Genomic DNA, 56,406 nt, shown 5'->3' on the forward strand with positions numbered 1-56,406 from the left:
CATCGACTCTTAATGTATGGTCGAAAACAACGACCTCTTTGGCACCCAAATGCTGAATAAGCAACTCTGTCAATTCGCGGCCATAAATCTGTTGCCAATCGTTTCGATCGTCGAATGAGGTTACATTGCTGGGTGATGTGACAAACGAAACGCCGTCCGTAGCGAACGAAACTGCATCCGCAGACCCCCGCAGGTCCCGAAGTGGAATTTCCGTCGCAACAAGTTCTGGCGAGATCAGATTTCCTGCGACACCACCAGCATCAATTTGAAACGCCTGCCTCGACGCACTGTGGACGTGGTAATTGACGGTTGCAGTACCCTGCATAGCCTTCTCCTTCTTTACACCGATTTCGGTCCGCGATTTGGGAAGCAAAATGCGTTCGCATCGCGCCCGCTTTTGGCATGCCTCAAAGATACGCATTGAAGAATGAATAAAAATGGACCATTCAAAGATAGATAATTCGGATTTTGGATATAATGTGATGGATACCGAAAGCCTTCGCCTGTTTGTACTTGCGGCTGAAAAACTCAACATTAGCGCAGCAGGGCGCGAACTCGGTTTTGCACCGGCTGTAGCAAGCGCCCGGCTTGCCAAGCTCGAACACACATTGGGTGCTGACTTGCTGCACCGCTCGACCCGTAAAGTTGCTTTATCGTTGGAAGGCGCTGAATTTCTGCCCTACGCCCGTGAAATTCTGGCGCAAGAGAGTGCAGGACGCGCCGCCTTGGGTCAGGGACAAACTCAGCCCACAGGAACGCTGCGCTTTACCGCGCCCAGCACTTTTGCCCAGCTTTACATCGCGCCTATCCTGCCAGAATTCGTCGTGAAGTACCCGGGGGTTAATCTCGACCTTCGTCTGTCCGACAGCCAATTCAACCTGATTGAGGGCAGCTACGATTTGGCCATTCGGAACTCAGCGCTTGAAGATACCAGCCTCAAAGGCCGCAAGCTCGCTGACGACAATCGCGTACTTTGTGCCTCTCCTCAATATTTGGCCCAGCGTGGGGCACCGGCAGTGCCATCCGATCTGGTGGATCATGATTTGATCGCATTCAGAGATCAGGAGCCGCGTCCTCTTACCAGTTCTGACGGCTCATCCGGCGAATTTGATCCCCGCGCGGCCCGCTGTCGGCTAACTTTTGACGATGGTCTCAGCCAAAAACTCGCCACGATAGCTGGAGCAGGTATTTCAATGAATTCGCTCTGGAGCGTCCACCTTGAACTGTCGGAAGGCAGTCTTGTTCAGGTCCTACCGGACCATCGGGTGACTGACGCATCTGTGTTGTGGCTTGTCTATCCGAAAGCAAACGTCTTGTCCGCTAAAGTTCGGGTTCTCATGGACTTCCTGTTGGACCGGATCGGAAAGCAGCCAAGTTGGGAGATGTCCTGAGTTCTGGATTAGAATCTTGTCTGATCTGAAAATTGAACGCGGGTTGCCGATCGGCGAAATTGCCGCCATTGCCCTGATTGAAACTCCGGGAGGATTGTTTGATACCCGCGACATATCCTGCTCTGATCCTTGGTGGCCGCATGATAGATGCTCCGCTGCTTAGAAGAGCGCAGAACACCCTTCGTCTCGCCGGTAGGAACTTCTGACGTCGGTTTGGATCGCGTTTTGGCAGTGCAAAAAACGTTTATGGGCCGTCTGGGTAGTTAGTTTTTTAGCGGGGCAGGGGCTTTGCTGCGGCTTGCCCGAGATCTTCAAAGAGCCCTATTTGATAATCAAACGGCTTTTTGTGATTCTCTTCGGTTAATTTGGCCTCCGATCGGCGTGTGAGACCAGTGAGCATTTGATGGTTTTTCGAAGAAGCTCCTGAGTCATTAAACCTCTGTCAACAACGACCTCTTCGATGGAGCAGCGACGTGCTTGCGCTTTTTTGGCGATACTGGCGCTGGCCTCATAACCCAGAAAACCCAGGCAGAGTTTGAATTGAACAACGTGGACGGGATAATTGTGGGTTTCAGGTGCCCGGATTATGCCTTCGGGATTGGTGTCCCGAGTTACCACGTACACTTCATATCAAGCGACCTGAGCAAAGGTGGGCGCTCCTTGTTTTCATTCTGACCAGCGGTCGAATTGAAATTGATCATACGTCTTCTCTGCATCTCGAACTTCCGGAAACCAGATCGTTTTCAGATGCCGACCTGTCTGTGGGCGCATCGGTTGATGGTATTCTGAAGGCAGAGAAAAACGATACCTGAGCACGAGTGTCAAACCGCCGATATTGACACCGGATTACAGAAGAGCATGGTTTCCGTCCGTTGACCTGAACTTCTGACTTTCTTCTGGTTCCGAAGAGCTCGCCTAGGTGCAAAAAGAATGGCGCAAGCAGCCACTTGAGTAATCGCAATGAACGGTACCAAAGGCACGGAAGTACTTTTGGTCGTCGCAGATAGGCACGTCGATGTAAGTCGGATTGATGCTATCGCGTTCCAAGTCCGTTGCAATTGTCATCATATAGTGCTGACTTTGCTGCACAAGATGCGTGTACCCTGTGCGTGCAAATCCGAAAGGACAGCTAATGGTCGAATCCGGTCCTGCAAATTTACAGTACGTCACCAACCCACTCTTGAACAAAGGCACTGCATTTTCTTTGCCCGAACGAGAAAAGCTTGGGTTGTTGGGCCTACTTCCACCGCACATAGAAACGCTCGAAGCCCAGATAGACAGGGCCTATGCCGCCTTTGAGCGCGAAGAAACACCGCTGGGCAAGCACATATATCTGCGCAATCTACAGGATGACAATGAGGTACTGTTCTATGCCCTTCTGGTGCGTCATTTGCCCGAGATGATGCCAATTATCTACACGCCAGTCGTGGGTGACGCCTGTAAGAAGTTCAGCGAGATCTACGATCACCCACGAGGGTTGATCATTTCTTTTCCAGAGCGTGACCGGATTGATGACATACTTGAGAACGCCATCCTGCCCTCGGTCGAAGCCATAGTCGTCACAGATGGAGAGCGGATTTTGGGATTGGGCGATCAGGGCGTTGGCGGCATGGGTATCCCGATTGGGAAACTTTCGCTTTATACCGCAGCGGGTGGAATAAGCCCAACTGTGACGCTTCCCGTGGTACTGGACGTGGGCACCAACAATCAAGAACGGCTGGAAGATCCCCTCTATATCGGTTGGCGGCATGAGCGTATCAGCGGGGATGACTATTTCGAATTTGTCGATCTTTTTGTACAGGCGGTAAAGCGCAAGTGGCCGGATGTATTGCTGCAATTCGAGGATTTTGCGCAACAACACGCGGCACCTCTGCTTGCGCGGTATCGCGATCAGCTCTGTACGTTTAACGATGACATTCAGGGTACGGCGGCGGTAACCGCAGGTACATTGCTGGCTGCCGCTAATGTCACCGGCATTCCGTTAAAGGACGCAACCATCGCCTTCCTCGGGGCAGGGTCTGCAGGGGTGGGTATCGCAGAACAACTGGTGCAACTTATGGTCCGCCAAGGATTGTCCGAGACCGAGGCGCGCGCGCATCTATATGGTGGACCGGAACGGGTTGTTGACCGATGCGATGACAGACCTTCTGCCGTTCCAAACGCAGATCGTCCAACCCCTCACCAAAGTGGGGGGCTGGTCCGATGATAAAATATCATTGCTGGATGTAATTAATCGGGCCAAACCCAACATATTGGTTGGAGTCAGCGGTCAGGCGGGCTTGTTCTCAGAAGAGATCATTAGGGCAATGGCGGCTAACACAGAACATCCAGTTGTGCTGCCGCTTTCGAACCCTACATCGCGAATTGAGGCTGTACCCGCAGATATTATCCGTTGGTCAGATGGCCACGCCATGGTTGCCACCGGAAGCCCGTTTGATCCTGTTGTCTACAACGGCAAGACGCACCATGTCGCCCAATGCAACAACTCCTACATATTCCCCGGTATGGGGCTGGGCGTGCTGGCGGCAGGCGCGCGCCGCGTCACTGACGGAATGTTCATGGCCGCCGCCGAGGCGCTGGCCACATTGTCACCGGCGAAGTCCGATCGCACCGCCAGTTTGCTGCCCGATGTGGGGAACATTCGCGAGGTCAGCAAAGCTATCGCATTTGCCGTTGGTCAACAGGCACAGCTGGATGGGGTTGCACCCAAATCTACAAAGGATGACCTGAAAGCCGCAATTAATGCGAAGTTCTGGATCCCGCAATACCAGGAGATTGTCTGAAGCAGGCTCGTGTCAGAGTGACCTGAAGGTTTCTCTGTGCGCGTTCAGAACCCACTGAGTTTGCTGTAGGGAATGGGGCGCGGCATCAAAAACGTGGTTCTGATTGCGACGGTTACATCGCCTCGCGCTTGAGCGGTTTTTGCATAGCAGCACAAAGGGCACCCACCAGCAGAACCACAGAGGCAACGACCAGGCTGTCTCCTATTTCTCCGGTTATGTCACCTATGACACCAGCCCCGATTGGCCCCAATGCCTGTGAGATGGCGAAAACGACCGTGAAAAAGCTGACGGTCGCACCCCAATCCGGTTGATCCAAGTTCTGGCGGACGAAGCTGGTAACGGCAGTGGGGGGCATAAAGACCGACAGTCCAAACACCAGAGCCGACAAAATCAATCCAACTCCATTTGGAACGAGGATCGGCAGGGCTGAGCCAAAGGCGACGCCGCTTAGGATAAGCGCCAATGGTGTTCCCGAAGCAAAGCGGGCCAACACCCCGCGCCAAACAAAAGGGGACACCATAATACTGAAGCCAAGGATCATCCATGTTGCGGTGGTCAGAAGGACACTTGAATGTTGCTCCTTCATCCAGACAGAGATGAAGGTGACGTAGACAATGTAACCCAATCCGAACAGGCCATACCCGCCAAGTTCGCCGAGCATCCTGCGCACCGGTGGAATGGAAGGAAGCGCTGCGTTGTGCTCGGTTTCGCTCAGCATCGAGGAAGCCCAAATCGAAAACGGGCAAATGACCAGAGCGGTTACGCCGAGACCGATCCATGCCCAATCCCAGGATTGCGGTCCAAACACGTCCAGCATGGGCGGAAGCGAAGCGCCACATAATGCAATTCCAAATCCACCGCCGCCGCCAAAGTACAAGGCGATGGCCAGTGCATTCTTCCGGGCGCTGCTCTGAAACAACGATGCCGCCAGAACGCCACCTGACACAAAAGAAAATGCACCAAACATTCCTACCAGCGTACGGCAAGCAGTTTGGAATACGAGGCTCTCATCAAACCCGGTTGCCAAAAGACACAGTGCGGTTGCCACCGTACCACCCGCAAACAGCCGCGACGGCGAAACATGCCGGATCAGGAGAAGTGTTAGGATTGACCCAACTATGTACCCAATCGAATTGGCCGTATTTAGCCAGCCAGATTGGGTGAGACTCCAACCGAGACTATTTTTCATGGATGGCAGAATGAGGCCGTACGCAAAGCGGCCAAAGGCATTGGATATGCATACCCCGAGCGCAAGGCCCAGCAAAATGAGCCAAGGATTGGTAGATTTTGCGGAGGTCATGGATATCCTTCCAGGTTGAACAGACACCGTGCCCCAAGCCACCTGGCTGTGCAATCCCAACGGATCCGATGCGGCTCGCGGCGTTTCAGCTGTGGTAACAACAGTTTGGAAACTCACAACAAGTTACTACACCGCTTACGTCTGCTTCACGTGGGCTCGTTAGGTCAGCAACTTTGTGAACTCAATGAATGGCTGCAATTATGCCCAACGGTGTAGCCACCAGTGTTAATGCTGGAGGGCAGATTTTGCGTCTGTGACACAGTGTTTGGGGGCCGTACTGGAGATACACAGATAGACCGGAATGGATGCGCTCTCTCCCTCTTTCCCATAGCCGCCGCGACCACTCCCGTGGCAAGCTGAGCGCAACTACGATCTGGTCGTCATAGTGTCACTGCACGTGCGCTGCGCCGCTCTCGTCCGCCGCCAGACGTTTCAACGCCATTCGATCCAGCTTGCCGCCTATTGTCAAAGGCAAGGTCGTCAGTATTCGCACCACATCCGGCGCTTTGTATCCAATGCGTTCACGCGCAAAATCGATAATCTCAACGGCGCGCACCGGCTTGGAACCTTCAGCCAGGCTCACAAACCCCCAAACATCCTCGCCATGCATCTCGTCCCGGACCCCAACCACAACAGCTGCTGCAACGGCCGGGTGTGCCGTCAGTGCATCTTCCACTTCCGCCGGACTGATGTTGGAACCGTCATGCACAATGATCTGCTTCCGTCTCCCCCTGAACCAAAAGTAGCCATCCTCATCCCGTCGCATCAAATCTCCGGTATCAAACCAGCCCTTCCGAAACGCCGCCGCCGTCGCCTCAGGGTTCTTCCAATACCCTGTCATCATAGTCGGGCTTTTGATCCAGTGTCGGCCATCCATTCCCACAGGCACCTCTGTCCCTGCCTCGTCGCGGAGTGCCGATACATAGCCGGGATTGTTCAGCCCGACAGCTCCAACCTTATCAGGGCCACCTTGGATATTGGAATGTGACGTCCCCATTTCCGTCATCCCGTAGAACGCCCCAATCGGCACGCCGGCTAAGGCACCGAAAGCGTCTACCAGAGTTTGCGAAGGTTTATCCCCACCCGCCATCATCGTTTTTAAAGAACCAAAGTCTTCGCGCACCGCCCCGTGCCCTGTGACCAAAGCTGTCAAAGGTGCAGGCAGGATTTGGGCCACCGTTGGTCGCGTCTGCCGCAAGAGGCCCAAAAGCTCGTCAGGTGTAAACCGCCGTGCGATATTTGTTCTGGCACCGACCCAAAGCCCAGCAAAAGTCAGCCGCAATCCGGCAGTATGCGAAATCCAAGAAGCCGGCAGAACAACGTCTGCGGGACCTATCCCCAATCCCTGCGCATTGCTCGCGACCATGTACCCCATGCTGGCATGACTATGCGTCACGCCCTTCGGTTTACCCGTGGTCCCTGAGGTAAAAAAGATAAATGCCGGTGCTTCAGCATCGACATCTGGTAGCGTCCCGTCAGCCGCTCCGTCCAGGAGGTCCTCGAGATTTAGCGCCCCGTCCACTTCGCCTGCATACGCCATCATTCGGACAGGCAACTCCACTATGGCCGGGACAGCCGCCACATCTTTGGCTCGCTCGGCATGTACCAACAATGCTGCTGGAGCCGCCAACCGCAGGGCATAGTCTATATCCGAGGCCGTGTAGCGATAGTTAAGCGGCATAGCCACCAATCCGGCCCGCATACAGGCAAGATAGTGAATCACCAGAACGGCCCGATTTGGCATGATAGACGCTACCCGGTCCCCCGGTTCGAGGCCCAAGCTCAGATACCGTAAGGCCAGCCGCGTACAGGCAGCATCCAGCTCCTGCCATGTCACGGCACCATCCAATGCAAAAAGCGCCACTGCCTCAGGGTCCGTAGACAAACCCTGGCGAAACAGGTCAGTCAGATCCGCCGGCGCGGCCAATTGCGGTCCGGATACCGTCATTTTTGCCTCCAAGGCCAACCCATTTCTGAACCTACACTGTGCAATTCAAACTCTAAACCCTTTCGCCGGGCCAGTTATATCGGACGTAGTGAATGAGGGATTCCAAACTGCATTTGTCAAATCAAGGCCCATGCGTATGCGACCCCCGCCGCTTGTATGAACTGGCAGATGCCAGCTGAAACCATACGGGTCATCGCAACATGGAATTTCATAAAACTTTCGGTAAGCAGAACACGTCAACGGGAGTTTGCCCCAACGTCCGAGGTTACTTCTCAAGCCCTGACAATTCTTAGTGCCGATGTACTCATGAGGCGGAAGCTTGCAAATTCGATCGTTTTCGACCTCCACCAAATGTGGTCCTTAGATCAACCGCAGCTAAGGCGCACTTTATCAGCGATGAATGAGTTCAATTTTTTCCAAATTTTGCGCTCGCAGCGAATATCTCCTTCGACCGGCCGCACCGCAGCAGCAGCATGGGGTAGTCAACGGCTCGTTAGGGCCGCTCGGATCATTCATTCCAACTGCTTTCACGATCGGATCCATCAAGGATCATCTCGAAGATCTCTTCTTGGTTCTCGGCACCGCGGTGGGCATCAATTGGGTTCGCGATGATTGGTGCTCGGGAGGAAACGTTCCGGTATTTGACAGGAGCACGTGCACAACAGTGGTGCGGTCAAATTCACCGTCGGGCAACAATCGGTAGCCGAGGATGTCGTTGGGATCGGTATAGGCCACGGCTGGGACTTTGAACGGCTCTTTGCTTGCCCCAAGAGATCGCAAGGACGGCGCTCTGACGGCGTCAAAAAGAAAACTGTCAAGGGAGCCCTTGGCATTTCTGAATGTCCGCATTGAGGCTCGCGGAGAGAGCCCATCGGCTCTGAAATTCACTGACTACTTGAGCTCAAGTCGTTGGCTTTGCACTCGCAGCGAATGACCGGAAGGTGGCCGTTGCTGACGTTCAGTCTCTCAATCCACCGGCCGGTTGCCGGGACAGCCTCAGAACCACATGTCTTTTACAGTCCGACTGTCGGTGGGACGCTCTTTGAAGCTACGACAACCTTCAAAGCGACGAATTGGTAAATCGCGGATCAGTGAAATACCCGACATCCGGACGTTTACCGCCGCCCTTTTGCGCTCGTCTGCGCCTTCGGAAGCCGAAGTGTAGTGCGTCACGCACCCGCAGGTGGAACAGAAATAGAAATCGATATCTCCGCTATCGCGACGGCGAAAAGAACTTGCATGCCCAAGCGTTTGAATGTCATGTCCGATGAAACCGTAGGCTCAAAGGGGCCCATAGCGTCGACAGATCGTGCAATTGCACGCGGTGACGGACTTCGGCAAGCTATCTATTGTCCAACCCAATTCGCCGCAGTGACAAACTCCCTTGAGCATAAGATGAGTTCCTTTTTCGGCACTTCATTTATTTGCTTCGACACTACTGCACTGGTCATGATGTTGCACGGGACGATATGCTCACCATCTGCGACATGGGCGGCAGCGGACACCCGTTTCTTCTGCAGCATCGGTCAAATTGAGCTCTTCCCACCGCTCTCTGCTTCGACCTTGGGCAGACCTTTAGAGCCCTGACCGGAAATAGCCGAATGATCTGGTAGCAGCGAGTGCACAAGGCTGCTTTACAGCACTTTGCCGACATTGACCCCTAGGTGCTCGTCAATAGACTGAATGAAATGACCGAATGTCGGTTGCGAGCCCACTTAGACAGATTCTGCGCATCACACCAATGTCCGTTCATCAGAGTGCGGCCAAAAACGATCGTTTTTGACATGGAGGTCATGACCTAGGGGTTTTGACAATTCAGCACGCGATGTTGTTGGGCTGTGTCATCTTGCGTCGCATGTTGTTAATGCTTGCATGCGATCAAGATGGAAAACCATGCTTCTGGCTGCGCTTGCCCTTCGAGCGACGGCAAATGGTGTCGGCTTCACCGGCGGAATACCGTTTTTGACAAGGGCACTACGATCTAGGGTTATTGGAGCTGTCGCTAATCCACCAGCCAATCCTGATCATTCTGCACTATCGGACGCAGTAGGCCTTAGAACGCGTACTGTCCGGCAAGAGGGATTGTCTGAACAGCTATTCTCTTCACTAGACCAGAGACTTAAGCTATCGTCGCCAACCCTAATCCGTGCCTGATGAAAAGTCCGGGCTAGGAATGGGGCGGTTACTATTTCTATGACTTAGCGAAATCGTGTATTCTAGCTTTAGCTGCCGTCAGGATGCGGGCCGATGCGCTTTATTTCTAATCTCCGGCGCGACACGCTCAAGGCGTTCGCCGAGGCCGGCGCCGAGGCGCATGGCTATCTCCTTTCGAGCCACCGGATCACGCCGGCGGCGCTTCAGGACGCGGCGGAGGTCCGCGCCCTGGGTCTGCCGCTTTTTGCCGACAATGGTACGATCGAACTGATCGGCGAGGTGACCGCCGGCTTCGAGGACGAGGCGGCGCTTGTTCGCGATGAGGTCAAGGAGGTCCGGCGGAAGGTCGGGCGCATCCCGCGCGGGCGCGACATCCCCGATGCCCTCCGCGACAGGGCCTCTGCGCTCGCCGACTCGGTGACCGATGCGGCCGAGGCGCAATCCGAGGTGCGTGACCACGACGCGCTGCTTGCGGCGCAGCTTTCCATGGACCCAACCGACCTCATCGCCAATGAGGATTTCGGGACGGCCTGCCTGATGGCTCTCGGCATCGAGCGCGAAATCACTAGGTGGAGTGTCAGCCGGTATCGAACGTTTGCCCGGCGAAGCATCCGGTTCTGGCGGCGCGTCGCGGAAGATCCGGCCGTGACTGGGCGCGTCGTCTATGCGGTGCTCGGCGCGGTCGATTACAACACTGCGCGCGCGGCTGGGCAGGAGGCGATGGGGGCCGGCGTCAGGAATGTGGCGCTCAGCGTGGCGAGTTTTGCCAGTGACCCGACGGCCACGGATTTCTACGTCATGGGGACGGCGAGCCTGAAGCTCGATCGCCCGGCGCCACGGCGCTATGTACGTCTTGCCCAGGTCGTGCGCGGTCTCTCGGATGGGGCAAGGGAAGCCGGAGGCGCGTTCGACCGGCTCCACTGCCTCGGTCTCGGCGCGCCGCCGCTGCTGCCGGTCGCGGCTCTCGGCCTTGCGCCCGAAACGGCACTAACCACCGACGCGACGAGCCCGATCCATGCAGCGGTGAAAGATCGCGTCCTCTACGACCCGGAGGCGCGGGGCGATCGGGCGACGACGATCGAGATCGTGGAGCGTATTATGGCCGGCGGCGACTGGCCGTTCGTCAGCCCGTTCGCGAGCAAGTTCAGGGAGAAGTTCGGGCACCGGCCGGAGGATGCTCGGCGCTGGTGGTTCGATAATGGCGAACCGCCGGTCGACAACAGGCTGCTTTCCACACCGAGCGACCTGACCGAAGCGCTGCCGCTCTTCGCTGAGGCCGACCCGGACATCCAGCCCATCGCGCGCGACACGCGCATTGCCCACAATCACTGGGTCATTGGCATGCTCGCCGCGCAGCGCAGCCAGCCGGATCGACACAAGGCGGCGAGCGAGATCATCGAGGGATGGCTCGCCGGTCCTTCCACCGTTACCGCTCGCGGCCTCGCAGTCGCTAAGGAAATCTTGTCACGCCCGGCACCTTAAGCGTTGTTGAAATCAGGCGAGCTTGAACGCCTTGGCTTCATGCTCGCAGTTTTCCAGCGCTTCCCGGTTTTCGTAGAGCTTCTCGCGAAGCGCATCAATAGTTCTCTCAAGCGGCCCCATCTTCCAGAACCGATGCTGCTGGAGTTTTTCGCGTGCCTCGGCGCATTTGGGCGGGGTCTCGAATTCGATGACCGGGCAGGTCTCGTGAACCTCGTGCATCAGATCGAGCTCTTCCATATGGAAGTCCCACAAAAGGCTGGAATGGAACCCGATCCATTTCTCGTAGATCTCCACACGCAGGTGCTCGAGTTGGCATGTATCTGACATGGCTATCCCTCATACTGTGAGCGCTGCCGGGGCCGCTCAGACTTCCTTGTTCTCGTGCTCGCATTCTTTCAGCCGATCCCTGAACCGGTCGCGCATACTATTTGCCTTAAGCCAAAGGCTTGTCTTCCTGTACATGTCGACCATCCTGAACCAGCGGTAAGCCTGAATCGCGTCGAAGCACTCGCGGTTCAGCTCGCGCCTCGACCCGCGCCGGAGCGGGTCTTCAAGCAGGTATCCGCCATCGGAACTCGACGGAAACAGATGGTTGAGCTTCGGGATGCCGACATGCTCGCAAGCGCCGGGGATGTCCTCCAGAAGATCCTGCAAGTGTTCATCGCCCTTCTTCATCTGATCGTGGTAGTGCTCGACGAGCTTATCGGCGAGTTCGACGAGATGCTTCTCTAGTTCACAGGACATGGTCGGCCTCAATCCCGAACGAAGGGTGGATAGACGAGATCGGCCGCGCCCAAGGCGATCGGCTCCTGCTCGTCCTGTGGGCGGTGCGGGCCGATCGACCAGATCATGTTGGCGTTGCTGCGCCAGACCTCGTACCAGGGCTCAGCCGCGCGCAAAAAGGCGATCCGCCAATTCTCCTCGGCAAGCTCGGCGAGGGCGAGCCGGTCGATTTCGACGGCCGGTTCATCCTCATTGAGGTCAGAGCTTGACCGGATCGTGCCATTCAGCCGGACATAGGCGCCCTGCGTCAGCCCGGCATGGGGCAGGTGCGCGAAGAGGATAACAGCCGGGAATGTCGCGCCGTTGGACGGATCTATCAGCCCAACACGGCTCACACGGGACTTGCCCGGCGGGTCGAGCACTTCCAGCGTATTGACGAAGCCCTCGACCTCGACAAATTCGCCATCCGGCCTGTCGGACAGGACGTTGAGCGCAGTGTTCTTACCGTCGGGAAGATCTCCGTCAAAGGCGGTGCTCGATGCCTTTTCCACAAGCTCCGCGACCGTTTCGGCGCGGAAACCGGACGCGATCTCCTGCACAATGCGTGCGGCGGCGACATGGCTGCCGAGCGCTTCCCGAGTCAGGCCACCGGCGCGCGCAGCCTGACGGCCGAGCGTTTCCGATTCAGAGTTGCGGCCGAGGCTCTGAAGTTCCGCCATGGAGTAGCGAAGAATGGCCTGCGACCTCAGGAAAGCGGGAAGCGAGCGCTCGGATTCGACGACAATGTTCAGCGCCGCCCGGGCCGCCTCGTCGAGCGAATTGCGGGCGCATGCGACGTAAAGCTCCGTCTGGAGCCCGCGCAGTTGTTTGGCGAAGCGGTCGTTCAGTCGGTTGACCGCCGGAAGATAATCGGTCGCAATGAACGCGCTGATCACCGTGTCGCTCCGTTCTGTCAGGTTGAAACCGGCATGCGCCACGGCAACAAGGCCTCTCGACAAACCGGCGAGGATCATCGCGTCCCCCTTGACCAGCGTCTGCATGGCTTTTTGCCGAAGCCCGCCTATTTCGTCGATGAGTGGGCCTCCCGTCTCCTGATCCAATTGGGCACTCGTTTCCTCGAAGATACTGGTGTGAATCTGCTCCAGTTCCGTTCGGATTTCACCGAACTCGCCGCTGAGATCGGCGAAGTGCGGATCTGCCTCTATCTCGGCCATAAGGGCATCGATCCCGGCCAAGGGATCGATCTCTTCGCCGGCGGCCTGAAGCTCGGCGATCAACTCGGCCGTGTTCCCGTCGTTGAAAGTTTCCCCGATGACCGCGTCGGTGAAATCGTCGCTGAGCTGCTGCAGGGACAGCGAGCGCCGTAGAGTGTCTGTATGGTCCTGGTGCAGTAACAGCGCCGCATGGGCTAGACCCAGGCACCGCCAGCCGGAATCGAGCGCGACGTTCCAGTCGGCGTCGATACCCTTTAACCTGAGTTCTACGAGCGCCTCGAATACCGGCAGATAGAGGCTCGGCGAAAGATACGAGGGAATGGGATCGAGGCGGGTCAGTTGCAGGATTTCTTCCGCCGAGGGAGGAGGATGTTCGTCCACTGGCTGCATTTTCTGACTCCGTGTTCGAGATTCCTGGAACGGTTGATCTTCAGGCTTGCCTTGCTTGAACAGGCGGACACCTGAGTTCCAGCGTGAGGTGCAACACCGTCTCTGGATTCGATATCGGATTTTCGCAAAATAAAAATACAGTGTTGCGATGTCAGGATATACCCATCTCGCCCGATTGCCACTCTGAGAACCGAAGGCCGCAGTGTTCGGGCAAAAAACTGCCCGTCGCGTAACCATTGACGAGCTAGTGTGTTGTCCGATCAGGTGACGAGCAAGGGGTAATAGGTCAGGTATCGTTCACACGAAAACACCCTCCTTCTCAGCAATTTCCCGGGCCTCAAGAGGTTGTGCTCGAGGTTTCTGACGAGGGTAGTAACGACCGTTTTTGGCCGCGTTCATTTTCCGAAGGCGGGCTTTGGAGAAACTGCAGCGAACTGGTGTTTTGTCCGCATCGCTGGAATTGCAAAGTCTAGTTACGAATGTCTGATTTGGGTTGTCTACGGTAATCGCCCAATGCCCCTGGGACCAGATTTGATGCTACAGGGCCTCGACCTACACGCCGCACCGCCGCAAGTCGGCTCTTGAGATGGAGAGGTTCCAGGGCAGCTTGGAATATCAACCGATGGTTCGTGGCATGATGATATCACGATCCGACAAACGCTTGCTAGCTTCGGCCATGAGGTCATCAAATGTCCTAAGTACAATTCCCCTCAGCCAGGCAAGGGCCGGGTCAGCATCCAACTCGGCATTCCAGATAACCCGGAAGACAAGATCAGGCATAGGTTCCGGCGGTTCAAAGACTTGCAGGTCATCGCCCCCTGCGCCCTCCAACATGATTAGAGAAACGAAGTTGCCCATCATATTCGTGTTGTTCAGAGACGATGCGATGCCTGACCAACTGCCGGCGTGAAGCCCAATACGCCGTTTCAGGCCAAGATTGGCAAAGTGCTCGCCGACAGTGCTGTGGATCGCGGCTGGAATGCGCACCACAACATGGGGCCAACGCATCCAGCTTTCCAGGCTCCAATCATTTGTCGCCGGATGACCTCGCCGCGCCAGAACGTACCGCTTCATCGGTTTCAATGTTTGTGCTTTCAGGCCCTCTGGCAGAGGAAAGTTCGCATTCCCGAATGCGATATCCACCTCACCTCGTAAGATCTGGCCCATGGTCTCTTTGGAGTAAGGCTGCCAAGACAGAGCCGAATCTGGGGCCTCTCCCTGCATTCGTGAGACGACACTGGACGCGATACAATCCAGCGCGGGTCCTGCCATCCCGAAAGTCCGAGAACATGTCGCGGGTTGGAAGGGCGCAGGCGCCTTCACGGCGCGTTCGATTTGCGACAAGATCGGTCGGATCTCATGATACAGCGCTTCAGCCCGTGGGCTTGGTTTCATGATGCCACCGGCGCGAACCAGCAATGGGTCATCCAACTGTTTACGCAAGCGTCCAAGCGCGTGACTCACCGCGGACGGCGTTCGACCAAGCTGTTCAGCAGCGCGGTTCACGCTGCCTTCTTCCATGAGGACCCGAAAGACCAGAAGCAGGTTCAGGTCGAGATTTCTAATCTGAATTTCGTTCATGTTGCCTGAATACTATTCGCTGGAGTGACACTGATCGCTCTCATATTCAGGAGAAAACGAATTGAAACGCAATCGGAACCTGAAGGAGTTTCACGATGACGCTATCCCTTCCGAAGCTCAAGACGTTTCTGATTGATCATGTACCGCGCCTGCTACTTGGGGGTATTTTTTTGATAGGGGCGTTGGATGGCTTTGTGTTCATTTTCACGGGCGCGCACCTGATACATCCGCCGACCTCATCAGCCGGGCTTGCATTTGAAGCAGCGCTCAAAGAGACCGGGTTTTTCTGGCCAATGATGAAAACTATCGAACTGATAGGTGCGCTTCTTCTCTTGTCCAACCGAGCACCGGCATTGGGGTTGGCTCTGCTGGCGCCGATAATGGCCGTTATCGTTCTGTTTCATGCCGCTCTCAATCCTGGAGGGCTCCCACTCGGGTTTGTCCTGGTCGTTTGCGGAAGCCTGATCCTATGGGCCCAACGCACAAGGTATGCGGTTCTTTTTGAAGCAGGCACACCTGAGGCACACCGCCGCCCCGTTCCCGCTCCAACCTAAGTCTTTCATTTGGGAGAAGACCGGTGCCGAGAGTTATTGCGCCGTTGACCACCTACGCTCGTGATAAATCCCTATACAAATTGAGAAGCGTTGCCCTTCGCTTCCTCGCCACAAGAGTTATCGTTTCGTACGCTGCGCCTGCACCCAACTCAGCTCAGCTCAAGCGATAATCTTTCCAGCGCTTAGCTTCCCCGAAGAAAGCATTTCGTGGGGATGTCATTTCTACAGAACTTGTGACGGTGCAGCAGTGCCAAATAACGGGCGCAGCAATGGCAACTCTGAGCCCATGTTGATCCCTAGTCTATGCACACCAACTGACTTCTGTTCCGAAGATTTCGTTTACCGATCAACACGCGCCAAAGCGAGACCTATACCCGACCCAATAAAAAGAACACCGGTTAGTCTGTGACGCCACCGTCCGAGTCTGGCTATTGCGGGGCGCGCCGTTTGCGCAGACGCGGCCCACACAAGATCACCGAGCATGATAATAGCAAGGTAGATCACAGCCTTAATAAACAAGGCAGAAAACCCCGATCCGGCTACCACAAACTGCGGCAGGAACGCCGCGTTGAATATCAAGGTCTTCGGATTGATTGTGGCGAGCAGGAGGCCCTGCCAGAAGAGTTCTCTCAGCGGCTCACGGCTGGCGCCTTGTTTTTCCATGTCCACGACGCCCTGACGCCATGCGGTCACGCCGAGATAGATCAGATAGGTCACTCCGATCCATTTAAGCCAAAGAAAAGCGTAGGCTGCAAATTCGAGGAGCGCAGCCAGACCTAGGACGACGACGACAAGTTGAACAGCCACGCCAATGGTGGTGCCAAACACTGTCATCGCGCCAAAGCGAAATCCGTAAGCCAGTGTGTTTGCAACAATCAATGCTACGTTCGGCCCAGGAATGGCGACGAGGAGAGCGGTAGCTCCAACTAGCGCGAATATCAGACTCGGTTCCATCGAAAATTCCTTTTGGTGAACAGCTTAAGCAGCCATTGGCCAAAAGCCAGCTTCATCCCGAAAAGCTGGAACCAAAAAAGCACGGATTTTAAGGTCTGGATTGAGTCGCGAGCAACAAAAGAAGCAAAAAACGGCGAAGGTCTGTAGAGGGCCCAATCCCACAGAAAGTCAGGCCGCAGTGAATGGCGGCTTACCATTGGCAGCATGGGTTTCAGAAACACGCGATCATGGCTGTTGACTTGGGTCAAATCGACCGCAGGCCAGTAATGAATAAATTGCGGGGATCATAGGAGCTCACCGCCATGACATGTAACAAGGTCGGCCGATTCGTTTGGCATGATCTCTTCACAAGAGACCGATCACGCTCGATGGACTTCTATCGAGACCTTGCCTCCTGGAGCTTTTTGACCGAGCACGCGATGGATTTCGCCTGGGGCGGCGGTGAGAAGGATTTTGTGCTCGCCCTGGCACAAGAAGAGGTTGGCGCAGGCATTGCCGAGACACCGCAACACTACGACGACGGATGGATCGCCTATGTGGAGGTCGAGGATGTGGATCGGTCCGCGTCAGCAGTCGAGAGACTCGGTGGAACCGTTGTGAGACCTCCATTCGAGGTGCCGGGCGTCGGTCGCAATTGTCTTTTGCGGGATCCTTTAGGAGCATTGGTTGGTATCTGTCTGTCCCGACACTCCTATCCGGTGCAGGAGCGGCAATTTGGAATAGACGGTTATCTATCGAGAACAGCAGATTTCCCTGGTGAATTTTATTCGGAATTGTTTGGATGGGTTTCCGGGTACGACAGCCAACTGCAACGGAAAGCCATTGTTTCGCTACCGTCCGGCTATGAAATTGCCGAGCGGTTCCGTGGGTTGCCTCAGGAACAAGAATATGCCTGCTGGATTCCGAGCATTAAAGTTGAAGATACCACCGCCGCCTGTCATGACGTGGAACGATTGGGTGGAAAACTAGCCAGGATTGACACGAATGATCCGGATCGCTCACGCCGCTCGGTCTTTTACGATCCGAATGGCGCGTTATTTTCTCTGGTACAGTCAGAGGGTTGAGTTACGACCCAGGCGAAAATCGGCGAGGACGAGTTCAGAACGCTGGCAAGGCTGGATTCGGCATATTGCTGGCCCCAGGCCAGGACTGTCCACGCGCCGATGCTGTTGAAGACGGCCTGAAGCAGAAGCATACTCCACGTGCGCTCATCCCGTGGCAGTCTTTCGGCTTGCACGCCCATGACCAGCAGCAGGAAAATCGCGGCGCCAAGGACGCGCAGGGAGATGAGCGTAACCGGTGGTATCTCGGCCAAGGTGACCTTGATGAAGAGGTAGGACGATCCCCAGAGCAGCGCGAAAAGGGCCAGCAGCGGCAATTCCATCCGCAAATTTGGCGCAATCAAGTGACAGCACCTTCCGACTGTCTGCTGATGCCTGGTCTCGGTCGAACATGCCGTAATCCCGGATAACGCTGGCGATCCGTAGCCGGTAGTCGTCGAAGACGCCGCTTCGCCCCTTCATCTGCGCCGCGCGATGCGCGCTCAGATTGCGCCACCTAGCGATGGCAGCCTCGTCTTCGAAAATGGACAAGGACAAGATTTTGCGAGGACCGGTCAGTCTCTGGAACCGCTCGACGGAGATAATGCCTTCGATCTGATCCAGCATCGAACGCATCTCGGCAGCGATGCCCAGATAGTCGTTCTTACGCCCATCCGCTGGTTCGACCTCAAAGATCACCGCAATCATGCCGGATCTCCATGCGGAGCAGATAGGCTGCGGGCACGCCCTCGTTCATGTAAGTCCAATTTCGCTGCAGGCGCTGCTGCTGGCCCTGATTCATGTTGCCATGCCCCCAGCCAGGCATGCGTTCAGGCCACATATGGCCCGTGCCCCTACCAGTCTCCCCGTTGCTGCTGCGACATGGCCACAGTGGTCGTAATGATAAACAATGCGCCCAAACCCAAAGAGCGTAGATTATGGTGTTTCATTGCCTGCTCCTTAGAATTTAAGCTCGTTGGACTTCACCTCAGGCTGCCTCATAGCTCGCGAATACTTCTGTGCTTCCGTCCCGATAGATCAAGAACACGTCGTATGCCTCGCGTTGGTCTTCGGGACCCATGCCAGGCGATCCATAGGGCATGTCGGGAACCGCAAGACCAACCGCGTCGGGGCGTTCATCCAATAGGCGGCGGATGTCGGCTACTGGCACATGCCCTTCGACCATGTAGCCATCGATCTCACCTGTGTGGCATGAGATCATTTCTTTTGGGATGCCATTGTCCAACTTATGCCTGATAAGAAGTGTCCCAAAGCTGGGCTCCTCGGTCACACGAAAGCCCTCCGCCCGAAGAATTTCCACCCAGACTCGGCAACAGCCGCAACTTGGGTCCTTGAGAACATGGATGTGCGGCGTGCTCTGCGCAATCGCCGCGACGGGCGCAAAGCTGACAAGGCCCATGGCGGCAGTGACGATCTGGCGGCGGGTCATATGCATAGCAGTCTTCCTTTGGCTGCGCTCGGGTTCAGTTGATCCCTTTGTAGGGGCATCCAATGCGGATTGTTATGATCAACATCAAGCATGCTGATGATCGACAACCTCTCGCCGTTCCGCAAGCGCCTGGCGAACGATCTGATACGATGAGGACAGAAACAAACTTGCCATGATCGCGGCCACGACAAGGTCCGGCCAGCCAGACGCAGTTCCCCACACACCCAAGGCCGCGATCATGACAGCGACATTGCCGATGGCGTCGTTGCGCGAGCAGAGCCAGACCGAGCGCACATTGGCGTCGCCATCCTTGTAGCTGACAAGCAGGAACACGCTTGCGAGGTTTGTCGTCAGAGCCAAAGCGCCAATGACGCCCATGATCTCTGCTTCCGGCACACCGACAAAAAAGACGCGATAGACAGTGGAGCCGAAAACCCATGCCCCCATCAGAAAAAGGCTGATCCCCTTCGCCAAGGCCGCGTTGGTGCGCGCGCGAATGGATGCTCCGATCACGGCAAGCGAGATACCGTAGGTCAGCGCATCCCCGAGAAAGTCCAAAGCATCCGCTTTCAACGCCTGCGACTGTGCCACCTGGCCAGCAGTCATCTCAACCACAAACATGATCGCGTTCAACGCGATGACAATCCAGAGCCTTCGCTTGTATTCGTTGGACATGCCGTCGAATTTCACGTCGTTGCCACAGCAACCAGCCATCACACACCCTCCTTCTGTTCGAGAGGCATTTCTGCCGGTTCAAGACTGTTTTCGCCGCCGGGTATGATTGGCACTTGGCCTTGCCGGATCCGCGCCACGCGCCGGTTCATCCAGTGTCGGACGACAAGGCGATAGAACAGCCCGCGCAAACCCGACAGTTGGTGGTGGTCTGCGTAGAAGTCGTCGGGGCTATCAAAGACCCCGAAGTCGTGGTTGATGCCTGTCTTCTGGATGTAGGTGCTTGCGCCGGTCCAATCGACGCGTGGCGCCTGAAGGCAATCTGTCCCCGCGCCATAGGCGCAAAGCGATGTGCGATCCGGGAAGGCCTCTTGGAGCGCGGTCAAGACGTCAAGGTCGAGGATAAAACCTTCGAGATTGACCCAACTGCCGTCGATCAGGACCTCGACCCAAGAATGGATGATGTTTCGTGGCGCGATGGGGTAGACCAGCTCCGGCACGACCCCGCGCTGCAAACCAATGTCGATGGTAAAGCCATGAAACCGACAGGGGATGCCCAGCGACCTGAGGAGGGCCATCAGAAGCGTGCCCTTCGTGTTGCAATGACCATATCCGTCGGCCAGCACGCGAGAGGCGGGCAACGCATCGTCGCTGTTGTAGCCGAACAGTATTTCATTGCGCACAAATTCATAGGCCGCGCCAATGCGCGCGTGAGGGTCAAGTGAGAACCATCCGCGTTCAACGACCAATGCTTGAATGGAATCGGATCGAAAATCGAGGATGGGGGTTTTGGCGAGGTATTTCCGGGACATGATTCACTCTGGTTCTGGTGTCCCACATCATATACGATCTCTAGTGACTAGAGGTTCAAGAGGTAATTTTATGTTCTCTATCGGCGAACTGTCCCGGCGCACAAACGTAAAGGTTCCGACCATCCGATACTATGAGGAGTCGGGGCTTCTGGACGCCCCGGAGCGGACGGAGGGCAACCAACGTCGGTATGATGTCGCGGGACTGGAGCGCCTGAGCTTCATCAAGCATGCGCGTGATCTGGGCTTCTCGATTGAGGCGATTGCTTCCTTGATCGAATTGCAAGGCCACCCGGATCGGTCATGTCAGGAGGCTACAGACATTTCTACGGCTCAACTCTCAGACGTTCGTGCAAAGATCAAACGTCTCCGAGCGCTTGAGAAAGAGCTGGTGAGGATTTCGAAAGGTTGTGACGGCGACGGAGTGTCGGAAGACTGCTATGTGCTGGCTTCTTTGTCGGACCACAACCTCTGCGAACATGAGCACTGAATCAAGAAAGCGGACGTCCATCAGATCAAATCAAACGACCGTTTCTGTCCTTGCGCGAATGCTGTCATTGGCGCATTTGCGGCGAAAGGCAGGTTTGTCCGCGAGACAGCCACCCACCAAAGCCAATAAATTGCGTCTGCAGCGAATGTCCGGAAAGTGGGCTTGCGGCCGCAGAATGGCAGCACCGTGTCGATTGACCGCTATGGGTCGCAAATTCTGGGGCAGCTCAGGCAGACAGCACTATCCTGCGCTTCCTCCGACGGTGGAAGTAAATGGTGAGATACTTTAACGCCTACACGAAGCCCAATTCCTGATCGAAGAATGGAGGATGCGCTACAACACCAAACGACCGCGCAGCGCTCTGGGCTACCGCCTTCCAACTCCGGAAACCATCGTCCAGATAGACCAGAGGCCAATCATTCACTAACAATCAAACTGAGCCAATCAAAGGGGGGCTCGTCAATTTCTTTTGTATCAATCTATTAAAGCTCGGGCTGCGCGGCTGCCTCATTGTCGGCCGGTGTCTGCTGATGCGACACGAGCTTCCAAACACCAGCATCGTTTAAATATGTCGACGCACATAGTGCATGGTAAATCGGAGCGTTAGGACGCTCGGCTGAAACCCGATATGCGAGAACAGCAATATCACTTTTGAGGTTGAAATGTCTGTCGCTCATTCGAACCGTCCGCCATCCTGCCTTGTCTGCCACGCCTTGCGCACCAGTCGTGCCGCGTTGTATTTTCGCCGGGTACGGGAAGATCATCACTGCATCTTCAGATATTTCTGAATGTGCGGAATCGAAACCGTTCAACCACAGCCGTTCTTCTGTCGCCCAAAGTTGGTCTTCAGTAGTCATTTCCCTCTCCTTTATTGCGTTCGCCTCAATAGAACATGGCGCTTCTTGAAATCTGTTTCTGAATCGAGCCCATGACTTTGGGAACAAGAAATTTTTCATTCATAGGTTAGGCGTTCTGCACCTAGCCGTCACCTCAATTGGTGTTCTGGGTGCTAAAGGGTCAAATTTCCAGGATCTGCGAACCTTCAGCGCATAAAAGCGATGAGGCGAAATCCACTTCGTTTGAACATAAGTGAGTGTTGAAAGCGTTCGGTTTCCATTCCCTAGCGCAATCCTGCTCAACCGGCTGGAATCCCAAATACAAAGACCGCTCCGGAAACAACACTCAGCGCGAAAAAGGCGGCTGCTTTTTTCTCGTCTCCTTTGCGCTTACGTGCAGCTTCAAATGCGACCAGGCATTGTAGGGCGTAAAACAATGCAAAGGCACGGCTTGCCAAGGCAATCACCTGGTCAACATCAGTCGACCACAGAATGCCAATTCCGACCAGCGCAATTAAACCATAGGCGTGGCTGGGGTTTACGCGGTCATGAGTAATCTCGCCGATCAGGCCGGCATCCCCAATACTGTCTGCAACAGATGCGCTAAATTGGCTGGCTGTCGCAGCTATTGTCAAAGAAATCGGCAGTATGCCTGCTACCAATGCCGAGACAGATATGACAGCGGCAACTCCCTCTCCCTTAGAAAGGTCTATCAGCAGCGGCGAAAGGAGTATGAAGAAGACAATGTAAATGACCCCAGAGAGCAATTGCGCATTCCGCATCGCCTTAATTCTGGTCTGCGCATCAAATTCTTCTCCCATGAATCTTGTCGTTTCAAATCCCTGCACAACGATCAATAACCCTAGAAGAACGGGAAGTGACTTAAGCTCGAATTTGCCAGCAGCTGACAGAAAGTCGCCCGGTCCGACGATCTTCCCGAATGCAAAAACCGCAAGAGCCGCAAGAAATCCAGCTATCACTGATAGATTTAAAGCTGTCGCATAGCGTTCAACGCGGGCAACTTTTTGCGCTCCACCACTCCAACCTAATAGCCCAATCACCACCAACAGACTTATCGCGATGGGTTTTGCCAACTCTGGCCGGTCAATATTTGCGCCCTGAAGGACAAAGTGCCCGAGTAGGGCAAGGTAGTAGGAAACGGATATGAAGTAGGCAAATGCAAGAACAATATGACTGAGTTGCTCAATCGAATGCAGGACATGATCTTTGTCGGCTGCCAATTGTGGTTCGACAACTCTGATGTTGTAGCGGATTGTCCATCCAATCAGCATTGCCACCAGAATTAACAGCGCCATCGCAAGCGCAGCAAAGCCCCCAAACTCCCGGGCAAGCAGAGGGGCAGAGACGAGAAAACCGCTCCCGATTATTGAGGCGAGCGGGGTAACAGTGGCGCGCCAAATCGCGGTTCGTGAAAACGAAGCGAACAACAATCCGGCAAGAACGACTGCTCCAATGGCCACAAAGGTAATTGTCGGTATCAAATCAACAGGTCTTTCCAGTTCGAGCGTGTTCTTCGCCTCTCGAGGAATTCTATCAGAGTTAACTATTTCTAACTGTGTTTCGGCCTTTTCCCTATGATAAATCCAAGCATTGTTTTTTCGGCTGTTGTTGAGAAGATAGACATTCCCGGCAAAGCGAGGGGTCGTTAGAAACTGGTGCGGGGCGTGTTGTACGCCCCGCATTTGTGACCGGGATGGTCTACTGGGAAGCACGAGTGCGCGTGAAACTCGGAACAACGTCTCTAGTTTGCAGGTCTTGCGACAGCACGGAAGTAATCGCAGGGTAGCAAAGTGGCGCTAGGGGCAGGGCATTCTGCTGATCAACTTAATCCAAGGAAGACAGACTGCGCTGATATTTAGGCTACGAAGAGGCCATTCAGGCAATTAGTGCACCTGGGACACCTCCAGATGTCAGTGATCGTTCCAACGCGTGCTGACAACGACGTGAAACGCCTGAGAAGGCGAAACATGGAAAAGCGCTGAGAATGGTTGCGAAGAGCGCTAAGCAGTCTTTTGTTGCAAGCAGGGCAAAACAAAGTGGTGAAACAAATGCCCGCGCTGTCATTTTCTGGGATGATAGACAACGCGGGCCATAGTCTGGTCTTGGGACTGACCAGACTATCTGGAATGGGCGGTAAGGCACGGGTGGTCAACCCGGCTGGTATGAACACTGAATGACGCCACTATTGTCGAAGTTCGTAACCGACTACTTGCACGACTAGACCCTGTCTTCCGAGATGGGCTGTAAGCTTGAATACGCGATCAAATATCCAATACGCGAGAATATTTTTCTTTCCGCGCGTAAAAAACCTTGAATTGTTGCATTTTGAATGCAAGTATTCGAATGCGTGGCAAATTCGAATTACCTCTGTTGCTCTCGCATTCGCCAGACGTGTCTGGTTACCTCCTGGAGGCGCAAGTGAGCGGCGTCGCCAGGAGGTCATTTATTTGTTGAGCAGTTCAATTTACAGTAACTCGTTTTGAGTTGTGCAAAGTAGACTTGACCCCTTTCGAGCGTAGGTCAGTTTGCCCGAACAGATGTCATACAGAAATTCGCATACTTTCTGGGCTTCTCTGACCCGAGCAATTTCAGAGCAGCGTGTAAGTGATGGACTGGAAAAACCCAAACTGAGCTTCCCAAAACCACAATTCAGAGGCCTTAGTTCGAAAAACCGAGGGGATGTGCAACCGCGTGCCGAAAAAAAGCGGTCAGAATATTCAATCAACCAAATCGCGTAATTGGCTTCCGCCAAAGTTTAAACGCACAACGAAGATCAATGCATTAGAGTATTCGATTTTGAATATAAGAGTGGATTTGTTGGCCGTCAGTGTGGTTTCTTCGGTGCCAAGTGAAGGGGGACGGAGAAATGATACGACCACTAAGAACCTGGTTGTTTTGGTTATTCCTTTGTGTTTCAGCGATTTTGCATGCTGTTTCCGCCAACGCGCAGGAAGCTCCGGTTGAGCCAGAATCTGCGGATGGTCAGGAAACCGTGGAGGTGACGCAAGACAAACTTGTAGTCGAGGTCACTGATGAATCAATCTCTGCGGATGACTTGGAAATCCTGCTTGTCCCTTTGACTGCGAAAGAGCTTTCTGAGGTCGCGGGCACTTGGCAAGGCTACGTGCGCTCTCAACTCGAAGATGTCGCTCAAACAAGTCGCAGCCTTCAGTCTGCGAGTGGCAAACAGGAAGACACCCTGCGGTCACAACTGGCTTTTCAAAGTGAGTCAGGATCTGTTTTGCTGAACAACTATCGTATCGTGCTTGAGGCGTGGGCATTAAAAGGGGCCAAGGAGGACGATCTGAAGCCCCATACGGACTATATTCTTGCATTGAAGGCGGGCGTTCTCAAAACAACAGACATTCAAACGTTGCTACAAAATACGTGGGCTTGGTTGTTTTCTTGGGATGGTGGTGTTGGTCTTTTGATGGCTGCTCTGGGTGTTTTGCTGGCAGTCTGGGCCATGATGTTTGTCGCACGGATGGTGCGCCGCGTCACCGAACGCGGTCTAAACAAAATTCCGACTATTTCGAGAATGCTGAGGCGGTTCATCGCGATGGCAGTGTTCTGGGCGGTATTCGTTCTTGGGATTCTGGTTGTTTTGGCCTTGTTTGGCGTGAACGTCACACCGCTATTTGCCGTTCTTGGTGGCTTGTCATTCATCCTGGGCTTCGCGCTTCAGGAAACATTGGGCAATCTTGCAAGCGGCCTGATGATTATGGTTTTGAAGCCGTTTGATACCGGCGATTACATCCAAGTCGGAGGATCGTCCGGTTTTGTCGATGAAATGTCTGTGGTTTCAACGAAGATCCGTACGTTCGACAATCAGGTCATTATCGTTCCGAACAGTAAGATCTGGGGAGACGTGATTACCAACGTAAGCGCCTCGGCAGAACGCCGGGTCGATTTGGTTTTTGGCATTGCCTATTCCGACAACGCCGCCCAAGCAATCGACGTTCTCAAAGAACTAATTTTGAAACACAAGCTTTGTTTGAAGACACCCGAACCCGAAGTGTTCGTAGGCGAGTTGGGAGACAATTCAGTCAATATCTTCTGTCGCCCTTGGTCCAAGTCTGATGACTACTGGACCGTCTATTGGGACCTGACAGGGCAAGCAAAGGAGCGGTTTGACGCAGAGGGAATTTCGATACCTTTCCCACAGCGCGATGTTCATCTGATACCCGTAGAGGGAGCAAAATCATGAGAGCTTTTGCAGTTTGGTTCACGACTGTTTTGTTTGCTGGCAGCGTCGCGCTCGCGCAGTCGGAGGAAATACTTGCACCGCCTGAAGAACAAGATAATCCCGAGTTTATTGCTCCAGTGACTGTCGACGGGGAGGAGCTGTTTGTCGTTCGTGGCTCCAGCGCTCTTCCGGCGACTGAGCGAGCCGACAAGGTTGTTGAGCGCATTTCCGAGGTTGGCGATGCATCACAGAATTCAAGCGTAAATGTTGAAATCATGGACTCCGAGTTCGGGAAACTCATCAGAGCTGACGGCCGAATGATTACAACGACGACCCAAGCGGATGCCCAATACGAACAGATGGACGTCGAAAGTTTGGCTGCACTACAGGCCGCGGCTATTGAAATTGCGATCCTTCAATATCGTGAAGCGCGATCCAATGAGGGGTTAGTAGACAGTGCGATTGCCGCTGTGGCCTGGACGGCTATTTTCGCGCTGGTTTCCTATGCGTTCTTTGCCAAACGGCGAAAGCTGTTGGACTACATCAGAAGCAGCTTGGAAATGAGAGCAGAAGGCTTTGAGGAAGCAACAAACTCAATCTTGAGAAGTAAAGCTATCGCGTCCATCATCGTTTACGCAATCCACATATTGATGTGGGTGCTGTTTCTCTTCTTCTTCTACTATTACCTTTCTCTGGTACTGCTTTCTTTCGCTGAAACGCAGGGTATAGCTCAAATCCTTTTGAAATACGTCAGCGAGCCGCTGGTTACTGTGGTTCTGGCCATTGTCGGATACATTCCCAATCTGATAATGCTTGCGATCATCGCTGCGGTGACTCGGTTGGGAATTCGAGGTCTCGACCTTTTTTTCGACAACGTCGAGAGCGGTGCATTCCAACTGAAAGACTTTGAAGATCATTGGATTGCCCCGACAAAAATGCTGTTTAGGGCTTTGCTGATTGTTATCGCGTTGGTGTTTGCCTACCCTTATATTCCCGGATCTGACTCTCGTGCATTCCAGGGCCTGACTATTCTTGCCGGTATCATGGTATCGTTGGGATCGAACACAGTCGTCTCGAATATGATGGCCGGTCTGTTTGTCATCTATAGACGCAGTACCAATGTAGGTGATCGAATTCAGGTCGGTGACAAGGTTGGCGACGTAACTGAGATCAAACTGATGGAAACACTCATCAAATCGATCAAGAACGAAATGATCAGCATTCCAAATGCGCAACTGCTCAATTCCGAAGTTGTGAATTATTCCCGAAAAGTGGATGGCCGCGGACTGTTGGTTCATACAACCGTGGGAATTGGGTACGAGGAGCCTCCACGGAAAATCAAAGCGATGCTGATTGAGGCTGCACATCGAACTCAAGGGTTGAGAAAAAATCCGGAGCCATTTGTGCTCTGGACCCAGTTGGCAGATTACGCGATCAACTATGAGATCAATGCCTACACTTCTCGTGGATCGAGCCTACCAAAGATCTTATCGGATCTGCGTGAGAACATTGTCGACGTGTTCAATGAAAACGGAACGCAGATAATGACTCCGTCATACATAGCTGATCCGCCGGAACCCAAAATTTCATCCGAGGACTGGGATGGAAAGCTTGCTCACGTATCTGAATAACAATTCACCTGGTTCATCCACGAAACTACACGATCGCATGACTGCGGTTGTTGGATTGGCTTAACTGAAACTGGGCATTCAGGTCGATGGAGCAACTTACGCCGCCATCGCTATTGTTTCCGGTGTAGTTAACAAATTGGCTGAAAGATCCGCGGGCTAGATCAACGTCGGTGTAGGTGGTGACTGCACCAGTGTAGGTGTTTGTGAAAGTGGTCGAGTTTTAGAGCCATGGTGACCTAGAGCGCGTTGCTAAGCCCCAAGACATCAATTGTGTTGTTTGGGCCAGTGTTCGGCCAGATGCGGAATGCGGAACCGTTGCTGTCTGCATTGACTAAAATGTTAGAAACGGACGTTGTTCGGAAGCATTGTCTGCCTTCTTGAACCCTAGAGTTGTTCTTAAACTGACTGCCTCCACTACTACTGCAGTTGCAAGATATCCGGAACGCATAGTTTTCTTTTCGCCGGCATTTTGTCCGCACCATCCGATCGTTTCAGTCTTTTTGGTCCGTCTTTGACCTTAACCTTCGGCTTAGCCAGCGGTCCCTTTAAAGTCACTGGCCAGGGGCTTTTCGAAAGAGGTTCGCCGATTTTGCGGGGCTGTAGATTTAGGTCCAGGGCCTTGCCCGCCAAATCAACAGCGCCAAAGACGACAACCTGGACGTGATCTGTTTCCAACGTCGTTTGTTTCGTCGAGAGGTTTCCATTGGAAATACTAATCGGCGCTCGCAAACATACGATTGGAGCTACCTTTTGTTTTTCCTTGGTATACACCCAAGGTAGCACCCCAAGGCCTGCCAAATCTAAAAGCTGGGTTTCGATCGAGCCATCACGCAGTGAGACTGTGGCGTTGCCGCTCATTGTGTTGGCAAAATGCCTGGGTGAATCGGTTCCTCCGGTCACCGAAAAGCCTGCATAGACCGTACCGCTCGCGCCCTTTTTGAAGTTAAGATTGTGGAGAATATCATCCAGCTGCCAGCCACCTGCTTTACCGGTCAAAGTGAGCAGGTGCGCGTCCTTTGACAGATCCATTTGCCCACTGACGTCGAAATGAGCGCCTCCGTATTCAAACTTCAGAGGTCCAGCCTTAAGCTCGTTTTTGTTGAGCGTCAGTTCGCTCTGCAAACTGCTGATGCCCTTGGCACCCTCTATGTGCCGAAGGTCAACGTCGACATCCATATCCATACCGGACAAGAGAATTGAACGCCCGATAGGTTTAAGCGTTACATCTCTTAGCGCACCTTGGTCGTCATCGTCTTCTTGCTTAGTTTCTTCCTCTTCCGGCTCTGGGCCGCCTATTTTCCGCAACTGTGCGGCAGCCTGAACGATGGTTCGGATCTGATCTATCTTTATCAGGTCACTCTCTATGGAACCCTTCAGTACAGGGTCGCTTGTTGCATCATCAAGATCGGCGACAATTTCCAGGACAGAGTCGGCAACTTCGACATTGGCACTCGCTTTCCAATCGGTGCCTTCGCTAGCGAGGTCAATTTCAAGGCGAGCCTGTCCGGTTTCCACGCGATCAAGCGATAGTGCCTCCAGAAGATCTGCACCTGATGGGACTTCGACATCAATTGCCAAATCCAGGTCCTCGAATTTGAGTACATTCTTGACAGTGCCATGTACTTCGAGGTTCCAGACTTCCGTTTCGCTTGTCTTTCCATCCAAGTTTGTCAGCGAAAGCTGATTGATATCGCCGTTCAAATGGAAGTCACCGGAAAACCTGCCAAGCTGGTCGTCTGGTCCCAACAATTCTGGCGAGATCAAACTGGCTGCCGGAATATCCATTAGACCTTCTGCTGATATTCCTTGCAGCTGCAGCGCGTCATCGACCGAACCGTTCAAAATGATAAACGGATCAGCAGGGTTCCCAATTCTCAAGTTGATGCTTCCGACCCTTAAGGCGCCTTCTGATGTTCTGGAAAGCTCGGAGAACTTTACCGGGGGTGGACCTTCGCCAGACGTGTCCAACGTGAAGCCGTTGGTCTTAATGACCATTTGTCGCTGCGGAACCTGCCCGGGCACGCTGTCGATAACCATGTCGACCGCGATAAGTTTAAGATCATATCGCGATGCGGCTGGGGCTGGCTCGGCATCTTCGGGGTACAACCTAATGCGGGTTGTCAGCGATACGTCTTCCGGGTTCCCCAGTTCTCCGATCTGCCCCGTCAGCGAAAGGCTTTGTCCGCCTTCTAGTTCGGCCAACACAGATAGGTCGTCAATCCGTGCTACGCCGTCGACCGATTTGAATGTTGCACCAATATTTCCTGTACCTTCCAAAACCCTGTTAAGCTTCAGGATATCGAGAAGCTGGCCAAGTTCGGCAATCTCTACGGTCGTTGTCACTTGCAGACCGTTCTCTTGGGGGGTTTCCTCGGCGAAAATAGAAATCTGTTCAAAGTTCACCGCCACTTGAAACGGGTCTTCCGCGGGAAATGTCGCGTTCAGATCAAACTTCTCTCCGTTTAGCGAACCGGCCCCAACTGCGGTCGCAACATCGGTTTCCGTATCACGCTTCAAAAGCAACTCAGGAAGCTTCAGATCCAGCTCAAGCCCGTTTTGGTCATTCTGATAAAGAACGGTGATATCGGTCAGGTCGATTTCGTGGTCCGTTAGAATTCCGGTCACTGGCAAATTTGGAGGTTCAGCAGGTTTCCCGGCTTCAGCTTCCGATTGGGAAATGGACTGCCAGTTTCCGGCGCCGTCTTTGTCTGTGATTAGGTTCAGGTGAACGCCTGAGAGCGAAAGGCCACTCACCGACAGTTTACTGTTCCAAAGATCACGCGCGGAAACTTCGAACTCAATCCCGTCGATTACTGCCAGGTTCACATCAACATGCTGAGAACCGGCTAGAACCAGTCCTGCCGCTGATACCTGCAATTTCCGACCGAGACCCAGACGCACTTCATCTTCTATTCTAACGTCCTGACCAAGTTTCTTAGAGATCAGATTTTCGACGAAAGTTGCCCTGACAGAGGAAAACAATGCAGAAGTCAGGAAAAGCCAAGCTGCTACCACAGCGACAAACGCGACAGCACAACAAATCAAAATACCCTTGGTAACGTATCGCACGTTCTTCTCCTAATATTCCGATTCATCCCGTGGGCAGCCTAGACCATTTAGTTTTTATGTTAACAGAATATGCGGACGGTAACTGTTCTGAACTCTGAATGATCTTGACCGAATAGCTGAAATTTTTGCCAATTTGCTCGAACCTCTAAGTAACGGGTAAAGGACAAACGCTGGGTTTGTGCAGCACACACAATTTCCAAACAGCTGGCTTGAAGTGAGTTTCAATAGCCAGAAACGGACAGTTGCATGAGCTTTGGTTGTAGCGGCTGGACGCATCTTCCAAACTACAGGCAGTCAGATTCCTTATTTTTTTCACATTAATCTAATTACTGCTATATGTGAATTCGTCAATCAACGAGGACCCGATGAACTCACTAACCAGAATAACACGAGGGATAGGCGTAGCTTTCAAGGACGGCAGAGTGAAAGGCATTCTTGCCTTCACAATTGGAATGATTTTATGGGCCTCAGTCTTTTACCATTTTGTCGAAGGTTGGAGTTGGCTCGACTCAATCTACTTTTCTGTAGTGACAATTTCGACCGTGGGATTTGGTGACTTCTCACCTGAAACCGCGGCAGGAAAGATCTTCACAATGGTATACATCATCGTGGGCCTCGGTGTCTTCGTGACCGCGGCGACCACAGTGGCAGATACGATCTTGTCTCAAGACGACAAAAAAACTGACAAATAGATTATCCCCAATTCAGCCAAGCTGAGTTCATACGCAGGTATTAGTTTGACTGCGCACCTCAAGCTGTGGCCCGGATTCCTTTGTGTCTTCAAGCTGATAGGCGAACGCCTGAATCTGAATAATATATACACATTATGTTTTTTGAGTGTAATGTTCAGAAAACAAGTAGTGGAGGGATGGAATGGAAAAGACCCAGGACGCGAAGATTGTCGACCTCGCGATACGATTGCTCTTTCTCGGATTATTCCTCTACAGCGCCCTGGTCATGGTGGCCCCGCTTGCAAGCGTAGTCATCTGGGCAACGATACTATGCGTCGCGCTTTACCCGGCATTTGATTGGCTGCAATCCAAGCTGGGAGGACGTAAGAAGCTTGCCACAACAGTTATCGTTCTGTTGGGCCTTGTTCTGACCCTGGGGCCAGTCGCAACTGCGGTGTCTGGTGCTGCAGAACTAGGGTCTGAGTTTGCGGAACAGGCAGACAAGGGTGAGTTGAAAGTCCCACCGGCGCCTGAGGGCCTCAAGGAATTGCCATTGGTTGGAGACAAAATTGCCGATGTCTGGGGGATGTTTGAGCGCAACCTTGACGGCGCGCTTGCAAAATACGGCACGCAAATCCTCGAGATCACCAAATCGCTTTTCGGAAAGGTGTTGGGCATCGGCATCGGGCTTCTTGGCTTAGCACTGTCCGTGTTGATTATGGGAGCATTATTCAGCCCCGGGCCAAATTTGGTCCAGGGTCTTCAGCGCTTTGCCAACCGTGTCTTCGCACCGCGCGGCGGTGAATTCGTAACACTGGCCGGCGCAACGATCCGAAACGTGACAAAAGGCGTTATTGGCGTAGCAGCCATTCAGGCGGTCTTCGTTTGGATACTGTTGGCTTTGTTTGGGATTTCTTCGGCCGCCACGCTGGCATTTATCTGCCTGATACTCTCGATTATCCAAATCGGGCCCGGATTGGTTCTTATACCGGTAATGATCTACGCATGGAGTTCCATGTCCGGCGGAACTGCTTTGATCTTCACCATATTGGCCGTTCCCGTCATGATAATGGACAGTTTCCTACGACCCGTGTTCATCTCAAAAGGCCTTGAGACTCCCATGTTGGTCATCCTCATCGGTGTTCTCGGAGGTATGATGGCGTATGGTTTGATCGGCGTCTTTATGGGGCCGGTTCTCTTCGCTGTCTTCTATGAGCTGTTCAAGGTTTGGATTGATACCTCGCCCGAAGCCGAGAGCGCTGCCGAAGGTGCGGCAAAATGAGGAAGACGATATGGACAACCTTGGCAGTCATTCTGATTTTTCTTGTTTGGTATTTGGTCGCTGATCGGAAAACGCCATTTACCGGGAACGCCAGAGTAAAAGCTGTGGCTACCCAAATCGTACCTCAGGTGACAGGAACGGTAACTGAAGTTCTGGTAGAAAATGGACAGGTTGTTTCGGCGGGTGATGTTCTGGTTCGAATAGATTCCAGACCCTACGAAATCGAACGTTCGAAGGCGGAAGCTGATCTTGAAGCGGCGACCCAGGAGGTAGGCGCGTCTTCAGCAGAGGTAAGTGCGGCACAAGCCAAACTAGCAAGGGCGCAGAGTGATCTGGATACGATGCGCATTCAAACGGAACGCGTATTTGCGCTCGAAAAGAAAGGGTTGGTTGCCGTCTCAAAGGCTGATGATGCACGCGGGCAATTGGCAGAGTCTGAGGCAAACTTTGAGAACGCAAAAGCGGATCTGGAAAAAGCAAAACAGAGGCTTGGTGACGACGGGATTGAAAACCCGAAAATCCAACGTGCGTTGGCGGCCTTGGCGGATGCAGAACTGAACCTTGAATGGACGGAACTGCGTGCTCCGGCAACAGGTGTCATCACTAATCTGCTGATAGCCCCCGGAACGTATGCGCGATCAGGCCAGGATCTATTGACGTTTCTTGATGCAACGGACGTCTGGATCGAGGCGTATTTTACCGAGAACAACCTGGGAAGAGCTTCGATAGGGTCTCCGGTTGATGTGGTTTTGGACATGCATCCCGGTAAGATTGTTCCGGGCGTCATCGAGAGCTTTAGCGCGGCCGTTTCCCTAAGTGGCGGTGATGAGCCCGGGCAACTGGCGAGTCCGCCAAGTACCAAAGGTTTCTTGCGGGATCCGGAGAGGTTCCCAGTCAGAATCGTTTTGCCCGGCTATGAAGCCGGAAGCACCGAAGATGATCTTCGCTTTCAGCTGAACGGGCAGGCCGATGTGATTATGTATCTAAGCGACAACTCGTTGTTGAACCTCGTAGGTCGCACCTACATCCGCTTGGTCTCAATTCTGTCCTATGCGTACTGAGGACCAACGCTCAGTCTTCCGGCTTGCGCTGGGTGTTACCGGAGTTTTTTCACTAGGCCTGTTCCTTGGGTGGCCGCTCGCTGTTGTCGGGGCGGTGTTCACTGCCCTGTTTCTGCAAGCACCCGCCGCATTGCCTCTGGCAGTATTTGCCAAGCTGTTTGCCTTCTCAATTGGGTTGATGTTCATTTCATTTCTGTTGTCATCAATCTTCTCACCATATCCGCTCGTATTCCTCATTCTGGTGGCCATTGGAATAATTCTGTCTTTCATGTGGTCAGTTTCCGGCGCCGGAGTCTTACCCGGTGTCATAGCTCTCATGGGGGCGTTGATGATTCCGAACCTGGTTCTGCAGTCACAGGATCTGGCTTTGGTGCTAGTGTATTGGATACCTTTGAACCTGCTGTTCGCGGGTTTTGTATCAACACTGATGTTTGTGCTTTTACCCGCTGAACCTCAAACACCCGCTCAAAAGAAAGCCGCATCGTCACCAGACTTCGACCCACATCGCCGCATAGTCAGGATGTCGCTTGTCACAGTGCCTTTTGCTATGGCGTTTTTTGTTTCCGGCGCTTCTGCCTTGCTGGTTCTGTTTTTTGTCGCGCTGCTGAGCCAACAGCTTGCGGCGATGCCTGCCGCGGGTAAAACCGTTGCAAAAGCTATGCTGACGGCAAACCTCCTTGGGGCTGCGGTGTCCATCGTTTGCTATGAAATAAACGTAATAGCTCCGGTTATTCTGACGCCAATTCTGCTATGTTTTTTCTTCTGTCTGTCTCTTGGAGCACTTGGAAAATCTCAAGTCCCGCTCGCCGCTGCCGCCGGCTCCGCTATTACAACGGCTCTGATTGTATATGGCGGATCGGTTGCACCGTTTTCAGACGAGGCTGACGTCAAGAGTATCACTAGAGTTTTGCAAGTTGCCAGCGCCGCCTTTTTTGTAATCATCGCATATGTAGTGGTGGATGAATTCTGGCCGGAAAAAGAGCGCCAGACATCTCAATGAAGTTAGTGGCGTGGTGCTGAAACAAGTAGAATTCCCAGTTTGACCACTTTTGTAAAACTCATCCGGGCCGAAAGACGTCAGCTTTGTCCACTTGGCGGTCATTCGCAAAAAACCTTTCCAAGTCCCGCTGACATCGACAAGCAGTCATTCAGACACAAAGCAGCGAACGACAACGTTGCACCCAGATTTATCAATGCTGCGACAGTCGGCATCAATGCTCAGACACCGGACTTAGCAATGTTGAGAGATAGCCCCAATCCAGACTTGTTTTAATGAATTTTTTCCTGGCGCGGGGGAAAAGGACTCCCGAAAGGGCCCTCCAGCTTCTTATTGCTTTGAAATGTTCTCAACGTCGTTCAGCATCCAATTCTTGAACCAATCGTCGCTTTCAGGACGGTAAAGGCGGAACAGGAAGAACCAATCGTTAGCGTTAGTCGCGCTCTTTGTGGTCACCCAATTGGCCTCAAATCCTTCGGGTACTTCGTCGAGGTTCGGAGCATAGTAAACGTCAACGGACCCGTCTTCGTTTTTGACCATGTTGTCCAAGTCCTTAGTTGAAGCCCCCACACGATCAACACCGCGGTTAAAGTTCTTGGTTTCCATGTTATACACGATGGCTGACCAGAAATCCTCGGCGGGCACATCAGCGGGAACGTTGAGCTTGTAAGTATCTTCACCGTTGAGCATGTTCCCATCTGAATCTCGCAGACCGGTCAGATAGAACGTAGCACCACCCAGTTCACTCGGCAGAAATGTCACGTAGAAATATGTCGCGGCTCGTTTGTCGATAAGGATCTCTGCACCATCTTCAAACGGGAATCCCATCTGAGCTTGGGGCCCAAAGTTCCAGAACGACCACTCAGAGAGTTTCTCACCATCTTTGACCCATAGCGGGGCAACAGTTTCACCCTCGGTTATGAACTTGTTCTGCATGTAAGCGTAGGCAAGTTCCAGACCTTCAAGCGCAGCTTTCCTCTGGGTTGGCGTTGGATCAAACGCTTCACCTTTCTTGATGCCGAAGCTTTGTAACATCGAATACATGGCGCGGTCCTTCTCGCGGATCGGGTTGTTCTGCACCACATCGTTAATGTCTTCGATAAAAGTTATGTTGTAGTATGGCAGACAGTCGTAAGCGAGCTCGGTCGCATCCAGGTAATGCGTAGGCTCGATTTCACCATTAACATCTTCTTCCAGCGAGTAGATTTTTATCCCTTTGGCATGATCGCCAGCTTCGGCGTGAGTAGCGCCGTTCAGGAGTGTTGGGCGGAACGAAAAAGATGCGTCATGCGTATCAAAATTGGGTACAATTATGTATCCCTGCGCTTGCAACTCTTCTGCCGTGCCGAACGCGTTATCATACTCAGGCGGAAGGAATAAGTACTTACCACCTTTGCCCTCGTCAGCGCCTTTGGAACCGACGTCAACCATCGGTACGTGCCATGCCGAGATGAATGAACCGAAGTAATCCACTTTGTCAGTCATTGGGGGGACTTCAACAATCATGGGGCCGCCCTTGACCGAGATCGACCCCCATGCATAAGCCGTTGTGTCATTGGCAGTCAGAAAGCCTTTTTCGGAGCCGAATGGCTTGGTCACAAAGTTAACCGTATCGTAGTCTCCACCAGCACGTATGGTCGCCTTGATGAAGTCTACTTGGGCAACGGCGGGCATGTAGTAGATCGCGGCCTGAGTAGCACGCTGCACCATGATGTCGTACTCGATGTCAGTGTGCTCGGCAGAGCGCGCAAGTATGTCACCGGTGTCGCTAAACTCTGAGTCAGTGGGCGTAACAGCAATCGACGCGCCAACTGAAAGAGAAAATGCGAGAGCAGTTGAACCAAGTAGTTTATTCATTGATCTAGTCCCTGTAGTTTTTCGCGGCCAGTCGATACAGCGTCGTGATTGTGACAATTTTGACGTAACTAGCTAAATATATGAATCGCTAAATGGCAATGACATACAGAGCTGCATTCGTGGCTGCTTTGGGCCGCAAGCGATCGTCTGATGAGTTGATCAGAATGTCTGCTTCGTCCGCGTCACTGCCATTAGCCATCTGGTTTTGTACGTCCGGATTGTACGGTTCGTGACGCGCCACATGAGCGATAGGCTGTAATCTAATCAACGGAAGGTGAGGACTCTATACGGTCGTTCTCCATTACCCGTTTAGAGGTCGGCTGTTGCGGACAAAGTTGCCTTTCGCTGCGCGCGCATGAACGTCCGTTATCGTCACGTTGCCAATTACATCATTCGACAAATATCAACGCATTTGCGGGCTGATGTTTTCCCAATTGCAGTTGGAGTCTGCAAGACAATAGCGCAATGACGCTTTAGTTTTATGATCATACCGCCCATGCCAGCGGCCTTCGTAATGACCAGCGATTTCCATCATCTCCTGAAGGTTCCAGATGACACTGTTATCTGCAGCCGACAGTGACTCATCCCATATCAACAACGCTCGGTCAGACTGCCCGCGATCATCATAAATTGACTTCAACTGAAAGAGTGTTTCGATATGTAATGCATCATCATGTCTCGAAGCTCCTTCGCCTGAGCCAATCAAACGAAGTGCCTCTTTATAATTTGCCAATGCCTCGTCAGTGCGTCCCAACTCTTCGAGAATCTCGCCACGGGAAGTCCACTGCTGATTGTCTTCGGGTACATGTTCAATCCAAATGTCTAGCGTCTCCAAGGCACCTTCCAAATTATTCATTTGTCTCTGAAGGGCAACTTTCTCGCCCATGACAACGGAAAACAAGGAAAGGAATTCCAAGCCTTGGTAGCGAACCTCTCTGGAGGCACATGCTTTACCAGCTAGTTTTAGATCTGATCCGCGTTCGAACTGGCGAATTTCAATCTGTTGATAATACTCCGGGGTTTTGACCAGTACTTCGAGTTCGGAAAGTGCTTTATCGTATTGCCCGATTATCGCATATAGCCGTGCCCGCTGCAGCATTAGATACTCAGGATGCCTTGCCGAACCTATCAATTGGTTCAGAACGTCAAGTGCTTCGGGATATTCACCATTCTGTGCAAGAGTAAGATGTTGCACTAACAAACGACCTGTATCGTAAGGGTCGTCAGCGTGAGTTTCGTCTGCCAACGTATCGTGGAACTGCGCCCTTTCTCGTGCAACTGTTTCAAGTTGTCTTTCGATGTCACGCATTCGGCGAAGCGCAGGGCAATAAGTTGGGTCCAACTGCAATGAGGTTTGCAAATCTGAAATCCCGGCTCTCACATCCCCCGCTTCCATATTCAACCGACCGCGCCAGTACCACGTCCAAGCTGTATTCGACCCAAGCTCGATAGCGTTGTTGATATCCGACAGAGCATCTTCGCGTTCACCCAGCTTCGCCTTAACCCACGCACGGTCCTTCCATAGTAAAACGATTTGTTCATCATTCGCGTGTGCAGCTATCGCCTTGTCCAGAACAGCCAATGCACCTTTAAAGTCATTTTGATCAGCGAGCAGTTCTGCCTTTTCTTGAAGTGCCATTAAGTTGTTGGGTTCATGGCTCAAAGCCAAATCAACGTCAGCCATAGCACGGCGGTTTCTTTCTAGATTTCGATACGCTCTGGCGCGATATGCATAGGCATTCAGGAACGGACCACTTGTAGGGGCAATTCGATCAATTACTTCAGTAAAGTCCGCCGCAGCTGCTTCGTGGTCTTTGACGTGCTCCGACAACAACATACCGCGATTGAAGAATGCTGCGGTCTTCGCCGGGAAAAATTCTATCGCCTCATTGTACAGTTCAAGTTGAAGTTCCCAGTCCTCTCGATTGCTCATGAAAGCCCACCTAAAAGCGGCGACACCGCGTTCGGTGTCAGACAACTCATCTGACGCAAGCGCGGCTCTGCAACTTAACGTTGCCGTTTCAGATGACTGTGCATTCAAACAAGCATGGGCTACGGGATGCAATTCGGTCAACGCCCCGCCTCGGAAGGGCTTGTAGATGACCAACCCGACGGCACAAGCAGCTATGAGGACAGACAGGAGGCGGATTCTATTCATTGAAATCATCTGGTTAGAATGCTCAGTTTCAAAAGGAGGTGCGATCTATATCGACCAACACTCAACAAGTTTCGGATTGCTCGGGAAAAACGGCTATAATATGGCTTTTCTCGTGGAAGGTGGAATAGGCCGTCATTTGCCAAAGTGCGGAACACCGTCAAGTTGGGCTTTCTGCAGACCTTCTCCGCAGCGCAGGATGCTCCAAAACTCAATGGTTTATGCCATTGGCGAAACCGACCGTTTTTGCCCAGCCGCCCGGTGGTGTTTTAAGGTTGATCGGGGAATTTGTCCGTCATAGCCTGCTGTCCATGTCAAAGTTCATCCATCTTGTCGTCCTCGAGCGTCACAGCGCTCATCGCAGAAAGCGTTTTGCCGGATAGCAGGCCTCCATTTGCACACTTTGTAGCAATACACTTTGGAGACCTCAGATGACTGAATTTACTGATATCCCGGTGCTTGATCTGGCGCCACTGATCAATGGCGAAGACACATCCAGCCTTGCCTTGGAGTTTGCCAAAACCTACGGCGAGACCGGGTTTGGCTATGTTGTCAATCACGGCGTGGATCCTGGCTTACGTGCCGCCGTGTTTGCCGCCTCGAAGAAGTTTCATGCGCTGCCTGAGTGCGTAAAGCAGACAATCACGCTTGATAAATGCCATCGCGGCTACATCGCCATTAATACCTCTACGGATGTGAATTCCGACCTGGCCAAAGTAACCAAACCAAACCAATCCGGGTCGTTCATGATGATGCGCGAGGACTCAGAGATTGACCCTGAAGTATACCTGTCTGGGCCAAACCAGTGGCCGGATCTGGAAGGATTTCGTGAGGCGTGTGAAGCCTATGCCGAGGCGATGACCGTGTTGGGCCGCAATCTGATGGGGTTGGCATTGGACGCGATCGGTGTGACGGATTGCTCGTTCCTAGCCGCATTTGAAACACCAACGATCTGGTTGCGTCTGCTCCACTATCCGCCGCAACCTCCGCAAGCCCCCGATGATATGTTTGGATCCGCACCGCACAGGGATTTTGGATGTTTGACTTTACTCGCACAAGACGACGTTGGCGGGTTGCAAGTGCAGACACCTGCCGGTCTTTGGGTGGATGCACCTCCAATCGAAGATGCATTCGTGGTCAATGCCGGTGATATGCTGCACCGCCTGTCCAACGGAAAGCTCTTGTCCACCCCGCACCGGGTGATCAATGCAACCGGACGAGAACGCTATTCCGTGCCGTTCTTTTACGACCCTCATGTCTCTGCGGAAATTGCGCCTCTCCCGCACACAGGCGATGCAAGGTTTGGCCCATTGAACTTTGGAGAATTTTTGAGGAACGAACTGGAAGCCAGTTATGATGCGCATCAGACCAACCAGTCGAATCCATAGAATGCACACAGTAGGCGGCAGGGCAGCGCAGAAAATGACAAACACGTTGTGTTGAGGATCCTCAGTGTTTTGGCGCATGACTAAGGCGGTGCTTATCCTTCCGGGAACAGCGCTGATCTATATCCCGATATTAATCCAATGGCTCGGCGACTGTTGGCCATTCGACGAAAGCGTGGGGACGCGCCTGCATTGGGCAGTAGCAGCAGTTTTGGCTTTCCCTGCGCTTGCTTTGGCTGTCAAGACGATGAAACTGTTTGTTCTGGAGGGGGATGGAACTCCGGCGCCGTGGGATCCACCCCAAAGATTTGTAGTCAGCGGGCCTTATCGCTATGTTCGCAATCCCATGCTTTCATCGGTCGTTCTTTTGATAGTGGCGGAAGCAGTGGCTCTGAACAGCCCGCTCTTGCTCGGTTGGGCAACTACGTTTTTTTTCCTAAATACACTTTACTTCAAATTCGTGGAGGAACCGGGACTTGAGCGGCGCTTTGGTGAGGGCTACTTACGGTACAAGGCGGCAGTGCCACGATGGGTTCCCGTATTGAGTCCGTATGAGCCCCCAGACGCCAACGGCAATTGAAACGCAAGTTTTGTGCACTGAATGTGAACTGGTTCAAAATTTGGATTCACGGTCGTCGCGAACAACTGTATTTTAATGCTGCGACCGCGTTAAACGACGGCTAGTGTAACAAAGCAGAAATTGGCGAAGGTCGCATTTCCCCAAGTTGAATACCTACGGGCTGGTGTGTCGGTCAGTTGCGGGGGCGTGTGACATGATGGCTTTTACCTACCACAGTATTAGGCGAAGCCGACCTGCCTGGGTCCTGAAACGACAGGTCGATGCGGATGACCAATCTAAGGGCTAGCCATCCGCTTTTTGCATTTTCAGAACGCCGCGAGATCTCGGAGGAACAATGCGATGCCCGGAAAAAAGATCAGCAACGCCGTCATCAGAGCCAAAATAGCGAAGAACGGCAAAGTCCCCCGGATCACTTCCAGATAAGGTCTGTTGAAGATTGCAATCGCCGTGAAAATATCGCAGCCAAAGGGCGGTGTCGCCGATCCAATAGCCATCTGAAGTGTGACCATCACTCCGACGAGAACCGGATCAAGCCCTGAGGCATCGACAATCGGTACGAAAATCGGTGTGAGGATGACCAGCACAACAAGCGAATCCACGAACATGCAGCCCACAAAAAAACAAAGGGCGATGATGAAGAGAATGTATTCGTCGGAGGCACCTTCGAGGTTGAGCGGCTCCAGCAGGCCCTGGGGTATTTGTTCGAACGAGATATACCAGGAAAACGCCTGACCAATCCCGACAAGAATGAACACGACTGCGGTGATCAAGCCGGTGCTGAGCGCCGAATCCAGTACATCGTTGAGCTTCAGTTCGCGGTAGATCACGCATTCGACGATCAGCGCATAGAGGACCGAAAACGATGCCGCTTCTGTTGGGGTGACGGCTCCGGAATAGATACCACCAACGATCAATACCGGAAAACCCAGCGGCAGGACGGCCCTGCGGAAAGCCGCCCTTCGCTCAGCAATAGACTTCTTGGGGACAAGCGCGATCTGCTCGCCTTGCAGGACACTGTAGAAGTAACAGTAAATCGAAAACATGACTGCCAGAACAACTCCCGGACCGATCCCCGCAATGAACAATTCACCGACACTTGTGTTGGCCAATGTGCCGTAAAGGATCATCCCGATGCTTGGAGGAATAAGGAAGGCGATGTCACTGGCATTGATGATCAACGCCATCACGAAATTGTCCTTGTAGCCTGCCTTCAGCAACTTTGGCCGCATGATCTGACCGATCGAGACCACTGTCGCTTGGGTCGACCCCGAAACCGAGCCAAACAGCGTGCAACTGATACAGGCCGTGATAGGCAGACCGGCTCGGCGATGCCCTACATAGGCTTCGATCAGGCCAAGCAGGTTGTTGGCAGTATGACCTCGCGCCATGATATCAGCCGCAAAAATGAACATTGGCACAGCGATGAGCGCGTTCGGCGAAATGCCGGTTACCATTTGCTGAATGATGACGCCGGTATCACTCTGCGAGAAATGTACGAGGCCGATCAGGGTCGCAACTGCCAAGGGAACGACCATGGGGTAACTGAGAAAAAGCAGCACAACCATCGCCACTACCAGAGTAAATGTGATGACGTAGATATCCAGCTCACCGGCCACGATATCCCCGAGAAACTCAAGGAAACCTGGCATGTCAGACTCCAATCTCTACTGCGTCGCTGTCCTCGACCTCATAAGAGTGCCAGGCGCCAGCGTGGGTGATATTCATGATGAAAGCGATCAGGTACTGCAGGCTGGCCATGAAAAGGCCGATCGGGATCACGGAGTAGATTACATAGACCGGAAATTGCAGCGCCGGGCTCAGCCGGTTAAGTTCTTTGATCTCCAAAATATAGAAAACGGATTTATACGCCAGATATGCCAGCAGCAGGCTGGTTGTGATCGAGATCAATGTCAGGACGGCTTTTTTTGACCGACGGCTTAGTGTATCGTAAAGCGCCGTCATGCGGATATTCCGGCCTTTCCGGACCGCATATGCAAATCCGAAAAAGGTCACACTGACGATCAGGAACTGGTTCAATTCTTCGGAAAAGAAAAGGCTTTTACCAAAGGCGTAGCGACCAATTGCGTTGGCGGTCGAGTTCATCATCATCAGTAGAATGGCTAGAATGATAACGAATTTCTCGATGAATTCGGTGCCCTTGCTCAAGGTGAGCAGCAAGGATTTCATGGACTTCCCTCCCTAGGCACGCCGGTGGGCGTACCTCTAAACGAAAGACGCGACGCCAGAACAGGACGCCGCGCCCTTTAGCAATGTCAGCTTTTGCTACGAAGCGTTTTCGACCTCTTTGAGCAGGCTCTCGAGGATCTTCTGGGCACCATCACGCGCACCGGGTTTCTCGGCGTCGTCATAGGCATTTTCGACCACATCATAGAAAGTTTCGTGCAAGGTGGCGCTTTGGGCTTCGAAAACGGCGCGCTCTTCTTCGGTCAGGACAATGACCTGCAGATCAGGACGTTCCGCCTTGATCTTGTCCATGTTCTCAAGGTTGATCTTGATCTGGTAGTCGTGCGCCGCCTGTTCGGCTTCGGCGATGGCTTTCACTACCATTTCCTGCTGATCGGCGGGCAGACCGTTAAACCATTCGCTGTTGGTTGAAACGGTGCCGACATAAGGCAGCTGACCCGGGAAAATCAGGTAATCCTGAACTTCGTGCCACTTGGCGTTGTAGATGAAGTAGATCGGGTTCACCATGCCGTCGACGGTCTTCAGCTGAAGCGCGCCATAGACCTCGCCCCAGGACAGCGGCGTCGGATTGGCGCCGAAAGCCTTGAAGGTTTCGACGGGAATAGTCGAAGTAAAGGTGCGGATTTTCTGACCTTCGAAATCCGCGGGGCTGCGGATCGCCTTGTTGGCACCCCAGGCCATATCACCCTCAGAGATCATGGTCAGCAGCTTGAGGTTCACTTTTTCGAACTTCTCGCTCAGGTTTTGATAGATAGTTGGGCTGGTCGTCAGAACTTTGCGGATCACGTCGATATCGCCGCCCAACACGTAAGGTAAATCGAGAACCTGCGCCTCTGGCACATATGAGCCAAGGTGACCGGTACCGACTGAAACGAATTGGACGGTGCCTTTCGATGTCAGTTCAACGATGTCGTTCTCAGTACCCAGCTGCCCATAGTAGTAGATGCGCACCTTGATGTCGCCGTCGGATTGTTCCTTGATGCTTTCTGCAAACGCCTGAGCGAAGATATCCTGCACGTCGCCTTTGTCCTCTTCCGAGGCAAATTTCCAGGTATCCGCAAAAGCCGCGGTCGAAAGGCCGGCGGCGAGCACTGCCGAAGTGAAAAGCTTTTTGATGGTAGAAATCATTCTGTTGGTCCTTTCTTGCCCGCTCATGCGAGTCCTTCTGAGATGATGACGAGAGGGCGCGTTTCCTCGGCGTACCCTTGTTCGGTGGTTCTCTTGCGCAGGGCCCCGTAACCGGCCGCACCTGACGGTGTGGTCGAGATACCAAGGACGGTGACAGCTTCAGCGGCTGCCATGCCTTCTTCTTCGGAAAGGGTTTCGTAGTTCACGTCGCAGCGTTCGAGCACTTCCCAGGCCACTATCGAGGGTTCCTTGCAGTCAAGGCGACCCATGTTTGAGTCTGGCCCGTCACCGCGGGATGGCTTCCCGGCCAAACTGCTTGTTTTCAGGCAAGCGGCTGCACTGGGTTCGACGACGATCAATTCAGGCTGTTCCGCCCAATTCAGGCGGATCATGTGGGACATCGCGGCGGCAAGCCCACCGACCCCTGCCTGAAGATAGACATGTGTCGGCCAGACGCCGGAGGCTTCGAACTGCTGGCGCATCTCCTCGGCGATGACGCAGTACCCCTCCATCACCAGTTTTGGGATCTCGGTGTAACCGGGCCAGGTTCCGTCGGCCAAAAGCGTGGCACCCGTTGTTTCAGCGTCGGCGATGGCCGCTGCGACGCTTTCGTCATATGCGTCGCCTGAGCGGACCACTTCCGCACCTAGTACTCTGAGCCGATCGCCAAACCCTTCGGGCACGGTCTTCGCAAGGTAAATCCGGGCCTTCGCCCCCATCGCACGCGCTCCGGCTGCAACGCCCATGCCGTGATTGCCCGCACTGGCGCAAACGAAAGTGTGAGTTTCCGCGAAGTCTCGAAAATCGGCATCCGCCATCCGTGAGAGGGACAGCGTTTCACCCGTTTTTTTCTGCCACGCCTCCTCAAGAATGCGCGCAACGGCGTAAGGTGCACCCAACGCTTTGAAGGCGCCAAGTCCCATGCGCTGCGTTTCATTCTTGGCGTAAACGCTCAGACCACCAGGACCTTTGAATTCGATCAGCGGTGAAACGGCATAATTCTCCTGTGCCTGAAAAAACTCCAGAGCGCGGACGAAGTCCGGTGCAAAGTTGAGGTTATCGGTACGTGTCATGTGCTTTTCATCCGCTTTTATTGTGAGGAGAGATTTTGCATGACTCGTCGGTTTCAAATTTTCGTATTTGACCTTATTCTTGATAAACACTTTCACTCTTGGCCGTTGGGGTGCGGAGATTTTTCATGAGCGCGGAACTTGATGATGCAGACACCACAATTCTCAGAACGCTTCAGAAGGATTGTCGAATCGGACTTGAACAACTGGCGCAAGAGTGCAGCCTTTCAGTTCCGTCCGTGCAGCGCCGGCTTAAACGGCTGCGGGAATCCGGCCTGATCCTGAAAGAGGTTGCCGTCCTCGACCCGTCGCGTTTCGATTACAAGATGACATTCATTGTTCTTGTTGAGCTCGATCGGGAATCGCTTCAGCAGCTCGATGTTTTTCGCAAGCGCGCCAGAAACGAGCCACAGGTTCAGCAATGCTACTATGTAACCGGAGACGCCGACTTCATTCTCGTGTGCGTTGCCCGGGACATGCAGGATTTTGAGGATTTGACCCACCGGTTGTTCTTTGACAACTCTAACGTCCGCCGTTTCCGCACGTCTGTGGCGATGGATCGTACTAAAATCGGTCTGGACCTTCCAATCTGACCATTTTGGGGTTGAACTCGCATCGAACACGAAGCGCCAAGTCGATCGTTTTCTAACAGTGGACTGGCGCTTCTGTGTAAATCGATCTGGAATTGCCGATCTGGTGCAAATTTTTCTGTCTGCGGGGCGGAAACTTGATGCAACTCGCGCATCACCACTGTGTAGAACTAAGTTAAATAACACGTGGATGACGATATGAGCGATTTAGAAACCCGTCTGATCGAGCTTCGGCAAGATCTGCACCGGAACCCCGAACTGGGTTTCCAAGAGACACGTACCAAGGCGTTGGTCTCCGAACGGTTGCGTGCATTAAGGATCGAGGTACACGAAGGGGTTGGAGTTGTTGGTGTGCTCCGGTCCGGGAGTGGTAACAAGGCCATCGGGCTACGTGCAGACATGGATGCCCTGCCGATTACCGAAACTTCGGTGCATGATTATGTCTCAAAAACGTCTGGTGTAATGCATGCGTGCGGCCATGACGGCCATACGACAATGCTTCTTGGAGCGGCGGAGCGTCTGGCGCAGGATCCGGCATTCGACGGCACCGTCGTCTTTCTTTTCCAGCCCAACGAAGAGCATGGGCTTGGCGCGCGCGCAATGATCGACGAAGGCGTGCTAGAGCGATTTCCAGTCGATGAAGTGTATGCGATTCACAATTTACCTGGTGCGCCCACCGGCCAGATTTCGACGCGCACCGGTATCATCTGCAATAGCGAAACGCTTTTTGAGATTGTTATAAAAGGGCAGGGCGGCCACGCCTCCATGCCGCAGACCGGCGTTGATGCCATAACTGTGGGTGCTGAAATTGTGCTCGCTTTACAGACAGTGGTTGCCCGAAAACTCGCGCCCGCGTCCGGCGCAGTCATCTCATGCACCGAATTCCTGACTGACGGTCAACGAAATGTACTGCCGGGTAATGCCACGCTCAAGGGGGATTTCCGGGCCAGATCGTCCGTGGACAGAAGTGCCATCGAACGTTTCATGCGCCAGATCGCCAAAGGAGTGGCGACGGCGCACGGAATCGAAGCGTCGGTGAAATTCGACACTCAATTTGTAGAGGCCATCAACTCCAAGGGGCCGGTCGAGGCAGTATACCGCGCTGCCGAAGCCGCAGGTTGTGACCTGATCTGCGATCGCTCTCCGATGAGCTTTTCAGAAGATTTCGCACAGTTCTCGGCCGCTGTACCAGGCTGTTTCCTGTTGATGGGCAATGGGGAGGTCGGACCAAACGCCCAACCGCTCCATTCTTCTGACTATGATTTTAATGATGCCCTGTTGGCTGTCGGCACGGAATTCTGGGTCAAACTGGTGCAGGACCGTTTGCCACTTCGAAAGGATCAACGTTCATGAACGCCCCACGACGCGGTTTCGACAACGAGGAATACGCAGCCCGCACGGCAGCGGCACAAGCAAAGATGGCCGAAACTGGAATGGCCGGTATGCTGCTGACCACTGAACCAGAGGTGCGCTATTTCAGCGGGTTTCACACGCTGTTCTGGCAAAGCCCAACCCGCCCATGGTTCCTGTTCATACCCGCAGAGGGTAAACCTGTTGCGATCATCCCCGAGATCGGTGCCGATCTTATGCGCCGCACCTGGATCACTGAAATCCGCACGTGGAGCGCCCCGGCGCCACAAGACGACGGTGTCGGGCTATTAATCGATCTATTGTCTACTTATGCCAGACGAGGCGAGACAGTTGGTCTAATGAAGGGACATGAAACCCACCTGCGGATGCCGGTGGGCGACTATGAACAGCTGATAGGAGGCCTCAAGGGCCTCGCGATTGCAGACGCTACCGAGATCGTTCGCAGCTTGCGAATGGTGAAGTCCGAGGCCGAGATCGAAAAGCTTTCGCATATCTGCGCCATCGGTTCACGTACGTTTGCACGGGTGCCTGCAATCGCCCACGAAGGTCAACCTCTCGAAGAGCTATTCCGGACTTTCCGCCGTGAAGGCCTGGCACAGGGCGCCGACGACGTTCCATATCTTGTTGGCGGTGCAGACAACGGGGGCTATCACGATGTCATCTCTCCGCCCTCGCGTCGCCCCCTGGCGCGCGGTGATATCCTGATGCTCGACTCTGGCGCCAACTGGGATGGGTATTTCTGCGACTTCGACCGGAACTGGGCAATCGGCAGCGCTGATGATGCCTCACGCCGCGCCTATGACGTGCTTTGGCGCGCGACCGAGGCTGGGATTGCCGCTGCCCGTCCAGGCGCGACTTGTCGCGATCTATTTCATGCGATGCAGAGAGTGATCGCTGAACTGGACGATCAGGGCGGTGACATTGGCAGGTTGGGTCATGGGCTTGGCATGCAACTGACCGAATGGCCCTCGCACACCACCTGGGACACGACCGAGATCACCGAGAACATGGTGCTGACCCTTGAGCCTTCGCTCGGCTATGGTAACGGGCGGATCATGGTGCATGAGGAGAACATAGTCGTGCGCGCAGGTGGCGCGGAACTTCTGACAGAGCGCGCTGCGCCCGACCTTCCAATCATCTGAGGCTCCGATATGAAACTCGATTTCCAAACAGACGGCGGCATTGGTACACGGGCCAATCTCGGCGTGATCGTCCTTGAAACGGACGAAACACTTGAGCATGAGTTTTCGCGCATCATGGACCGGGCGGGGGTAGCGCTGTATCACAGCAGGATCCCCATGGTGCCCGAAATCCGGCCTGATACCCTGGCGCGTATGGAAGAGGACTTGCCGGGATCAGCGAAGCTATTGCCATCATCGCTCAACTTTGACGCCATCGGATTTGGCTGCACTTCAGCCTCAACGGTGATCGGGTCTGAGAAAGTGGCTCACGCCATCGAAACCGTATGCCCCGACGCTTGCGTAACCAATCCGCTGGCGGCAATCATCGCTGCTGGTAAGCATCTGAAGGCAAAGCGATTAGGCTTTGTAACCCCTTACGTCCCAGAGGTATCTGTCGGGATGCGCGCAAAGCTTGAGGAAGCCGGGTTCGAGATCGCTGGCTTCGGCTCGTTCGAGGAAGGCGATGATCGTATTGTCGCCCGGATCACAGAAACGTCGATCCTTGCGGCCATCGAGAAGGTCGCCGCGCAAGCAACCTGCGATGCCGTGGTTGTGTCCTGCACGAATCTACGATGCCTCGATGTCATCGTTCGGGCGGAAGAAAGCATTGGGGTGCCAGTCCTTTCGAGCAACCAAGCGCTGGCCTGGCACATGCTTCGGTTGGCCGGCATCGAGGACACCAACACTCAGTTCGGGCGTCTTTTCGGATAGCGAAGTGAAGCTGGGAGTATCGTCGACGAGGCAGTGTCAGAGTTTTCTAGCGTGTAAGCCCGGTGTTTACCCAGCGGTAGCCATGTCTGTCCTACTCTCATAAATGCAGCGGTGATTATTGATGTTAAAAATTAACTTTCCGGGTCGAGTCATACACGCCTCTGATGCGGAAACCATTGATCGTCGTCGTAAACGGTATCCGTATACTGTCGTCATTTTGGGAGCATTTTTCTCGCTAAGCGTAAGCGTTGCTTTGGTCCCACCTTCCGTTTTGGTTTGTGATTTGAGATTCCAACCTGAGAGCTAGTTTTCAGGGAGTCTCTCAATGGAACACTCAACGTCGTTTCTCAATGACATTGATTTGGTGGTCGGCCCTCGTGGTCATCGACGCTGGCCTCGTGATCTGAAGGCACGGATTGTTGCGGAAACGCTTGTCGATGGCGCAACAATGAGTGATGTGGCGCGGCGGTATGATATGCGGCCGAACCATTTGTCGGCGTGGCGGCGCGAGGCGAAGAACGGTCGGTTGGTTCTGCCTGCTACCGAGGAGCCCGACTTTGCACCTTTGGTTGTGACATCTGATCCTGCGCCCAATATCTCGTCGTCCTCGGCAACCTTGGATTTGCTTCTCGGTGATGTTGTTGTTCGGCTGGATGCGGCAATGCCGCCTGAGCGGATTGCCGAGATTGTTCGCGCGTTGAACGGGGTCACATGATCTTTCCCTCGAACCGGGTGCGGATCGTAGTGGCAACGAAGCCTGTGGATTTCCGCAAGGGCCATGACGGGCTGGCCGCGCTGGTGCAAAGTGAGTTGCGCAAGCAGCCGTTCACCGGGACTGTATTTGTTTTTCGCTCCAAGCGTGCCGACCGCTTGAAGCTTTTATATTGGGACGGCACCGGGTTGGTGATGACCTATAAACGGCTTGAGGAAACGACGTTCACCTGGCCTGCGATCCGGGATGGTCTGATGTCGCTCAACCATGCTCAGTTCGAGGCGCTGTTTGCGGGTCTCGACTGGCGGAAAGTGAAGGCGCTGTCAGTACGCCCACCAACTACGGCAGAGTGACTCGCGCACCCTTTTGGGCAGGCCGCCGGGTGTCCGTTTTGGTAGATCATGACCATGATTGCGACGGCAGATCTTCCCGATGACATTGATGCGCTCAAAGCCATGATTGTGGCCCAGGGCGAGCAGAATGCGCGTCTGGAAACGCTGGTTGTGGCGCTCAGGAAAGCGCTCTTTGGTCGTAAATCCGAGAAAGCCGATCCAGATCAGTTCGAGTTGGCTCTGGAAGATATCGAATCCGGGATTGCCCAAGTCGAGGCCGAGGGTGAAGCCAATCCGTTCGTCACGCCGACGCGAACGTCGAAGTCGCGCAAGTCCAACCGAGGATCATTGCCCAAACATTTGCCGCGCATCGAGGAAGTGATTGAGCCGGAAAGCACGATTTGCGGCTGTGGTACTGAGCGGCATATCATTGGCGAGGATGGCAGCGAGCAGCTTGATATCATCCCGGCCCAGTTCCGCGTGATTGTCACCCGCCGTCCAAAGTATGCCTGCCGCTCCTGCGAAGAGGGTATCGTACAGGCTCCTGCTTTGGCGCATCTGATCTCTGGTGGGATGCCAACCGAGGCGACAATAGCCCATGTGATCGTCAGCAAATATGCGGATCATCTTCCCCTGTATCGTCAGGCTCAGATATACGCCCGGCAAGGCATTGATCTGGATCGCTCGACCCTTGCAACCTGGGTTGGCCGGGCAGCCTTCGAACTGCGGCCCGTCTATGACGCGCTGTTGGTCGATTTGAAGCGGTCAACCAAGCTGTTCATGGATGAGACCGTGGCCCCGGTCCTCGATCCCGGTCGCAAAAAACCAAAACCGGATACTTCTGGGCTCTCGCCCGCGATGATCGACCATGGAGCGGGGATGATCCACCCGGCGTATCCTTCACTTATGCACCGGGCCGCGCCGGTGAATATGCAAAGCAAATCCTAGCTGGCTTCAATGGCACGCTCCAGGTCGATGGCAATGCCGAATACAACCGCCTGCTCAAACGGCAGGAAGGCGCGATCCGGTTGGCTCACTGCTGGGCGCATGCGCGCCGCAAGCTCTTTGATGTCGCGAAAGCTGGCAAAGCCACCCTGATTGCCGATGAAGGCATCGCACAAATCCAGACACTCTACCGCATCGAAAAGGAAATCGGAGGTCAAAGCCCGGATGCTCGGGGCGCAATGCGGCAGGAGCGCTCAAAACCAATCATCGATCAAATGGAGATCTGGCTTAGAGAGCAGCGCTCGCACGTCTCCGCCAAATCACCCATCGGCGAGGCACTGAGCTACATTGCCAAACATTGGGCGGGCCTGACTATGTTCCTGGACGATGGTCGCGTGGAATTGGATTCCAACAGCATTGAGCGGACAATCCGCCCAATCGCCCTAAACAGGAAAAACGCTCTCTTTGCGGGGCATGAAGCCGGGGCTCAGAACTGGGCCATCCTTGCCTCCTTGATTGAGACCTGTAAGTTGAACGGAATTGAACCGCATAGTTATTTGGCACATTCCCTGACAGCCATCGTCAATGGTCATAGGCAAAGCCGGGTCGGAGAATTGCTTCCTTGGGCAGTTGGGGAAATGAAAACAACATGGAAGATTGGCTAGGAAATACTTCAGATAGCTATGTCGCAAACAACGTGCGGATATCAAATTTTCCGGTAGAACAAGTCTCTAGCTTGTTTAAGGGGCATATTTTTGTGGGAGGCCTTTTTTGTTCTCAAATAGATTGGCCTAAGGGGCATTTGGCATTGGGTGCAGGCGGGCTTCCCAGCCTGAAGAAGCAATGGTTGAAAGTTTTTCCAGACAACGAAGCGGTCAATCTGCAACTGAATGTTGATTTGGGCAAGTCATCAGATCTTGCACCAATGTCAAAATTGTTCGTTTTTCAGCATCACAGAATGGGGTGGAAAGACTGGCCAACCGACGGCAGGTATTTCAGCGCAAAATGCCGATTTTCAGAACCCATGTTCGAAACGATAAAGACCTCTGCGATCAAAGGTAAAACCACTCATTCCGACTGCCTCGAAAATGTTATCATTTTGCCCATGCCCCATGCTTGCGAGCCGGATGAGACATCGTTTGCTTCACCCAAACCCCTGCGTACCCAAAAACCAATATCGTTGAGCCAAGTCCTGATTGGACATTTAAGCGAAGACAATCAAACGATCACATCCATTTCGATCTGCGAAGAGGACGTCAAGTATTACGAGCAGTCGATCAGCGGCACAAAGTCAAGACGATGGTGGCGGAGAAGGTAGCGTGTGATCAACGCAGCGCTTACCGCTAAGCGGCTGCTCGTTCTAAAGAGTTGAATGCTCAGCTAGTCCGCTATCTGTGAGTTCGCCTGAACGTTGGTTTCGCGCTCGCAGCAAATTGAAGGTTCGACGGGCAGCATCGCAGCATCTTGACCGCCGGTTCTAAGTCCGGAATGGGCCGCCCACAGCTTTAGCCGTATGACCAAATTGCAATGAGTACTGGAATTGCTGCTTCATCGTAGATTTCGGCACCAAGATATCCAAGTAAGCCGTCCGTCTTCGACTTCCCGTGCAAGCCTATTATTGCGTGCAGAGGAGCAGATTCTGGATTTCTACGTGATGTTGATGCGCTGCATCGAGTGAGTGCCATAGCGCCATCTGATCCAACTTGTGTCTAGAACAGGAGATCCTCAACGAGCTGTGAGATCAATTGGCTTTTGCCAGACACTCCTGCCTTTCTGTAAATCGCAGTACATTGAGCCTTAACAGTTCCAATTCGGGTTTGCCTCAGATTGGCGATTTCAGCCATAGACATCCCCTTCAGAACAAGCCATGCGATCTCTGTTTCCGCGCCAGTCAGGCCGAGCTTCTCGAAATACGCCTCTGCTACAGTTGTGAACTCGCCGGACGTGATCCGGCGGGCAGTTTCGGCCCGATGTGTCGCTTTTTGGGCCACGAGCGCAAGCCGGACACCCATAAATGCACCAAGTATCAGCCCGATACTGGCGCCTGCTTCGACAAGCTCTCGCACACTCCAACGTAGCGGAACCGATGGGATGCCCAAAATAGATGCCAGGATTTCCCACAGGAAATACGCACCACACAGGCACTGGATGAGGACAAGGGTCCACACGACCCATGCGCGGTTCATCATGCGCGGCACTCTGTGCAGGTCAATTCCGTTTCAGCAGGTTGCCTCATGTCAGATCACCCACCGTTTTTTCCGTGGCCGCCATGTCCGCCGCCACCTTTGGGACCGCCGGATTTGCCATCCCCTTTGGGGCCATCGGATTTGCCAGCCCCTTTGGGGCCGCTATGCGTATTTGGTTCGCTCGGTTGGGCACGTTTGTCTGGTTCATTGGCTGGCGGAGCAGGGCGCTCGTCGCCATGTGTTTCCTTTGAGAACCTTTGGTCTCGCAAAACCTCTCCGGACGTACGGTTCAGCACCACTTCGCGCAGTTCATTCTGATCACTCGCGGTGATGACGATACGGCCGAGCCAAGACCGTTTTACTTCGTCGACCGTGAAACCTTCGGCCTCAATCCGCGCGATGACGCCGTCAGCAACGGAAACCTGAGCCTGCGCCGGCGAGTGCAATAGCATGAACACCGCCAGGCTTGCGAGGATATGTGATCTACGCATCATAAAGTTCCCGTACATTTGCACATTGGCTAAGTGGTTACCGCGCACCGTGTCAACCGGTGCGCGGTGGCTTTATGTTACCCGCGAGGACCGCCTCGACCGCCGTGGCCGCCACGACCTTCGCCGCCGCGACCTCCACGACCTTCGCCACTGCCGCCCCTTTCACCAGAGTCAGCCGTCTCGCCGCCGGAGTCTGCACTTCGGCCTTCACCGTCGCGCCCTGCTGGGATCCCTTGTTCGGCCAGCTGATCGCCGATGTTCCGCCGATCTTCGGGGTTCAGGCTCGAGTGGTCGATATCCCCCAGCGCCACGGTTTCACCGGTTGAAGGGTCGACGACCTCAACCTCTGAAATATCAATGGCGTTCCGATCACGGCCTCGGGGCTGGACTCCCTGTTCTTTCAGCTGATCCCGAATATCGGCACGTTCTTCCTCGGACAATGCTTCGAAATCCACTTCGGACAGCTCGACGGTTTCGCCTGTACTCGGGTCAACAACCGAGATGCTTTTGGCAAGTAGCGGCTGGAACGACACTGCGGTGATTAGAGCTGCAAGGATCAACGGGCTGTGAGGGAGTAAGAGAGTACGCATGTTTGTTCTTCCTGTTTGTAAGTTTTAACGCGGCTTGGATTGGCGCCGTGAAGCCTAGATGCAGTGAAAACTACGATCGGAATACTGGACGCGAGCCTGATTTTTGGCGCCATAAGCCAAAGTCATAGATCGGTGTAGCAGGGCCGAAATGCTCAAGATCGACACGCTCACAATGTGTTCTTCACGGTGAAGTTTTCGGTGTCAGACGTCTATATGACTTTGGCTTAGACCGCGCATTCGCAGCCTGGGTTCAATGGTTTTCAGGTGGAAAAACATGCCACTCAAGTTCCTTCAGCCGTCACTAATAGACTGGCCAGCAACCGAGAAGTGGACACAATATGCGACCAAGAATTCTGTGCTTTGTTATGGCAAGCCTAACACCTATGGCGGTCTTAGCAGATGAGGAACCTGCGCCCGTCGATCAGCACAAATTATCGCGCATGATACAGAACGGAGAGGCAACCAAGGCGTTTCTAGAGGCCTTCGAGGCAGGGGATGAACTAACCGAGTTCAGCTTTGACGCAGCGCGCGGGGTCGGTGCTAATATCGGCGAGGGCCGTCGTTTTACGCGTATTCCCCGGGCTGATCTCGCCGACCCATCGGAGTGGGCTTCGCATTTTCCGAAGCGCGAAGGAGGGGCTAACGCGACATCTTGTATTGCCTGTCATAACGCACCGATTGCCAATGGGGCGGGTGACGTTGCAATGAACGTTCTTGTGGATCCCGCGCATACGGGCGACGCAACCAGATATCTTGAGAGAAATACACTCCCCCTGTTTGCGCTTGGTATCCCTCAGCGGCTTGCAGAGGAAATTAGCGCGGACCTGTATCAACAGCGTGATGCAGCCCATCAGGTTGCCTGCAACTCGGGTCGCGCCTCAGTTCAGTTAGAGTCCAAGGGGGTAGACTTTGGAACGTTGACACTGACCCGTACTTCGCAAGACCCTTGTACCGTCGGCACGGATTCCAGCGAATTGAGTGGCATCGACCCGGACCTCGTGATCAAACCGTTTGGATGGAAAGGTAATCATGCAACGATCAGAGCATTCACGAGGAATGCTGCGCACAATGAACTGGGATTACAGGCCGTCGAGCTTGTCGGAGGCCAGGATGGCGATTTCGATGGTGTGGTGAATGAGTTGACCGTCGGCGATGTGACGGCGCTCACAGTATACATGGCGGCCCTCGAACGGCCAGTAACCAAGATTGAACTGGCCGATCTGGGTTTGATCGATCTTTCTGGGTCCGAAAGAAACGATATTCTGGCAGGAGAGGCGCTATTCGCTCAAACCGGCTGCACAAGTTGTCACACGCCAGAGATGAACCTTCGGGATACAACGTTCAAAGAACCCAGCGAAATTCCGGGTTTCTACGATGCCAGGTTTCCAGATGGATCTGACCCGAATACTCATGGCCTGAACGTCGTCAGTGCAATCACGTTCAATCTGGCCGGAGATCAACCCAACAACTCGATTAAGCTGCCGAACGGTTCAATCCACCATCTGGGTGCAATGGGGCAGAATGCCGAAGGTGAGCCAGTGGCCCGATGGTACACAGATTTCAAACGACACGATATGGGTTCCGATTTGGCGGATCCCGATGACCCTCTTGGGTTGGGGGCATCTATGTTTCTGACGCGATCACTGGCGGGTGTCGGTGCAACTGGACCCTGGCTACACGATGGTCGGGCAACCACTCTGCAAGAGGCAATTGTGAGTCATGCGGGTGACGCCTTAGACAGCGCCACTGCCTACAACCACCTCAGCGAAAGCGAACAAAGTAAAATCGTCGCCTTTCTGGAGAATCTAACCATATATAAGACGGCCGAAGAATAAGTGCTGGCCGAGAAAAGTGGACCGGCAGATTTGGCCGGTGCCGAGTGAATTCTTGCCTCCCGGATACTGCGCGTTCATTGAATGTCTGGAATGTGGGCAGCGACCGCTCCATGAGAGTGGAGCTGCCCACGTCATTAGACGTCAATAGCTTTTGCAACCACAAACGCGTCTTCCAACTCAGCGCCCAGATTCCTGACTGTACTGTCCATTTTCGTATGACCTAGAAGAGGTTGAACCGTAAGCATGTTCCCAGTCTTCTTGGTTGTGTCACAAACTTTTGGAGCGAACGACTGGTTTGGCGGGCCGCACCACGGCAAAGAGCCTATAGGCCAACGGCAGGTATGGGTCGTCCTCGCCGGATTACCTAACTGAGCACCCTCAGATGCCGCACCG

50 protein-coding genes and 5 pseudogenes (1 of these 55 cut by a window edge) are annotated in these 56,406 nt (G+C 53.7%); 26 read left to right on the forward strand and 29 right to left on the reverse strand.

Annotation, left to right across the window (positions count from 1 at the left end):
* Positions 1 to 325, reverse strand: partial view of a CmcJ/NvfI family oxidoreductase gene (locus AC2FEE_RS10625; RefSeq protein WP_496865043.1) — the beginning only. It extends 455 nt beyond the left edge of the window; 325 of the gene's 780 nt are visible here — the first part of the coding sequence; it begins with the start codon at positions 323 to 325; the stop codon falls past the left edge of the window.
* Positions 326 to 482: 157 nt separating this feature from the next.
* Between AC2FEE_RS10625 and AC2FEE_RS10630 the strand changes: the two genes are divergently transcribed.
* Positions 483 to 1,391, forward strand: a complete 909-nt coding sequence (locus AC2FEE_RS10630) for a LysR family transcriptional regulator (protein WP_496865202.1) — start codon at positions 483 to 485, stop codon at positions 1,389 to 1,391.
* Between the two features lie 360 nt (positions 1,392 to 1,751).
* Here AC2FEE_RS10630 and AC2FEE_RS10635 read toward each other — a convergent pair whose 3' ends face one another.
* Positions 1,752 to 1,919: a hypothetical protein gene (locus AC2FEE_RS10635; RefSeq protein ID WP_496865203.1), complete on the reverse strand. Its 168-nt coding sequence runs from the start codon at positions 1,917 to 1,919 to the stop codon at positions 1,752 to 1,754.
* On the opposite strand from AC2FEE_RS10635, the gene AC2FEE_RS10640 reads away from it, so the two are divergent.
* The 3 genes from AC2FEE_RS10640 (at position 1,869) to AC2FEE_RS10650 (ending at position 4,174) form a co-directional block, all read left to right on the forward strand.
* Positions 1,869 to 2,066 carry an acetolactate decarboxylase gene (locus tag AC2FEE_RS10640; protein ID WP_496865204.1) on the forward strand — a complete coding sequence of 66 codons (198 nt, stop codon included), beginning with the start codon at positions 1,869 to 1,871 and terminating at the stop codon, positions 2,064 to 2,066. The genes AC2FEE_RS10635 and AC2FEE_RS10640 overlap by 51 nt on opposite strands.
* Positions 2,067 to 2,523: 457 nt before the next feature.
* Positions 2,524 to 3,597 (forward strand): oxaloacetate-decarboxylating malate dehydrogenase, encoded by a 1,074-nt coding sequence (maeA, locus tag AC2FEE_RS10645; protein WP_496865045.1) that lies wholly within the window; start codon positions 2,524 to 2,526, stop codon positions 3,595 to 3,597.
* Positions 3,515 to 4,174: a malic enzyme-like NAD(P)-binding protein gene (locus AC2FEE_RS10650; protein WP_496865047.1), complete on the forward strand. Its 660-nt coding sequence runs from the start codon at positions 3,515 to 3,517 to the stop codon at positions 4,172 to 4,174. Before maeA ends, AC2FEE_RS10650 begins: the two co-directional genes overlap by 83 nt.
* 112 nt (positions 4,175 to 4,286) lie before the next feature.
* Here AC2FEE_RS10650 and AC2FEE_RS10655 read toward each other — a convergent pair whose 3' ends face one another.
* The 3 genes from AC2FEE_RS10655 to AC2FEE_RS10665 all read right to left on the reverse strand — a co-directional run bounded on the left by AC2FEE_RS10655 (position 4,287) and on the right by AC2FEE_RS10665 (position 8,814).
* Positions 4,287 to 5,474 (reverse strand): YbfB/YjiJ family MFS transporter, encoded by a 1,188-nt coding sequence (locus AC2FEE_RS10655; RefSeq protein ID WP_496865049.1) that lies wholly within the window; start codon positions 5,472 to 5,474, stop codon positions 4,287 to 4,289.
* 388 nt (positions 5,475 to 5,862) lie between these two features.
* Positions 5,863 to 7,422 (reverse strand): class I adenylate-forming enzyme family protein, encoded by a 1,560-nt coding sequence (locus AC2FEE_RS10660; RefSeq protein ID WP_496865051.1) that lies wholly within the window; start codon positions 7,420 to 7,422, stop codon positions 5,863 to 5,865.
* A gap of 1,281 nt (positions 7,423 to 8,703) precedes the next feature.
* Positions 8,704 to 8,814, reverse strand: a complete 111-nt coding sequence (locus AC2FEE_RS10665; protein WP_496865053.1) for a GFA family protein — start codon at positions 8,812 to 8,814, stop codon at positions 8,704 to 8,706.
* A gap of 855 nt (positions 8,815 to 9,669) precedes the next feature.
* Between AC2FEE_RS10665 and AC2FEE_RS10670 the strand changes: the two genes are divergently transcribed.
* Complete coding sequence (locus AC2FEE_RS10670; RefSeq protein WP_496865055.1) at positions 9,670 to 11,058, forward strand: hypothetical protein; 1,389 nt, start codon at positions 9,670 to 9,672, stop codon at positions 11,056 to 11,058.
* Positions 11,059 to 11,070: 12 nt separating this feature from the next.
* Here the strand turns inward: AC2FEE_RS10670 and AC2FEE_RS10675 are convergent, their stop codons facing one another.
* The 5 genes and pseudogenes from AC2FEE_RS10675 to AC2FEE_RS10695 all read right to left on the reverse strand — a co-directional run.
* A complete protein-coding gene (locus AC2FEE_RS10675; protein WP_496865057.1) occupies positions 11,071 to 11,385 on the reverse strand; it encodes a hypothetical protein in 315 nt (104 codons plus the stop codon).
* Positions 11,386 to 11,421: 36 nt separating this feature from the next.
* A complete protein-coding gene (locus AC2FEE_RS10680; protein ID WP_496865059.1) occupies positions 11,422 to 11,802 on the reverse strand; it encodes a hypothetical protein in 381 nt (126 codons plus the stop codon).
* 8 nt (positions 11,803 to 11,810) lie between these two features.
* Complete coding sequence (locus AC2FEE_RS10685) at positions 11,811 to 13,385, reverse strand: hypothetical protein (RefSeq protein WP_496865061.1); 1,575 nt, start codon at positions 13,383 to 13,385, stop codon at positions 11,811 to 11,813.
* 615 nt (positions 13,386 to 14,000) lie between these two features.
* Positions 14,001 to 14,657, reverse strand: coding sequence for a LysR substrate-binding domain-containing protein (locus AC2FEE_RS10690; protein ID WP_496865206.1), 657 nt, complete (start codon positions 14,655 to 14,657; stop codon positions 14,001 to 14,003).
* Between the two features lie 159 nt (positions 14,658 to 14,816).
* Positions 14,817 to 14,966, reverse strand: a pseudogene (locus tag AC2FEE_RS10695) (LysR family transcriptional regulator); the annotation flags it as partial.
* 95 nt (positions 14,967 to 15,061) lie between these two features.
* On the opposite strand from AC2FEE_RS10695, the gene AC2FEE_RS10700 reads away from it, so the two are divergent.
* On the forward strand, positions 15,062 to 15,520 hold the full coding sequence (locus AC2FEE_RS10700) for a hypothetical protein (RefSeq protein ID WP_496865063.1): 459 nt from the start codon (positions 15,062 to 15,064) through the stop codon (positions 15,518 to 15,520).
* A gap of 339 nt (positions 15,521 to 15,859) precedes the next feature.
* Here the strand turns inward: AC2FEE_RS10700 and AC2FEE_RS10705 are convergent, their stop codons facing one another.
* Positions 15,860 to 16,474, reverse strand: coding sequence for a LysE family translocator (locus AC2FEE_RS10705; protein WP_496865065.1), 615 nt, complete (start codon positions 16,472 to 16,474; stop codon positions 15,860 to 15,862).
* A gap of 302 nt (positions 16,475 to 16,776) precedes the next feature.
* Here AC2FEE_RS10705 and AC2FEE_RS10710 point away from each other — a divergent pair, with 302 nt between their 5' ends.
* Positions 16,777 to 17,538 (forward strand): VOC family protein, encoded by a 762-nt coding sequence (locus tag AC2FEE_RS10710; protein WP_496865067.1) that lies wholly within the window; start codon positions 16,777 to 16,779, stop codon positions 17,536 to 17,538.
* On the opposite strand, the gene AC2FEE_RS10715 is transcribed toward AC2FEE_RS10710, so the two are convergent.
* The 5 genes and pseudogenes from AC2FEE_RS10715 to AC2FEE_RS10735 form a co-directional block, all read right to left on the reverse strand.
* Entirely contained in the window at positions 17,490 to 17,858 is a 369-nt protein-coding gene (locus tag AC2FEE_RS10715) for a DMT family transporter (protein ID WP_496865069.1), read from the reverse strand. The two genes, AC2FEE_RS10710 and AC2FEE_RS10715, sit on opposite strands and share 49 nt — an antisense overlap.
* 34 nt (positions 17,859 to 17,892) lie before the next feature.
* Positions 17,893 to 18,222: pseudogene (locus AC2FEE_RS10720) on the reverse strand (antibiotic biosynthesis monooxygenase family protein); the annotation flags it as partial.
* Positions 18,223 to 18,502: 280 nt separating this feature from the next.
* Positions 18,503 to 18,970 (reverse strand): DUF411 domain-containing protein, encoded by a 468-nt coding sequence (locus AC2FEE_RS10725; RefSeq protein WP_496865071.1) that lies wholly within the window; start codon positions 18,968 to 18,970, stop codon positions 18,503 to 18,505.
* A gap of 78 nt (positions 18,971 to 19,048) precedes the next feature.
* Entirely contained in the window at positions 19,049 to 19,678 is a 630-nt protein-coding gene (locus tag AC2FEE_RS10730; protein WP_496865072.1) for a cation efflux transmembrane domain-containing protein, read from the reverse strand.
* Positions 19,678 to 20,448, reverse strand: a complete 771-nt coding sequence (locus AC2FEE_RS10735; protein ID WP_496865074.1) for a transglutaminase-like domain-containing protein — start codon at positions 20,446 to 20,448, stop codon at positions 19,678 to 19,680. Before AC2FEE_RS10735 ends, AC2FEE_RS10730 begins: the two co-directional genes overlap by 1 nt.
* Before the next feature lie 70 nt (positions 20,449 to 20,518).
* On the opposite strand from AC2FEE_RS10735, the gene AC2FEE_RS10740 reads away from it, so the two are divergent.
* Both AC2FEE_RS10740 and AC2FEE_RS10745 read left to right on the forward strand, forming a co-directional pair.
* Positions 20,519 to 20,935: a MerR family transcriptional regulator gene (locus AC2FEE_RS10740; RefSeq protein WP_496865076.1), complete on the forward strand. Its 417-nt coding sequence runs from the start codon at positions 20,519 to 20,521 to the stop codon at positions 20,933 to 20,935.
* Positions 20,936 to 21,227: 292 nt separating this feature from the next.
* Positions 21,228 to 21,362, forward strand: a pseudogene (locus AC2FEE_RS10745) (integrase core domain-containing protein); the annotation flags it as partial.
* Positions 21,363 to 21,417: 55 nt separating this feature from the next.
* Here AC2FEE_RS10745 and AC2FEE_RS10750 read toward each other — a convergent pair.
* Both AC2FEE_RS10750 and AC2FEE_RS10755 read right to left on the reverse strand, forming a co-directional pair.
* The gene (locus AC2FEE_RS10750; protein ID WP_496865078.1) at positions 21,418 to 21,792 is read right to left on the reverse strand and encodes a hypothetical protein; all 375 of its coding nucleotides are present in this window, start codon (positions 21,790 to 21,792) and stop codon (positions 21,418 to 21,420) included.
* A 278-nt stretch (positions 21,793 to 22,070) separates the two neighbouring features.
* Complete coding sequence (locus tag AC2FEE_RS10755; RefSeq protein ID WP_496865080.1) at positions 22,071 to 23,474, reverse strand: Aq_097 family APC-type transporter; 1,404 nt, start codon at positions 23,472 to 23,474, stop codon at positions 22,071 to 22,073.
* Between the two features lie 1,184 nt (positions 23,475 to 24,658).
* Between AC2FEE_RS10755 and AC2FEE_RS10760 the strand changes: the two genes are divergently transcribed.
* On the forward strand, positions 24,659 to 25,999 hold the full coding sequence (locus AC2FEE_RS10760) for a mechanosensitive ion channel family protein (protein ID WP_496865082.1): 1,341 nt from the start codon (positions 24,659 to 24,661) through the stop codon (positions 25,997 to 25,999).
* Positions 25,996 to 27,609: a mechanosensitive ion channel family protein gene (locus tag AC2FEE_RS10765; protein ID WP_496865084.1), complete on the forward strand. Its 1,614-nt coding sequence runs from the start codon at positions 25,996 to 25,998 to the stop codon at positions 27,607 to 27,609. Before AC2FEE_RS10760 ends, AC2FEE_RS10765 begins: the two co-directional genes overlap by 4 nt.
* Positions 27,610 to 28,026: 417 nt before the next feature.
* On the opposite strand, the gene AC2FEE_RS10770 is transcribed toward AC2FEE_RS10765, so the two are convergent.
* Positions 28,027 to 30,678 (reverse strand): AsmA family protein, encoded by a 2,652-nt coding sequence (locus AC2FEE_RS10770; protein ID WP_496865086.1) that lies wholly within the window; start codon positions 30,676 to 30,678, stop codon positions 28,027 to 28,029.
* A gap of 422 nt (positions 30,679 to 31,100) precedes the next feature.
* Here AC2FEE_RS10770 and AC2FEE_RS10775 point away from each other — a divergent pair, with 422 nt between their 5' ends.
* From AC2FEE_RS10775 to AC2FEE_RS10790, 4 genes are all read left to right on the forward strand, one after another.
* Complete coding sequence (locus AC2FEE_RS10775) at positions 31,101 to 31,370, forward strand: potassium channel family protein (RefSeq protein WP_496865088.1); 270 nt, start codon at positions 31,101 to 31,103, stop codon at positions 31,368 to 31,370.
* 181 nt (positions 31,371 to 31,551) lie between these two features.
* The gene (locus AC2FEE_RS10780; RefSeq protein WP_496865090.1) at positions 31,552 to 32,631 is read left to right on the forward strand and encodes an AI-2E family transporter; all 1,080 of its coding nucleotides are present in this window, start codon (positions 31,552 to 31,554) and stop codon (positions 32,629 to 32,631) included.
* Positions 32,628 to 33,692, forward strand: coding sequence for an HlyD family secretion protein (locus AC2FEE_RS10785; protein ID WP_496865092.1), 1,065 nt, complete (start codon positions 32,628 to 32,630; stop codon positions 33,690 to 33,692). Before AC2FEE_RS10780 ends, AC2FEE_RS10785 begins: the two co-directional genes overlap by 4 nt.
* Complete coding sequence (locus AC2FEE_RS10790) at positions 33,682 to 34,692, forward strand: DUF2955 domain-containing protein (protein ID WP_496865094.1); 1,011 nt, start codon at positions 33,682 to 33,684, stop codon at positions 34,690 to 34,692. The genes AC2FEE_RS10785 and AC2FEE_RS10790 overlap by 11 nt, the downstream gene beginning before the upstream one ends.
* 327 nt (positions 34,693 to 35,019) lie before the next feature.
* Here the strand turns inward: AC2FEE_RS10790 and AC2FEE_RS10795 are convergent, their stop codons facing one another.
* Positions 35,020 to 36,546, reverse strand: coding sequence for a DUF1214 domain-containing protein (locus AC2FEE_RS10795; RefSeq protein ID WP_496865096.1), 1,527 nt, complete (start codon positions 36,544 to 36,546; stop codon positions 35,020 to 35,022).
* A 403-nt stretch (positions 36,547 to 36,949) separates the two neighbouring features.
* Entirely contained in the window at positions 36,950 to 38,704 is a 1,755-nt protein-coding gene (locus tag AC2FEE_RS10800; RefSeq protein WP_496865098.1) for a tetratricopeptide repeat protein, read from the reverse strand.
* Positions 38,705 to 39,132: 428 nt separating this feature from the next.
* Here AC2FEE_RS10800 and AC2FEE_RS10805 point away from each other — a divergent pair, with 428 nt between their 5' ends.
* Together AC2FEE_RS10805 and AC2FEE_RS10810 are read left to right on the forward strand one after the other, a co-directional pair.
* On the forward strand, positions 39,133 to 40,089 hold the full coding sequence (locus tag AC2FEE_RS10805) for an isopenicillin N synthase family dioxygenase (RefSeq protein ID WP_496865100.1): 957 nt from the start codon (positions 39,133 to 39,135) through the stop codon (positions 40,087 to 40,089).
* 76 nt (positions 40,090 to 40,165) lie between these two features.
* Positions 40,166 to 40,666, forward strand: a complete 501-nt coding sequence (locus AC2FEE_RS10810) for a methyltransferase family protein (protein ID WP_496865102.1) — start codon at positions 40,166 to 40,168, stop codon at positions 40,664 to 40,666.
* 305 nt (positions 40,667 to 40,971) lie between these two features.
* On the opposite strand, the gene AC2FEE_RS10815 is transcribed toward AC2FEE_RS10810, so the two are convergent.
* The 4 genes from AC2FEE_RS10815 to AC2FEE_RS10830 all read right to left on the reverse strand — a co-directional run bounded on the left by AC2FEE_RS10815 (position 40,972) and on the right by AC2FEE_RS10830 (position 45,072).
* Entirely contained in the window at positions 40,972 to 42,255 is a 1,284-nt protein-coding gene (locus AC2FEE_RS10815; protein WP_496865208.1) for a TRAP transporter large permease, read from the reverse strand.
* Between the two features lie 61 nt (positions 42,256 to 42,316).
* The gene (locus AC2FEE_RS10820) at positions 42,317 to 42,853 is read right to left on the reverse strand and encodes a TRAP transporter small permease (RefSeq protein ID WP_496865104.1); all 537 of its coding nucleotides are present in this window, start codon (positions 42,851 to 42,853) and stop codon (positions 42,317 to 42,319) included.
* Positions 42,854 to 42,949: 96 nt separating this feature from the next.
* Positions 42,950 to 43,999: a TRAP transporter substrate-binding protein gene (locus AC2FEE_RS10825; RefSeq protein ID WP_496865105.1), complete on the reverse strand. Its 1,050-nt coding sequence runs from the start codon at positions 43,997 to 43,999 to the stop codon at positions 42,950 to 42,952.
* Positions 44,000 to 44,022: 23 nt separating this feature from the next.
* Positions 44,023 to 45,072: a diaminopropionate ammonia-lyase gene (locus AC2FEE_RS10830; protein WP_496865107.1), complete on the reverse strand. Its 1,050-nt coding sequence runs from the start codon at positions 45,070 to 45,072 to the stop codon at positions 44,023 to 44,025.
* A 125-nt stretch (positions 45,073 to 45,197) separates the two neighbouring features.
* On the opposite strand from AC2FEE_RS10830, the gene AC2FEE_RS10835 reads away from it, so the two are divergent.
* The 8 genes and pseudogenes from AC2FEE_RS10835 (at position 45,198) to AC2FEE_RS10870 (ending at position 52,229) form a co-directional block, all read left to right on the forward strand.
* Positions 45,198 to 45,662, forward strand: coding sequence for an Lrp/AsnC family transcriptional regulator (locus AC2FEE_RS10835; RefSeq protein ID WP_496865109.1), 465 nt, complete (start codon positions 45,198 to 45,200; stop codon positions 45,660 to 45,662).
* Positions 45,663 to 45,857: 195 nt separating this feature from the next.
* Positions 45,858 to 47,012, forward strand: a complete 1,155-nt coding sequence (locus AC2FEE_RS10840; protein ID WP_496865111.1) for an amidohydrolase — start codon at positions 45,858 to 45,860, stop codon at positions 47,010 to 47,012.
* Positions 47,009 to 48,172, forward strand: coding sequence for a M24 family metallopeptidase (locus AC2FEE_RS10845; RefSeq protein ID WP_496865113.1), 1,164 nt, complete (start codon positions 47,009 to 47,011; stop codon positions 48,170 to 48,172). Before AC2FEE_RS10840 ends, AC2FEE_RS10845 begins: the two co-directional genes overlap by 4 nt.
* A gap of 9 nt (positions 48,173 to 48,181) precedes the next feature.
* Entirely contained in the window at positions 48,182 to 48,922 is a 741-nt protein-coding gene (locus AC2FEE_RS10850) for a maleate cis-trans isomerase family protein (protein ID WP_496865115.1), read from the forward strand.
* 325 nt (positions 48,923 to 49,247) lie between these two features.
* Positions 49,248 to 49,637 carry an IS66-like element accessory protein TnpA gene (gene tnpA, locus AC2FEE_RS10855; RefSeq protein ID WP_496865116.1) on the forward strand — a complete coding sequence of 130 codons (390 nt, stop codon included), beginning with the start codon at positions 49,248 to 49,250 and terminating at the stop codon, positions 49,635 to 49,637.
* Complete coding sequence (tnpB, locus tag AC2FEE_RS10860; RefSeq protein WP_496865118.1) at positions 49,634 to 49,987, forward strand: IS66 family insertion sequence element accessory protein TnpB; 354 nt, start codon at positions 49,634 to 49,636, stop codon at positions 49,985 to 49,987. The genes tnpA and tnpB overlap by 4 nt, the downstream gene beginning before the upstream one ends.
* 54 nt (positions 49,988 to 50,041) lie before the next feature.
* Positions 50,042 to 51,576 (forward strand): annotated as a pseudogene (gene tnpC / locus AC2FEE_RS10865) (IS66 family transposase).
* Positions 51,561 to 52,229, forward strand: a complete 669-nt coding sequence (locus AC2FEE_RS10870; RefSeq protein WP_496865119.1) for a hypothetical protein — start codon at positions 51,561 to 51,563, stop codon at positions 52,227 to 52,229. Before tnpC ends, AC2FEE_RS10870 begins: the two are co-directional and overlap by 16 nt.
* Positions 52,230 to 52,620: 391 nt before the next feature.
* On the opposite strand, the gene AC2FEE_RS10875 is transcribed toward AC2FEE_RS10870, so the two are convergent.
* The 3 genes from AC2FEE_RS10875 to AC2FEE_RS10885 all read right to left on the reverse strand — a co-directional run bounded on the left by AC2FEE_RS10875 (position 52,621) and on the right by AC2FEE_RS10885 (position 54,178).
* The gene (locus AC2FEE_RS10875; RefSeq protein WP_496865121.1) at positions 52,621 to 53,100 is read right to left on the reverse strand and encodes a helix-turn-helix transcriptional regulator; all 480 of its coding nucleotides are present in this window, start codon (positions 53,098 to 53,100) and stop codon (positions 52,621 to 52,623) included.
* A 53-nt stretch (positions 53,101 to 53,153) separates the two neighbouring features.
* On the reverse strand, positions 53,154 to 53,588 hold the full coding sequence (locus tag AC2FEE_RS10880) for a hypothetical protein (protein WP_496865123.1): 435 nt from the start codon (positions 53,586 to 53,588) through the stop codon (positions 53,154 to 53,156).
* A 77-nt stretch (positions 53,589 to 53,665) separates the two neighbouring features.
* On the reverse strand, positions 53,666 to 54,178 hold the full coding sequence (locus tag AC2FEE_RS10885; RefSeq protein WP_496865125.1) for a hypothetical protein: 513 nt from the start codon (positions 54,176 to 54,178) through the stop codon (positions 53,666 to 53,668).
* Between the two features lie 440 nt (positions 54,179 to 54,618).
* On the opposite strand from AC2FEE_RS10885, the gene AC2FEE_RS10890 reads away from it, so the two are divergent.
* Positions 54,619 to 56,013: a di-heme oxidoredictase family protein gene (locus AC2FEE_RS10890; RefSeq protein WP_496865127.1), complete on the forward strand. Its 1,395-nt coding sequence runs from the start codon at positions 54,619 to 54,621 to the stop codon at positions 56,011 to 56,013.
* A 134-nt stretch (positions 56,014 to 56,147) separates the two neighbouring features.
* On the opposite strand, the pseudogene AC2FEE_RS10895 reads toward AC2FEE_RS10890, so the two are convergent.
* Positions 56,148 to 56,291 (reverse strand): annotated as a pseudogene (locus tag AC2FEE_RS10895) (integrase); the annotation flags it as partial.
* Between the last annotated feature and the right edge of the window lie 115 nt (positions 56,292 to 56,406).

This window comes from Ruegeria sp. YTSC199 (genome assembly GCF_059609725.1).

Excerpts from the sequence above, each read along its gene's own strand:
- AC2FEE_RS10630 (WP_496865202.1), top strand. The coding sequence starts at position 483 with ATGGATACCGAAAGCCTTCGCCTGTTTGTACTTGCGGCTGAAAAACTC.
- maeA (WP_496865045.1), top strand. The coding sequence starts at position 2,524 with ATGGTCGAATCCGGTCCTGCAAATTTACAGTACGTCACCAACCCACTC.
- AC2FEE_RS10655 (WP_496865049.1), bottom strand. The coding sequence starts at position 5,474 with ATGACCTCCGCAAAATCTACCAATCCTTGGCTCATTTTGCTGGGCCTT.
- AC2FEE_RS10660 (WP_496865051.1), bottom strand. The coding sequence starts at position 7,422 with ATGACGGTATCCGGACCGCAATTGGCCGCGCCGGCGGATCTGACTGAC.
- AC2FEE_RS10665 (WP_496865053.1), bottom strand. The coding sequence starts at position 8,814 with ATGCTCAAGGGAGTTTGTCACTGCGGCGAATTGGGTTGGACAATAGAT.
- AC2FEE_RS10670 (WP_496865055.1), top strand. The coding sequence starts at position 9,670 with ATGCGCTTTATTTCTAATCTCCGGCGCGACACGCTCAAGGCGTTCGCC.
- AC2FEE_RS10675 (WP_496865057.1), bottom strand. The coding sequence starts at position 11,385 with ATGTCAGATACATGCCAACTCGAGCACCTGCGTGTGGAGATCTACGAG.
- AC2FEE_RS10680 (WP_496865059.1), bottom strand. The coding sequence starts at position 11,802 with ATGTCCTGTGAACTAGAGAAGCATCTCGTCGAACTCGCCGATAAGCTC.
- AC2FEE_RS10685 (WP_496865061.1), bottom strand. The coding sequence starts at position 13,385 with ATGCAGCCAGTGGACGAACATCCTCCTCCCTCGGCGGAAGAAATCCTG.
- AC2FEE_RS10690 (WP_496865206.1), bottom strand. The coding sequence starts at position 14,657 with ATGGCAGGACCCGCGCTGGATTGTATCGCGTCCAGTGTCGTCTCACGA.
- AC2FEE_RS10700 (WP_496865063.1), top strand. The coding sequence starts at position 15,062 with ATGACGCTATCCCTTCCGAAGCTCAAGACGTTTCTGATTGATCATGTA.
- AC2FEE_RS10705 (WP_496865065.1), bottom strand. The coding sequence starts at position 16,474 with ATGGAACCGAGTCTGATATTCGCGCTAGTTGGAGCTACCGCTCTCCTC.
- AC2FEE_RS10710 (WP_496865067.1), top strand. The coding sequence starts at position 16,777 with ATGACATGTAACAAGGTCGGCCGATTCGTTTGGCATGATCTCTTCACA.
- AC2FEE_RS10715 (WP_496865069.1), bottom strand. The coding sequence starts at position 17,858 with ATGGAATTGCCGCTGCTGGCCCTTTTCGCGCTGCTCTGGGGATCGTCC.
- AC2FEE_RS10725 (WP_496865071.1), bottom strand. The coding sequence starts at position 18,970 with ATGCATATGACCCGCCGCCAGATCGTCACTGCCGCCATGGGCCTTGTC.
- AC2FEE_RS10730 (WP_496865072.1), bottom strand. The coding sequence starts at position 19,678 with ATGGCTGGTTGCTGTGGCAACGACGTGAAATTCGACGGCATGTCCAAC.
- AC2FEE_RS10735 (WP_496865074.1), bottom strand. The coding sequence starts at position 20,448 with ATGTCCCGGAAATACCTCGCCAAAACCCCCATCCTCGATTTTCGATCC.
- AC2FEE_RS10740 (WP_496865076.1), top strand. The coding sequence starts at position 20,519 with ATGTTCTCTATCGGCGAACTGTCCCGGCGCACAAACGTAAAGGTTCCG.
- AC2FEE_RS10750 (WP_496865078.1), bottom strand. The coding sequence starts at position 21,792 with ATGACTACTGAAGACCAACTTTGGGCGACAGAAGAACGGCTGTGGTTG.
- AC2FEE_RS10755 (WP_496865080.1), bottom strand. The coding sequence starts at position 23,474 with ATGCGGGGCGTACAACACGCCCCGCACCAGTTTCTAACGACCCCTCGC.
- AC2FEE_RS10760 (WP_496865082.1), top strand. The coding sequence starts at position 24,659 with ATGATACGACCACTAAGAACCTGGTTGTTTTGGTTATTCCTTTGTGTT.
- AC2FEE_RS10765 (WP_496865084.1), top strand. The coding sequence starts at position 25,996 with ATGAGAGCTTTTGCAGTTTGGTTCACGACTGTTTTGTTTGCTGGCAGC.
- AC2FEE_RS10780 (WP_496865090.1), top strand. The coding sequence starts at position 31,552 with ATGGAAAAGACCCAGGACGCGAAGATTGTCGACCTCGCGATACGATTG.
- AC2FEE_RS10785 (WP_496865092.1), top strand. The coding sequence starts at position 32,628 with ATGAGGAAGACGATATGGACAACCTTGGCAGTCATTCTGATTTTTCTT.
- AC2FEE_RS10790 (WP_496865094.1), top strand. The coding sequence starts at position 33,682 with ATGCGTACTGAGGACCAACGCTCAGTCTTCCGGCTTGCGCTGGGTGTT.
- AC2FEE_RS10795 (WP_496865096.1), bottom strand. The coding sequence starts at position 36,546 with ATGAATAAACTACTTGGTTCAACTGCTCTCGCATTTTCTCTTTCAGTT.
- AC2FEE_RS10800 (WP_496865098.1), bottom strand. The coding sequence starts at position 38,704 with ATGAATAGAATCCGCCTCCTGTCTGTCCTCATAGCTGCTTGTGCCGTC.
- AC2FEE_RS10805 (WP_496865100.1), top strand. The coding sequence starts at position 39,133 with ATGACTGAATTTACTGATATCCCGGTGCTTGATCTGGCGCCACTGATC.
- AC2FEE_RS10810 (WP_496865102.1), top strand. The coding sequence starts at position 40,166 with ATGACTAAGGCGGTGCTTATCCTTCCGGGAACAGCGCTGATCTATATC.
- AC2FEE_RS10820 (WP_496865104.1), bottom strand. The coding sequence starts at position 42,853 with ATGAAATCCTTGCTGCTCACCTTGAGCAAGGGCACCGAATTCATCGAG.
- AC2FEE_RS10825 (WP_496865105.1), bottom strand. The coding sequence starts at position 43,999 with ATGATTTCTACCATCAAAAAGCTTTTCACTTCGGCAGTGCTCGCCGCC.
- AC2FEE_RS10830 (WP_496865107.1), bottom strand. The coding sequence starts at position 45,072 with ATGACACGTACCGATAACCTCAACTTTGCACCGGACTTCGTCCGCGCT.
- AC2FEE_RS10835 (WP_496865109.1), top strand. The coding sequence starts at position 45,198 with ATGAGCGCGGAACTTGATGATGCAGACACCACAATTCTCAGAACGCTT.
- AC2FEE_RS10840 (WP_496865111.1), top strand. The coding sequence starts at position 45,858 with ATGAGCGATTTAGAAACCCGTCTGATCGAGCTTCGGCAAGATCTGCAC.
- AC2FEE_RS10845 (WP_496865113.1), top strand. The coding sequence starts at position 47,009 with ATGAACGCCCCACGACGCGGTTTCGACAACGAGGAATACGCAGCCCGC.
- AC2FEE_RS10850 (WP_496865115.1), top strand. The coding sequence starts at position 48,182 with ATGAAACTCGATTTCCAAACAGACGGCGGCATTGGTACACGGGCCAAT.
- tnpA (WP_496865116.1), top strand. The coding sequence starts at position 49,248 with ATGGAACACTCAACGTCGTTTCTCAATGACATTGATTTGGTGGTCGGC.
- tnpB (WP_496865118.1), top strand. The coding sequence starts at position 49,634 with ATGATCTTTCCCTCGAACCGGGTGCGGATCGTAGTGGCAACGAAGCCT.
- AC2FEE_RS10870 (WP_496865119.1), top strand. The coding sequence starts at position 51,561 with ATGGAAGATTGGCTAGGAAATACTTCAGATAGCTATGTCGCAAACAAC.
- AC2FEE_RS10875 (WP_496865121.1), bottom strand. The coding sequence starts at position 53,100 with ATGATGAACCGCGCATGGGTCGTGTGGACCCTTGTCCTCATCCAGTGC.
- AC2FEE_RS10880 (WP_496865123.1), bottom strand. The coding sequence starts at position 53,588 with ATGCGTAGATCACATATCCTCGCAAGCCTGGCGGTGTTCATGCTATTG.
- AC2FEE_RS10885 (WP_496865125.1), bottom strand. The coding sequence starts at position 54,178 with ATGCGTACTCTCTTACTCCCTCACAGCCCGTTGATCCTTGCAGCTCTA.
- AC2FEE_RS10890 (WP_496865127.1), top strand. The coding sequence starts at position 54,619 with ATGATACAGAACGGAGAGGCAACCAAGGCGTTTCTAGAGGCCTTCGAG.